Source organism: Pseudarthrobacter sp. TE3704 (assembly GCF_056279405.1).
Genome location: NZ_JBWCCJ010000004.1, coordinates 1 through 57,671 on the forward strand (window position 1 = coordinate 1; position 57,671 = coordinate 57,671).

The 57,671-nt window shown below is 63.0% G+C and carries 46 protein-coding genes (1 of these 46 running past the window's edge); 19 read left to right on the top strand and 27 right to left on the bottom strand.

The features are described 5' to 3' along the window. Window positions 1-122 precede the first annotated feature (122 nt). Window positions 123-992 (bottom strand): glucose-1-phosphate thymidylyltransferase RfbA, encoded by an 870-nt coding sequence (gene rfbA, locus ACZ9BC_RS11125; RefSeq protein ID WP_476246001.1) that lies wholly within the window; start codon window positions 990-992, stop codon window positions 123-125. Between the two features lie 56 nt (window positions 993-1,048). On the opposite strand from rfbA, the gene rfbB reads away from it, so the two are divergent. From rfbB to ACZ9BC_RS11145, 4 genes are read left to right on the top strand one after another with little or no spacing between them, the layout of a single operon-like run. Next, window positions 1,049-2,047 carry a dTDP-glucose 4,6-dehydratase gene (rfbB, locus tag ACZ9BC_RS11130; RefSeq protein ID WP_476246002.1) on the top strand — a complete coding sequence of 333 codons (999 nt, stop codon included), beginning with the start codon at window positions 1,049-1,051 and terminating at the stop codon, window positions 2,045-2,047. 3 nt (window positions 2,048-2,050) lie between these two features. Further along, window positions 2,051-3,475 carry a sugar nucleotide-binding protein gene (locus ACZ9BC_RS11135; protein ID WP_476246003.1) on the top strand — a complete coding sequence of 475 codons (1,425 nt, stop codon included), beginning with the start codon at window positions 2,051-2,053 and terminating at the stop codon, window positions 3,473-3,475. After that, on the top strand, window positions 3,472-4,203 hold the full coding sequence (locus tag ACZ9BC_RS11140) for a glycosyltransferase family 2 protein (protein WP_476246004.1): 732 nt from the start codon (window positions 3,472-3,474) through the stop codon (window positions 4,201-4,203). The genes ACZ9BC_RS11135 and ACZ9BC_RS11140 overlap by 4 nt, the downstream gene beginning before the upstream one ends. A 9-nt stretch (window positions 4,204-4,212) precedes the next feature. Continuing rightward, complete coding sequence (locus ACZ9BC_RS11145; protein ID WP_476246005.1) at window positions 4,213-4,602, top strand: DUF2304 domain-containing protein; 390 nt, start codon at window positions 4,213-4,215, stop codon at window positions 4,600-4,602. Window positions 4,603-4,676: 74 nt separating this feature from the next. On the opposite strand, the gene ACZ9BC_RS11150 is transcribed toward ACZ9BC_RS11145, so the two are convergent. Next, window positions 4,677-5,558: a glycosyltransferase family 2 protein gene (locus ACZ9BC_RS11150; RefSeq protein WP_476246006.1), complete on the bottom strand. Its 882-nt coding sequence runs from the start codon at window positions 5,556-5,558 to the stop codon at window positions 4,677-4,679. 226 nt (window positions 5,559-5,784) lie between these two features. Between ACZ9BC_RS11150 and ACZ9BC_RS11155 the strand changes: the two genes are divergently transcribed. Both ACZ9BC_RS11155 and ACZ9BC_RS11160 read left to right on the top strand, forming a co-directional pair. After that, on the top strand, window positions 5,785-6,531 hold the full coding sequence (locus ACZ9BC_RS11155) for a glycosyltransferase (protein WP_476246007.1): 747 nt from the start codon (window positions 5,785-5,787) through the stop codon (window positions 6,529-6,531). A gap of 3 nt (window positions 6,532-6,534) precedes the next feature. After that, a complete protein-coding gene (locus tag ACZ9BC_RS11160; RefSeq protein ID WP_476246008.1) occupies window positions 6,535-7,521 on the top strand; it encodes a glycosyltransferase in 987 nt (328 codons plus the stop codon). Here ACZ9BC_RS11160 and ACZ9BC_RS11165 read toward each other — a convergent pair. Next, on the bottom strand, window positions 7,514-8,779 hold the full coding sequence (locus ACZ9BC_RS11165) for a polysaccharide biosynthesis protein (RefSeq protein ID WP_476246009.1): 1,266 nt from the start codon (window positions 8,777-8,779) through the stop codon (window positions 7,514-7,516). The two genes, ACZ9BC_RS11160 and ACZ9BC_RS11165, sit on opposite strands and share 8 nt — an antisense overlap. Before the next feature lie 96 nt (window positions 8,780-8,875). After that, on the bottom strand, window positions 8,876-10,855 hold the full coding sequence (locus ACZ9BC_RS11170) for a DUF6541 family protein (protein ID WP_476246010.1): 1,980 nt from the start codon (window positions 10,853-10,855) through the stop codon (window positions 8,876-8,878). 197 nt (window positions 10,856-11,052) lie between these two features. Between ACZ9BC_RS11170 and ACZ9BC_RS11175 the strand changes: the two genes are divergently transcribed. Both ACZ9BC_RS11175 and ACZ9BC_RS11180 read left to right on the top strand, forming a co-directional pair. Beyond that, a complete protein-coding gene (locus ACZ9BC_RS11175) occupies window positions 11,053-12,162 on the top strand; it encodes a substrate-binding domain-containing protein (protein ID WP_476246011.1) in 1,110 nt (369 codons plus the stop codon). A gap of 65 nt (window positions 12,163-12,227) precedes the next feature. Continuing rightward, a complete protein-coding gene (locus ACZ9BC_RS11180) occupies window positions 12,228-13,865 on the top strand; it encodes a DUF2142 domain-containing protein (protein ID WP_476246012.1) in 1,638 nt (545 codons plus the stop codon). Window positions 13,866-13,920: 55 nt separating this feature from the next. Here ACZ9BC_RS11180 and ACZ9BC_RS11185 read toward each other — a convergent pair whose 3' ends face one another. The 4 genes from ACZ9BC_RS11185 to glf form a co-directional block, all read right to left on the bottom strand. Beyond that, window positions 13,921-14,598 carry an ABC transporter ATP-binding protein gene (locus tag ACZ9BC_RS11185; protein ID WP_476246479.1) on the bottom strand — a complete coding sequence of 226 codons (678 nt, stop codon included), beginning with the start codon at window positions 14,596-14,598 and terminating at the stop codon, window positions 13,921-13,923. A gap of 76 nt (window positions 14,599-14,674) precedes the next feature. Next, on the bottom strand, window positions 14,675-15,544 hold the full coding sequence (locus ACZ9BC_RS11190; RefSeq protein ID WP_476246013.1) for an ABC transporter permease: 870 nt from the start codon (window positions 15,542-15,544) through the stop codon (window positions 14,675-14,677). After that, window positions 15,545-17,524, bottom strand: a complete 1,980-nt coding sequence (locus ACZ9BC_RS11195) for a glycosyltransferase (protein WP_476246014.1) — start codon at window positions 17,522-17,524, stop codon at window positions 15,545-15,547. It abuts the gene before it with no gap. Then, window positions 17,521-18,708, bottom strand: coding sequence for a UDP-galactopyranose mutase (gene glf / locus ACZ9BC_RS11200; protein WP_275727755.1), 1,188 nt, complete (start codon window positions 18,706-18,708; stop codon window positions 17,521-17,523). The genes ACZ9BC_RS11195 and glf overlap by 4 nt, the downstream gene beginning before the upstream one ends. A 265-nt stretch (window positions 18,709-18,973) precedes the next feature. Between glf and ACZ9BC_RS11205 the strand changes: the two genes are divergently transcribed. Then, window positions 18,974-22,990 carry an FtsK/SpoIIIE domain-containing protein gene (locus ACZ9BC_RS11205; protein ID WP_476246015.1) on the top strand — a complete coding sequence of 1,339 codons (4,017 nt, stop codon included), beginning with the start codon at window positions 18,974-18,976 and terminating at the stop codon, window positions 22,988-22,990. On the opposite strand, the gene ACZ9BC_RS11210 is transcribed toward ACZ9BC_RS11205, so the two are convergent. After that, a complete protein-coding gene (locus tag ACZ9BC_RS11210; protein ID WP_476246016.1) occupies window positions 22,987-23,364 on the bottom strand; it encodes a hypothetical protein in 378 nt (125 codons plus the stop codon). The two genes, ACZ9BC_RS11205 and ACZ9BC_RS11210, sit on opposite strands and share 4 nt — an antisense overlap. 342 nt (window positions 23,365-23,706) lie before the next feature. Here ACZ9BC_RS11210 and ACZ9BC_RS11215 point away from each other — a divergent pair, with 342 nt between their 5' ends. Next, window positions 23,707-23,955 (top strand): WhiB family transcriptional regulator, encoded by a 249-nt coding sequence (locus tag ACZ9BC_RS11215; RefSeq protein ID WP_015937605.1) that lies wholly within the window; start codon window positions 23,707-23,709, stop codon window positions 23,953-23,955. 111 nt (window positions 23,956-24,066) lie between these two features. On the opposite strand, the gene ACZ9BC_RS11220 is transcribed toward ACZ9BC_RS11215, so the two are convergent. The 4 genes from ACZ9BC_RS11220 to ACZ9BC_RS11235 are packed head-to-tail and all read right to left on the bottom strand — an operon-like array spanning window position 24,067 to window position 32,421. Further along, window positions 24,067-25,533: a sensor histidine kinase gene (locus ACZ9BC_RS11220; protein WP_079597248.1), complete on the bottom strand. Its 1,467-nt coding sequence runs from the start codon at window positions 25,531-25,533 to the stop codon at window positions 24,067-24,069. A 28-nt stretch (window positions 25,534-25,561) separates the two neighbouring features. Beyond that, complete coding sequence (locus ACZ9BC_RS11225; RefSeq protein WP_476246017.1) at window positions 25,562-30,415, bottom strand: NAD-glutamate dehydrogenase; 4,854 nt, start codon at window positions 30,413-30,415, stop codon at window positions 25,562-25,564. 57 nt (window positions 30,416-30,472) lie between these two features. Then, window positions 30,473-31,780 carry a CpaE/TadZ family protein gene (locus ACZ9BC_RS11230; RefSeq protein WP_476246018.1) on the bottom strand — a complete coding sequence of 436 codons (1,308 nt, stop codon included), beginning with the start codon at window positions 31,778-31,780 and terminating at the stop codon, window positions 30,473-30,475. Beyond that, window positions 31,777-32,421, bottom strand: coding sequence for a hypothetical protein (locus tag ACZ9BC_RS11235; RefSeq protein WP_476246019.1), 645 nt, complete (start codon window positions 32,419-32,421; stop codon window positions 31,777-31,779). Before ACZ9BC_RS11235 ends, ACZ9BC_RS11230 begins: the two co-directional genes overlap by 4 nt. A gap of 148 nt (window positions 32,422-32,569) precedes the next feature. Here ACZ9BC_RS11235 and ACZ9BC_RS11240 point away from each other — a divergent pair, with 148 nt between their 5' ends. Continuing rightward, entirely contained in the window at window positions 32,570-32,785 is a 216-nt protein-coding gene (locus ACZ9BC_RS11240) for a helix-turn-helix domain-containing protein (protein ID WP_009356834.1), read from the top strand. 52 nt (window positions 32,786-32,837) lie between these two features. Here the strand turns inward: ACZ9BC_RS11240 and ACZ9BC_RS11245 are convergent, their stop codons facing one another. Continuing rightward, window positions 32,838-33,455, bottom strand: a complete 618-nt coding sequence (locus ACZ9BC_RS11245; RefSeq protein ID WP_476246020.1) for a hypothetical protein — start codon at window positions 33,453-33,455, stop codon at window positions 32,838-32,840. A gap of 90 nt (window positions 33,456-33,545) precedes the next feature. Here ACZ9BC_RS11245 and ACZ9BC_RS11250 point away from each other — a divergent pair, with 90 nt between their 5' ends. Continuing rightward, window positions 33,546-34,532 carry a LysM peptidoglycan-binding domain-containing protein gene (locus ACZ9BC_RS11250; protein WP_476246021.1) on the top strand — a complete coding sequence of 329 codons (987 nt, stop codon included), beginning with the start codon at window positions 33,546-33,548 and terminating at the stop codon, window positions 34,530-34,532. Between the two features lie 62 nt (window positions 34,533-34,594). Next, window positions 34,595-35,107, top strand: a complete 513-nt coding sequence (locus tag ACZ9BC_RS11255) for an Rv3235 family protein (protein ID WP_476246022.1) — start codon at window positions 34,595-34,597, stop codon at window positions 35,105-35,107. 87 nt (window positions 35,108-35,194) lie between these two features. On the opposite strand, the gene secA is transcribed toward ACZ9BC_RS11255, so the two are convergent. The 7 genes from secA to mtrA form a co-directional block, all read right to left on the bottom strand. Then, a complete protein-coding gene (gene secA / locus ACZ9BC_RS11260; RefSeq protein WP_476246023.1) occupies window positions 35,195-37,933 on the bottom strand; it encodes a preprotein translocase subunit SecA in 2,739 nt (912 codons plus the stop codon). A 99-nt stretch (window positions 37,934-38,032) separates the two neighbouring features. After that, a complete protein-coding gene (locus tag ACZ9BC_RS11265; protein ID WP_476246024.1) occupies window positions 38,033-39,256 on the bottom strand; it encodes a winged helix-turn-helix domain-containing protein in 1,224 nt (407 codons plus the stop codon). Window positions 39,257-39,286: 30 nt separating this feature from the next. After that, the gene (gene hpf / locus ACZ9BC_RS11270; RefSeq protein WP_079597255.1) at window positions 39,287-40,012 is read right to left on the bottom strand and encodes a ribosome hibernation-promoting factor, HPF/YfiA family; all 726 of its coding nucleotides are present in this window, start codon (window positions 40,010-40,012) and stop codon (window positions 39,287-39,289) included. A 178-nt stretch (window positions 40,013-40,190) separates the two neighbouring features. Further along, a complete protein-coding gene (locus ACZ9BC_RS11275) occupies window positions 40,191-41,075 on the bottom strand; it encodes a ComF family protein (protein WP_476246025.1) in 885 nt (294 codons plus the stop codon). A gap of 75 nt (window positions 41,076-41,150) precedes the next feature. Further along, window positions 41,151-42,869 (bottom strand): LpqB family beta-propeller domain-containing protein, encoded by a 1,719-nt coding sequence (locus ACZ9BC_RS11280; protein ID WP_476246026.1) that lies wholly within the window; start codon window positions 42,867-42,869, stop codon window positions 41,151-41,153. Further along, window positions 42,866-44,812 (bottom strand): MtrAB system histidine kinase MtrB, encoded by a 1,947-nt coding sequence (gene mtrB, locus ACZ9BC_RS11285; RefSeq protein WP_476246027.1) that lies wholly within the window; start codon window positions 44,810-44,812, stop codon window positions 42,866-42,868. Before mtrB ends, ACZ9BC_RS11280 begins: the two co-directional genes overlap by 4 nt. Further along, window positions 44,784-45,458: an MtrAB system response regulator MtrA gene (gene mtrA / locus ACZ9BC_RS11290; protein WP_258802674.1), complete on the bottom strand. Its 675-nt coding sequence runs from the start codon at window positions 45,456-45,458 to the stop codon at window positions 44,784-44,786. Before mtrA ends, mtrB begins: the two co-directional genes overlap by 29 nt. Window positions 45,459-45,636: 178 nt before the next feature. Between mtrA and ACZ9BC_RS11295 the strand changes: the two genes are divergently transcribed. The 6 genes from ACZ9BC_RS11295 to ACZ9BC_RS11320 are packed head-to-tail and all read left to right on the top strand — an operon-like array spanning window position 45,637 to window position 51,988. Next, window positions 45,637-47,112 carry a DUF7847 domain-containing protein gene (locus ACZ9BC_RS11295; RefSeq protein WP_476246028.1) on the top strand — a complete coding sequence of 492 codons (1,476 nt, stop codon included), beginning with the start codon at window positions 45,637-45,639 and terminating at the stop codon, window positions 47,110-47,112. Next, window positions 47,102-47,749, top strand: a complete 648-nt coding sequence (locus ACZ9BC_RS11300; RefSeq protein WP_476246029.1) for a DUF4129 domain-containing protein — start codon at window positions 47,102-47,104, stop codon at window positions 47,747-47,749. The genes ACZ9BC_RS11295 and ACZ9BC_RS11300 overlap by 11 nt, the downstream gene beginning before the upstream one ends. Beyond that, window positions 47,746-48,957, top strand: a complete 1,212-nt coding sequence (locus ACZ9BC_RS11305; RefSeq protein ID WP_476246030.1) for a DUF4350 domain-containing protein — start codon at window positions 47,746-47,748, stop codon at window positions 48,955-48,957. Before ACZ9BC_RS11300 ends, ACZ9BC_RS11305 begins: the two co-directional genes overlap by 4 nt. Continuing rightward, window positions 48,954-49,949: an AAA family ATPase gene (locus tag ACZ9BC_RS11310; RefSeq protein ID WP_476246031.1), complete on the top strand. Its 996-nt coding sequence runs from the start codon at window positions 48,954-48,956 to the stop codon at window positions 49,947-49,949. The genes ACZ9BC_RS11305 and ACZ9BC_RS11310 overlap by 4 nt, the downstream gene beginning before the upstream one ends. Further along, window positions 49,949-51,241, top strand: a complete 1,293-nt coding sequence (locus ACZ9BC_RS11315) for a DUF58 domain-containing protein (protein WP_476246032.1) — start codon at window positions 49,949-49,951, stop codon at window positions 51,239-51,241. The genes ACZ9BC_RS11310 and ACZ9BC_RS11315 overlap by 1 nt, the downstream gene beginning before the upstream one ends. 33 nt (window positions 51,242-51,274) lie before the next feature. After that, a complete protein-coding gene (locus tag ACZ9BC_RS11320; RefSeq protein ID WP_476246033.1) occupies window positions 51,275-51,988 on the top strand; it encodes a DUF4166 domain-containing protein in 714 nt (237 codons plus the stop codon). A gap of 38 nt (window positions 51,989-52,026) precedes the next feature. Here ACZ9BC_RS11320 and ACZ9BC_RS11325 read toward each other — a convergent pair whose 3' ends face one another. The 6 genes from ACZ9BC_RS11325 to ACZ9BC_RS11350 form a co-directional block, all read right to left on the bottom strand. After that, on the bottom strand, window positions 52,027-53,016 hold the full coding sequence (locus ACZ9BC_RS11325) for a uroporphyrinogen decarboxylase/cobalamine-independent methonine synthase family protein (protein ID WP_476246480.1): 990 nt from the start codon (window positions 53,014-53,016) through the stop codon (window positions 52,027-52,029). 80 nt (window positions 53,017-53,096) lie between these two features. Beyond that, window positions 53,097-53,504, bottom strand: coding sequence for a chorismate mutase (locus tag ACZ9BC_RS11330; protein WP_079597262.1), 408 nt, complete (start codon window positions 53,502-53,504; stop codon window positions 53,097-53,099). Between the two features lie 97 nt (window positions 53,505-53,601). Beyond that, window positions 53,602-55,329, bottom strand: coding sequence for an ABC transporter ATP-binding protein (locus tag ACZ9BC_RS11335; RefSeq protein ID WP_476246034.1), 1,728 nt, complete (start codon window positions 55,327-55,329; stop codon window positions 53,602-53,604). Then, window positions 55,326-56,339 carry an ABC transporter permease gene (locus ACZ9BC_RS11340; protein WP_476246035.1) on the bottom strand — a complete coding sequence of 338 codons (1,014 nt, stop codon included), beginning with the start codon at window positions 56,337-56,339 and terminating at the stop codon, window positions 55,326-55,328. The genes ACZ9BC_RS11335 and ACZ9BC_RS11340 overlap by 4 nt, the downstream gene beginning before the upstream one ends. A 1-nt stretch (window position 56,340) precedes the next feature. After that, window positions 56,341-57,432, bottom strand: a complete 1,092-nt coding sequence (locus ACZ9BC_RS11345; RefSeq protein WP_476246036.1) for an ABC transporter permease — start codon at window positions 57,430-57,432, stop codon at window positions 56,341-56,343. Between the two features lie 121 nt (window positions 57,433-57,553). Beyond that, a protein-coding gene (locus ACZ9BC_RS11350) for an ABC transporter substrate-binding protein (protein ID WP_476246037.1) crosses the window boundary here: on the bottom strand, window positions 57,554-57,671 show its final stretch. It continues 1,514 nt past the right edge of the window; only the last 118 of its 1,632 coding nucleotides appear in the window; its start codon lies beyond the right edge, outside the window; its stop codon occupies window positions 57,554-57,556.

Here is a 57,671-nt window from a genome sequence, read left to right on the forward strand (position 1 = left end):
CGCTGCTCCTCTGATAACGAACTGTCCTCACGCATAAAACTGCTCCCCGAAAACCGGAACTGAATTTCTCAGTCCAACTTTCGGGGAGCAGTTCACGGCGGGTCCCGCCTTTTTGGCCTCTTCTAGTGGCCGTGTTCCAGCAAATCGATCAAGTAGGAGCCATAACCGCTCTTCACGAGGGGCTCAGCCCGCTGCCGGAGTTCATCGTCAGTGAGGAAGCCGAGCCTCCATGCGATCTCCTCGGGAGCACCGATTTTCAGTCCCTGCCGGTTTTCCGTCGTTCGGACGAAGTTCGATGCATCGTTCAGGTCATTGAAGGTTCCGGTGTCGAGCCAGGCAGTGCCGCGCGGGAGGATCTCCACCTGCAGCTTTCCCCTCTCGAGATAAGTGCGGTTGACGTCCGTGATCTCCAGTTCCCCCCTCGCGGAAGGCTTGAGGTTTTCCGCAATCTCTACGACGTCATTGTCATAGAAGTAAAGACCGGGGACAGCGTAATGGCTCTTCGGCTTTGCCGGCTTCTCTTCCAGGGAAATCGCTTTGCCCGCGGAATCGAACTCCACCACGCCATAAGCCTTGGGATCGGCAACCCAATAACCAAAGACCGCTCCGCCGTCGATGTTTTCGAAACGGCGCAATTGGGTGCCCATCCCGGGGCCATAAAAGATGTTGTCCCCCAAAACAAGTGCCACGCTGTCATCACCGATGTGTTCCGCTCCGAGCACAAAAGCCTGGGCAAGGCCGTCCGGCGAGGGCTGCTGCTTATAGGTGATGGATACGCCGAAACGTGACCCGTCACCGAGCAGACGTTCGAATTGCTCGGCGTCGTGCGGCGTGGTGATGATCAGGATGTCGCGGATACCCGCGAGTATCAGGGTGGACAGCGGGTAGTAGATCATGGGCTTGTCGTAGACCGGGACCAACTGCTTGCTGACGCCCAGAGTGATGGGGTGAAGCCTGGAGCCGGTACCGCCGGCAAGTATTATTCCGCGCATGTCCCCCATCTTTCCGTTCGCTAAGTGCCGCGGCAAATCCGGTACCCTTGGGAATTATGCAGCGACTTCTTGTTACCGGCGGTGCCGGGTTCATTGGTTCCAACTTCGTCCACTACGTACTTGATAACACCGATGAGCACGTCACCGTTCTGGACAAGCTGACCTACGCAGGAAACCTTGAATCGCTGAAGGGGTTGCCGGACGGACGCTTCACGTTTGTCCAGGGTGACATCGCCGACGCCGCCCTGGTGGACGGACTCGTCGCCGACACCGACGTCGTGGTCCACTACGCTGCCGAATCGCACAATGACAACTCCCTGCACGATCCCCGCCCGTTCCTGGACACCAACATCATCGGCACGTACACGCTGATCGAGGCGGCACGGAAGCACAACAAGCGCTTCCACCACATCTCCACGGATGAGGTCTACGGCGATCTGGAACTCGACGACACCGAACGGTTCACCGAGCAGACCCCCTACAACCCTTCCAGCCCCTATTCCTCCACCAAAGCCGGCTCCGACCTGCTGGTCCGGGCATGGGTGCGCTCCTTCGGGCTGCAGGCGACAATCAGCAACTGCTCCAACAACTATGGCCCGTACCAGCACGTGGAGAAATTCATTCCGCGCCAGATCACCAACGTGATCGATGGCATCCGGCCCAAGCTTTACGGCAAGGGCGAGAACGTCCGGGACTGGATCCACGCCAACGACCACTCCTCCGCGGTCCTGGCTATCATCGCCAAGGGCAAGATCGGAGAGACGTACCTGATCGGCGCGGACGGGGAGAAGAACAACAAGGACGTCGTCGAACTGATCCTCAAGCACATGGGCCAGTCCCCGGACGCCTACGACCACGTGGTGGACCGGCCCGGCCACGACCTGCGCTACGCCATCGACTCCACGAAACTCCGCGATGAGCTGGGCTGGGAACCGCAGTTCTCCAACTTCGACGCCGGCATCGAGGACACCATCGCCTGGTACCGCGACAACGAAGAATGGTGGCGGCCCCAGAAAGCAGCCACCGAAGCCAAATACAAGGAACAGGGCCAGTAGTCCATGTCTCTGGAGTTTTCGAAGAAACTTTCTGCGCACGAAACCCCGATTCCTGGTGTCGTCCTTTATGACCTTCCGGTACATGGCGACAACCGGGGCTGGTTCAAGGAGAACTGGCAGCGGGAGAAAATGGTTGCCTTGGGGCTGCCGGATTTCCGCCCTGTCCAGAACAATATTTCGTTTAACGAAAAGGCAGGCACCACCCGCGGCATCCACGCGGAACCGTGGGACAAGTTCATCTCTGTCGCCACCGGGAAAATCTTTGGCGCCTGGGTAGATCTTCGTGAGGGTCCCTCTTTCGGTGCTGTCTTCACTGCGGAGCTTGACGCCAGCCAGGCCATTTTCATCCCCCGTGGCGTGGGCAACGCATTCCAGACCCTCGAGGACAACACGGCTTACACCTACCTCGTGAATGACCATTGGTCAGCTGACGCCCAAGGCCAGTACACCTTCCTCAACCTCGCCGATGAAACCGCGGCCATCCAGTGGCCCATTCCGTTGGGTCAGGCAGAGCTGTCGGACAAGGACAAGGCCCACCCTCGCCTGGCCGACGTGGTGCCCATGCCCGCCAAAAAAATCCTGGTGGTCGGTGCAAACGGACAACTGGGCAAAGCCCTGCGCAACCTTTATGAGGGCGACGGCTCGGTCGAGTTTGCCGGCCGCGCGGAGTTCGATTTGGACAAGTTGAATTCCTACACGGACCGCAACTGGAAAAACTACTCAACCATCATCAACGCGGCTGCCTACACGGCCGTCGATGCCGCCGAGACCCAGCAGGGCCGCGCCGCCGCCTGGGCCGTCAATGTCACAGCGGTATCCCGGTTGGCCCGGATCGCTGTCGAGCATGACCTGACACTGGTCCACGTCTCGTCCGACTACGTCTTCGACGGCGCCCGAAACCTCCATGATGAGGCGGAGCCCCTCACCCCGCTGGGGGTGTATGGCCAGAGCAAAGCCGCCGGTGATGCGATCGTGGACGTTGTTCCCCGCCACTACATCGTCCGCACCAGCTGGGTCATCGGTGAAGGCAACAACTTTGTGCGCACCATGGCGTCCCTGGCCGAGCGTGGCATCGAGCCCTCGGTAGTCAATGATCAAGTTGGCCGGTTGAGCTTCACCGAAGATATCGCTGCGGGCATCCGTCATCTGCTTGAGTCCGGTGCAGAGTACGGGACGTACAACCTCAGCAGTGACGGCGAGCCCCAGTCCTGGGCAGACCTCGCTGCGGACGTGTTTGAGTTGTGCGGCAAGGCACGGACTGCAGTCGCAGGGGTCAGCACCGCTGACTACTTCAAAGGAAAAGAAGCGGCACCGCGACCGCTGAACAGCGTCCTGGACCTGACAAAAATCAAGTCCACCGGATTTGAGCCGCCACTGTCGAACATCCGCTTGGAGTCCTACGTGAAGAATGGACTGATCGATCAGTGACAGCACCCGCCCGTCACCCTGACACTCTCGTGATCATGCCTGCCTGGAATGAGTCCGAATCCATTGGAAACACCATCCGCGAAGTGTTCGAATTCGGCCCGCCTTGCGATGTCCTGGTAGTAGACGACGGATCACGTGACAGCACTGCCCGGGTGGCCCGTGAGGCGGGAGCAACCGTACTGCAACTGCCGTTCAACATGGGTGTCGGAGGCGCTATGCGCACCGGCTTCAAGTATGCCAAGAGTCATGCCTACAAGCAGGTTATACAGGTCGACGCCGACGGGCAGCATGATCCGCGGGATATCAAGGCTGTGCTTGACGGCCTTCAGCACGCTGACATTGCTATCGGAGCCCGCTTCGCAGACAAGGGAAACTACACCGTACGCGGCCCCCGGAAGTGGGCCATGAAGGTATTGGCGTGGACGATATCCCGCATTGCAGGTACCCCTTTGACTGACGTTACGTCCGGGTTCCGGGCAGCCAACATCAAAGCGATCCGCCAATATGTTGACCACTACCCTGCCGAGTACCTTGGGGATACCATCGACTCGCTGGTCGTGGCCATCCGTTCAGGATGCACTGTCAGGCAAGTCCCGGTCTCGATGCGCGCCCGCCAGGGCGGAACCCCGAGCCACGACCCGATGAAGGCAGCCATCTACCTCGGACGCTCAGGAATGGCCTTGCTGTTCGCTCTGACGCGGAAGAAAACCGAGCCGTCCACCAACTAGGAATCCAACATGTCGCTCCTTATGGGCTCCATCGTCGTCGTGGCGATCCTTTTCTTTGTGTTTGAAATGCTCCGCCGACAGAAACTTCGCGAGAAGTATGCCGTCCTGTGGATTGTCATCGGCATCGGCACTCTTCTACTTTCCGCCTTCCCTTCTCTCCTGGAGAAAGCCAGCGGACTTATCGGCATTCAGGTGCCGGCAAACCTCCTTTTCATCATGACATTGATCCTTTTGGTGGGTGTCTGCCTTCATCTCTCCAGGGAACAGTCACAGGCTGAAGACGAGGTGCGAATCCTTTGCGAGGAACTGGCGCTGCTCAGGGCTGATCTGGCTGACATCCGGAGTCAGCTGGAAGTAAAGCCTGGCCCGGGAAGTGACCCGGGGCCTCACAACCCATGACCCGTTGCCGCTGCCGGCCGTGGCGGCGGACACAAAAAAGGACGCCCAGGGGCGTCCTTTTTTGTCCTGCTGCCTTAGCTGAAGATGTGCTTTGCCAGCCTTGGCAGTGAATCGAATTTGCCCTTCCCAACCGACTTCAAGATCAGGGAGGCGGCGTTAAGGCGGGATGTTGTATGAAAACTCGCCGCCCGCGCCGCGCCCTTCCAGCCCAAGCTGCTGAAGCGCTCGGCCTGCTGCTGGAAAAACTGCCGCTCCTCGTCAAAACGCCTGCCGTCCAAGGCGCGCACCGAGGAGTCCGATGCTGAGTGCCGGCGGTAGAGAAATGCCAGTACAGGATCAACAATCATCGATCCGTGCTCCGCCGCAATGTCCAGCAAAAGAGCCAGGTCCTGGACCACGTCCAGTCCCTCAGTGAAGCCGATACGCTTGACCGTCTCGGAGCGCCAGGCAAGTGAAGGGAAGTAAGCCCAGTCCGCGCGGACCAGGCTTGTGGCCATGACCTCTCCTTTGAGCTCAATGCGCTCACTCGTCTTGGGGGCGTAAACCTTCTTCACGGCATCCACAAGCGGAGTGCAGGCAATGCCCTGTTCGTCTATCACCTGTACACCTGGCTGAACCACATCGGCCCTGGGATATTCCTCAAAGGCACCTACGACGACGTCAAGGTAATTCGGAAGCATGATGTCATCGGCACCCATAATGACAACGTAGGGTGCTTCGACCAGGGTCAGCGCCTTGCGGTAGTTACCGTTGGCACCAAGATTTTCCTCATTTTTCAGGTACGTTACGCGAGGGTCTGTGATAGTTGAGAACCAGCGTTCCGGTTCCGGATCCGGATACCCGTCGTCGATGACAACAAGCCGCCAGTCCTGGTTCTCCTGATTCATCACGCTGCGGGCGGCGAGCTTCATTTGATGGACATCGCCGTAGTACGGCAACATTACGTCAACGGTCATGGACCTGAGGTTCCTTCCGTGGTTTTCGCCGGCGCTCTGAAGGCCCCTGCGACGCCCAGGCAGCCGTCATTTGGGCGAGGCCTGGCGCGATCATCGTCGGTTTGATTATAGGCCAGGAGGGCCGTCCCCCGGCTCCTTGGGCCCTTTGCTAGACTGTTCTTCGTTTGATCAAGCCCCGCTCGACACGACTGAGCGGGTACATTCTGAAAGCGATATTCCGCACTTTATGGAACCCCTACCGACAGTCCTTCCGCGCATCAGCGTCTGCATGGCCGCCTACAACGGCGCAAGGCATATCAGGGAGCAGATCGAATCCATTCTTGCGGAGCTGTCCTCAACCGATGAACTTGTCATCGTCGATGACTGTTCCACAGACGACACCAGGAATGTCATCAAAGGAATCGGCGATCAGCGGATCCGGTTGATCCCCGCCACAGCTAACGCCGGCTACGTGCGCACGTTTGAAAAGGCTCTATCCGAAGCGAGCGGCGAGTACGTCTTCCTCTCCGACCAGGATGATATCTGGATACCTGGCCGCACCGAACAAATGATTGCAGGTCTTCAGGACGCGGGCATGGTCGTCAGCAATTGCAAACATTTCGACGGTCCGCTCGGACGGTTCCACCAAATCAGGCTTCGGTCCCAAGACTCCACGCACACTTTGCGTAACCTGGTTGGCATCGTCGTGGGCTATCGGCTGCATTGGGGCTGTGCAATGGCATTCCGCCAGGAGATGCTGAAAAAAATCCTGCCCTTTCCCCCGCACATGAGGGAGTCACACGACCAGTGGATTGCGATGGTGGGCATCGTCAACCGTTCGATCCGTTACTTGGAAGAGGACACCATCCTTCACCGGCTTCATGGGCAAAACTTGACGCCGCAAGGAATCCGAAGTGCGGGGAAGATCTTCGCCGCACGATGGGACTTTGTTCGAAACCTCGTCATCGCCGTGCGCAGGACCGTCTTCAACTAGCCCATGTACAACTTTTGGGGCATTGGATCAATCACTGCACCCAACCCGAGCAAAGGGACGGCATCAAAATTGCTCCTGACTCCTAACGGGCGTGATGTGGCGGCAGTTGTCTCCGCATACTCCCCCACCAAAGAACTTGTCGAGAATGTGGCTTCGCTCAAGAGGTATGTCGAACACGTTATTGTGGTCGACGACGGCTCACCCACCGATGTGTCGGAAATTCTTTCGGATGTAGAGTCCGCAGGCGCAAAAGTCCTCCGGCTGCCGGAAAATTGCGGTATCGCTGCCGCGCTTAATGCCGGAATGAAGCGCGCACGCGAACTATGGGAACCCGAGTGGTTAATCACCATGGATCAGGATTCCCGCTTTACCGGAAACTACGTTGAGGACGCTCTCGAGGTTGCCAGGTCTTCGAGTAGCCCACAGACGGTTGGGCTCGTTGCCCCCCAGTTCCACAACAACATCAAAATGCCCCTGTTTGGTACGTCAGATGAGCAGGAGGTCTTCGACCCAATGCAATCAGGCACTCTCATCAAGACCTCCGTGCTTGACAGGGTGGGGTATCTCGACGAGGAATTTTTTATCGACTGCGTGGATTCAGAATTTAATGCCCGGGTCAGGGAAGCCGGTTTCCGGGCTCTTGCCAGTGCAGGCAGCAACCTTGCGCATTCATTGGGCGACGCCAGGCCGCTGAAGATCCTGGGCTGGCATGCACGAATCGGCCAGAAGAAACTGAGTGTGCATTACCACTCGCCCTTCCGGGTGTACTACATCACCCGGAACTCTTTCGTATTGATGCGGCGATATGCGCGTAGCCAGCCGAAATGGATCCTCCGCCGCCTGTATATGGAGCTCCAAAGCCACGCAGTGCGATTCGTTTATGGTCCCAACCGAAGGAAGCACCTTATCGGTTTCCTTTACGGTCTGCGGGACGGACTTATAAATCGCATGGGAAAAATCGATCCGCGGCTGGCCGAACGGCTTAGGTAGCCTTCAGTGGGGTGCGGGGTTCGTCCCGGTCGCCCATCCGGTACTTTTCAAGGTTGTTCAGCCTCCGAAGACCCGGCAAAACTAATGCGATAAAGAGCAGAGCCTCGCTGCCTGCCATGCCTAGGGCTATTCCCTCCGCCCAGTTGCCTGTCCCTGCTGCCACCATGGTTCCCACCCCGAGAACAGCAGAGACGGCTGTCCACACCAGAATCAGTTTTTCGCCACCGAACGGTATTAGTAGATTCCGTGTGAAGGGCGAGGCTGCGGAGATGAAGAAGAAGGCGAGTCCATAGAAAAGACAGGTCAATTGGGTGGCCCTTACAGGGGCGCCAAACAGGATCTCGGTTGCCCACGGTCCCAGCAGCGCCAGCAACCCGCCGCCAACAGTGCCCAGGGCAGCATGCGACCAGATCGCAAGCAGATGCCGCCGGCGTTCCGAAGAGTCTCCTAGTTCAAGGACCCAGCCCTGGAAGGTGTTTCCCAACGCCATTACAGAGAAAAGGCCAAAGCGGTAGATAGTATCAGCGGAACCGAATTGCCCTGCGGTGGCCGGATCCACGGAAGCCTGCGCGATGGGGAGCGGCGTCGCCGCGTAGGTATTGCCGGAAGCGCCGATGCCGGCAGAAGCCATCTGCGACTTCAGCGTGCTGGTCGTTGCCCGCCAGTGCATGAAAGTAGTCCGGCCCCGTGGAACGGCCCACCGCTGGAACACGAACATGCTTATTGCCACGGCCAAGACCAAAAGGACTCCGTAAAGCCATATGTAGCCGGTGGCGAGCACGACGGGTATGGCAACAAGCGTGGCAACGACCCGCGGGACCGTGTCGAACTTCGCCAGCAGGGATGGCTGACCCACGCCAATGCAGTACCAGGCTACGGACAGTCCCCCTAATGCAGTGGTCCATGACATAGCGACCGCTTCGAGTCTCAGCTCAGGGACAGCGAGGAATGCGGCGAGAAACGACACCACCGGTAACACCACGAGGGTCAGCAACAAGCGAGTCCTGATGCTCTCGCGATAAAGCTCCGCACGGAATGCCGGTGACGGGTTTTGCGCGATTTGAACAGGACCCTGGATGTTCCACCCCCAGCTGATCACTGTCGCTCCGAAAGTGCCGATGGTTTGGCCGGCCAGCAGGCTGGACCAGCCCACCTCACCGACCAGGCGCGAGAGAATGGGAAGCAACAAAAAGGGTGTCACCAGAGATAGCAGAGGCAGCCCTGTGAATCCCAGCAGCCGGATAATCACGGTTTTCATCGTTGATGGACCTCAATGTTCATGAATTTGCCCAAGGACTCCTGCAAACTCCGCTGTTCAGTGTCTTTTCCCCACCTGTCGAAGAGCATGGCAACATCAAATTCCGCAAGCCGTAATGCGGTAGAGTGTCGCCCCATCCTGCGAATCCACAACCTCCGCCACACCGCTTTCTTTCAAATTTTCGAGTCCATGGTAGTCAATGGTCCGTCCTTCACCGTTGTTGACTTGGCGGTCGCCAAAATCCAGAACATATTCCGCCTCAAGATCACGAATGGCTGCACACACGGCTGTATCAACGGCAGCCATGTTGAGGTGGGCAAAGACGTACAGCGCCTCGTCCGAGACCGCGCCAAGAATGTGCGGCTGGAGGGTTTGGCGCTGGGAAAGGGCGTATGCCAGCGAACTTCCGGTCCACGGATTACCGACCACCACAGCGTCCGGCGGCACTTCTTCCCGGACGCGCTCCAATATAGCCATTTCCTGTGAGTCCAAAAGGGGTGCATCCGGACCCATCGCATAGTTGCGCGCAGCTGACGCTTGAGCCGCATCCAAGTTCTCCTGCTGCGTCACGGCTATAAGTGTCGAGACCGCGACGACTGCAGCAACAGAAGTCACCCCGAGGGTCAGCGCGGGGCTACCGTAGTCCTTGATCGGGATTCTTTTCCGGCGTGTTTTCACGAGCAGGCGCTTCAGGCCATCCCAACAGAACGAGGCACCCAGAGCGGCTATGGGCAGAAGAACGATGGGGACTATCGCGGCAAGGCGTTGCGGGTCGTTGTACCAGACCCCGGTAAGAAACGTTCGGATCCGGCCCGGCCGGCCTGCTACTGCCATGAAAAACAGGATCGCGACAGCAGCATACGCGCCCAGAAGCCAATAGCGCTTGCTTTTGGCAGCCACCACGAGCCCCACCATTGCCAGTGCCATGACTGCCCATGATTCCGGCCGGCCGATGCCTGAACTGCTGACGAGGTCCCAAATCGCGTCCGTCCATGTGGCGACCGGCGGCCATGTTGCCGCCGCTTCCGGTGGCCTGACGACCTTCCACAGCGCAACGCAAACCGCTCCCGCTGCAACGAGCAGCATCACCCTCGCGGCACCCGAGCGCCAGATTCCACTTCGGGGCGTGCAATGGAAATTCCACTGCCACCAACAGATGACCGCGGCAGCGGCAAGCAACGGCAAAAGTGTCAAGACGCCGCTGGGGTGCGAAAGTGCGAGCCCCGGCAGCGTCGCCAGGAAAAGAATCCACGTTGCGCAGGGCTGTGCCGGACCATCTGCCGAAAACCGGAACGCCTGGATGCCGAGGGCCCACACGAAAGGAAGCAGAGCCAGGGCGAGAAAGTTGGGGTAAAGGACTCCAAAGTCCACCATGAGAAGCGGATAGGCGCCGAACGCTGCGGAAAGCACGCCGGCAGCAATGACCGCAGCGGGACGGCTCCCCACAGTCACCTGCGCCAAGTAGACGCAACCGGCCGGCCAGACAACAGCCCCTATACAGACGTTGATGACATTCGCGGCCACAGGGATGCTTGCCCCAGTGAGCTGGCTCAGGAGCGAGACAAGATCGTGCCAGGCAGCGGGGTAAAAGCCTCCCCCGGTCATGTCACCAACCGAAAAGGACGATCCCGATCGGTGATCCAGGATGAATTGAACCGCATTCATGTGAAACACGTTGTCGAATGTCTGGGACAACGCGTCCGGCTGGGCTATCGCGCCCATCATCCGGACTGCTACCAGTACCGCGGCGATAGTCAAACCCAGGCAGACTGCGCTGCCGTAACCCCATCCGGCCTTTTCCGACAGTGCGGGGATCTTCCACAACAGGGCCTTGCGGGCCGTCAGCACCGCAACGAGCGCCGCTGCCGTTGCAGCCGCAAGAGCGGGAGCGGACCAATCAAGTCCGACAATGGGAGCGACTATTGCGGCGGAAGCCACAAGCGAGAGGCTCAGTGACGGCGCTGACGCATACAAAGGGAAACCGCGGACTCCAGCCACCCACGCCACAACAGCGCCGGGGACGAACAGCAGCGTCAAAGCAGCAAAGAACGCTGGCGCCTCCGACCACCAGGACATACAAAACCTTACTGTTGACGGCGGCTGTTGTAGGCTGCCTCGTAACTTGCCGCGGCAAGGAGGCTCCCTGACCTCAGCGATTCTACTTGACGAGCAAGGCTGAGGCCCAAAAGAGCCTCATTGCAGTGACTGGACCCGCCCGCCGTGTGGCTCTGCCGGAATAACGCCGTGCCCGCCGGGCCGCGTAGGCTAGGCACGTGAAACGTCGAGACAAGAAGTTAACACAGCCAAGAATCGCATCCCCGCTGGGCCTCTGCGGCGCCGCCGTTTTGGCCACTGTCTTGACTACAACAGCGTGCTCGGCACCACCGCCCGCCGTCAGCGCTGATTCGCTAAGGGGCAGCTTGGTGGGCGTAGGGAACGGCTCAATGAGTGCGCTCGTCGCGGCATGGCAGGAAGGCTGGAGGGGGCCGAACCCAGCCGTATCCGTGGCTTTCTCCCCCGATGGGGGCACAACCGGGATGGATGCTTTGGCACGGGAACAGACGCACTTCGCTACGTCAACGATGCCAGGATCTGTAAAGCTGCCAGCTTCCAGCGGACAGCTTTGCGGTCCGTCCGGACCACTCATCCTTCCGGCGGCCGTGCTCCCGGTCGGCGTAGCTTATAACCTTCCCGGAATCCGTAATGTGAAACTCAACGCCGGCATCCTGTCCGGCATCCTTCTTAAGGAGATCACGCGTTGGAATGACCCGCGGATCGCCCAGGAGAATCCGGGGCTGGATATGCCCGACATCGAAATTACGCCCTTGCTGTCTGACGATGACCAGGACGTCACGGAGGCCGTGACCGAATACCTGTCAGACGAGGCAGGCAGCGAATGGGGATCCGGGATTTCTGCCGAGTGGCCTGAACCAGTGGATGTAAAGGCGGACAGGAAGCCGATCGCAGTCGCGTCAGACCTCGATGATACAGTCGGCGGGCTGGCAGTCTTTGAACGTGGCATCATCGGCTCGCGCTTTTCGACCGCCTCGTTGCAATTCGATGGAACGTACCAGTCGTTCTCGCCGGACTCAGTCCTCGCCGCAATCGAAGCAGGAAAAACAGCCAGTACTGCACCTGGCGCCCTCGAGCAGGAACTCGACGGCAAGGCTGGATACGCATTGGCCGTCAAGGAATACGTAGTGTTTTGCCGAAAGTACCCGCACGCGGAAATCGCGAAGCTTGTCAGCTCCTGGGGGGAAGCAATCTTCAGTGAGACTGGTCAGCGAAACGCCAACATCTTCGCCAGCGCTTTGCCACCAAACAGTAAAACGTCGGATCAAGCCAAAAAGCTGATAGCCGCAATCGTGGAGGGAACTGAGTGAGCGGATTGACGCACCCCTCGGACAGTGCACAACGAACAAGTGAAACCACCATCCACCTTCATCAAATGGAAGTAGCGGGTTCGAAGGCACAACCTGCATTGAAAAGCGGCCGAAAGCTGTTCTTCCAGCTTTTCGGACTCTTTGCGCTCCTTATTTCCCTGTGGGCTTTGGCCACACCGCTTATGGCATTCCCGGACGAGCCGGCCCACACAATTAAGGCCGCCGCGGTAGTAAGGGGTCAGATAACTGTCCAGGAGGGATCGTCCTTCGGACACGGGGTCCATGTGAAGGTGCCGGCGTACATCGCCAACCTCGACGCCCAGAGATGCTACAAATTCCGGCCGGACACGTCAGCGGGATGCGCCCCGCCCATCCCCGCAAGCGATACGTACGAGACCATCGGCGTCACGACAGCGGGAACGTACAATCCCATGTACTACTGGATTGTTGGGCTGCCAAGCCTGTGGCTCAGTGGAGCTCCCGCCCTGTACACGATGCGCATCGTCAGCTCAATCCTTACAGCGGTTTTCCTGGCAGCCGGGTTCACTGCCCTGTCAAGATTCCTCCGGCCACAGATACCGGTCGTCCTGGCCAGCGTCAGCATGACGCCCATGGTCCTGTTCCTGGGATCCGGAATCAATCCGAACTCCCTCGAAGTGGCAGCCACAATGGCAGCCTTCTGTGGCTTCATTGTCCTTTTGGACAATGCCCACAGACCACAGGCCATCAAGCCTGCGGTCATGACGGTCGTGGCAGCGTCAGCGATCCTCGCCAATACCCGTCAGGTGTCGCTGGTATGGCTGCTGTGCGCTCTCATTGTCGGACTGTCCTTCTACCAGCGCCGGTCGATCATCACGGCCTTCCAAAACAAGTACGTCCTCCTTGCGGTTGCGGCGACGGTACCGGGGATTCTGCTCGGCATCATATGGATTCTGCTGATGCTTAACGCCCCGGCTTCGGCTGGTGTAGCGCCTATTGGGATAATCAACCCCCTTCCCGGCGTACGTGCCGACCAGGGCTTCGTTACCATGCTGGACAGATTCTTTGGCTTCTTCCCCCAATACGTTGGTGTTATGGGCTGGCTGGACAGCCGCCTGCCTGATGCTGTCCAGATGTTCTGGAGCTTTCTTATTGTGGTCGCGCTCCTGTTGCCGCTGGCCGTCCGTCCTTGGCGGCGCACCGCAGGATATTGGATTGCCCTGGCACTCCTGCTGATCGTCCCCGCAGTCCTCCAGGCTCAAGTAGTGGCAACCATGGGATTCATTTGGCAGGGCCGCTACAACCTTCCCCTTTTCCTGGTGCTCCTGATCGCCGCTGGGATTGCTGTCAGGCACTTGCGGATCAGCCAAACGGAGCCGGCGAAGTCAGTCGGACGCGTGGTTCTGCTGGCGGGGGTCTTCGCCCACGGGCTGGCATTTGCTTATATTTTGCGGCGTTATGTAGTCGGTATTCGCGAGCTGGCCAACTGGCAGATCATGATTACCAATCCCGGGTGGCAGCCTCCCCTCGGGTGGCTGGCGCTGTGCGTGGCTTACCTCGCCTTGGTGGCATTTGCGGCGCACTGCCTCTACGGTTACGTCTTCCCGGGCTCCGCACTCTTGAAATGGCCGTCTCGCACGTCCTCCACGAAGCCCCGGCCGGTTGCCGCACCAGCTGAACCATTGCCAGCCAAGACCGCAGCGGAGTCCCGCTCCAGGTCGTAGGAGTTTCCCGCCGGCCCCAGCTGCACGTCTCGCAGGAGAAGCTGCAGTTGGGGCATTAGGCCGACGCGGTGCGCGCCCTGAGTTCCGAGACGACTTCGTGGACCTCGCCATCCATGATGACCTCGCCGTGTTCAAGGAGGATTCCCCGCTCACAGACGGTGGAAACCAGGTCAAGGTCGTGGCTGACGACAAAGAGGGTTTTGCCCTTCTCGGACAATTCCTTGATCTTGGCGATGCATTTCCGCTGGAATGGCTCATCGCCTACAGCCAGGATCTCGTCTATGAGGAACACTTCCGGGTCAGTGTGTACGGCGATGGAGAATGCGAGCCGGAGATACATACCGGACGAGTAGAACTTGACTTCAGTGTCGATGAATTCACCAATCTCCGAGAATTCAACGATGGAATCGAACATCTCGTCGATCTGGCTCTCGCTCATACCCAAGATCGCGCCGTTGAGGTACACGTTGTCCCGGCCGCTGAGGTCATGGTGGAAGCCTGCTCCCACTTCAATAAGTCCGGCGACTCGCCCGCGCGTGTGAACTGTCCCGCCGTCGGGCTGGAGAACTCCCGAGATGAGCTTGAGAAGCGTAGACTTTCCGCTGCCGTTGAGCCCTAGCAGCGCCACTGTTTCACCCTGCTGAACATCGAGGGACACGTCAGTCAGTGCCATGAATTTCTTGGACAGGTCACCCTTTCGTCCCTTGACCAGCCAGACGACAGCCTCTTTCATTGACCGGGTGTGCCGCAGGACAAACTGCTTACGCAGTTTCTTGCAGCTGATGGCGACATCGCCTCGTGCAGTCACGTTATAGCTCCTGTGCGAAATGGACGGCCGAGCGGCGGAAGGCCAGCTGGCCCACGAACAACACAGCGATGGAAATAAGGTAGGCGACCGGAAGCCATACGGTCATGAGGTCTGGCGGCATCGATGCAAGTCCCACCTGATCCTCCTTCAAGGTGGGGAACCAGAATGCCCAGTGGAAGATCTCGACCGCCACAGTCATGGGGTTGAGCTGGTAAGCCCAGTACCACGAGCCCATGACATCCTGCACCATCGTCCAGACGTAGAGGACCGGGGACGCCCACGTAACCACCATGAGGATCATATCGACGATATTTTCCGAGTCCCGGAAGTACACATTGGCGGCGCTGAACAGTAGGCCAAGCCCCGTAGCAAGGACGGAAACCAATATGAAGGCCAGGATGGCGGCGGCGAGCTGGAGGAGGGACGGGGTCCATCCCGCAATGAGGCAAGCACCCATGAGCACTACCAGCTGAGGCAGGAAATGCGCCGCCGAAACCCATACTGTCGCAACCGGGAAGAGTTCACGGGGCAAGTAAATCTTCCGGATTAGGTCGCGGTTGTCGACGATGGATCTTGTGGCGTTACCCAACGATTCCGTGAAGAAGTTCACCAGGACAATGCCCGCAAACAGATAGATAGCGTAGTTGGGAGTCCCCCGCTGAAGGTTTAGGAAGATCCCCAAGGCCACGAAATATATCAGGAACTGCATCAGTGGCTTGACGTAGGACCACAGCAGTCCCAAGACCGAGCCGCGGTACCGCACCTTGATCTCTTTACGCACCAACAGCTTGAGCAGGAAGCGGTGGTCGTAAACGTCAAGCAGGCCGCGCCCCTGGCCCGGGCGAATCATATCGTTGGTGGTGCCGGCCATTTACTTCGAGTCCTCTGCGGCGTCAAAGGTCTTTTTCCACGACTCCATCGAGCTGACTTCGGACACCGCGTTGCGGTACTGTTCGGCGAGCTTGTCCCACTCCCGGAACAGCCGCACGTGCAGGCGGGTTGCCTCGGTCAGCATTGACTTGAGCTTTTTCGGGTCGCGCTGATACCAGGACGCACCTGTTCCTTCAGCATTCGAAACTACTACGCTGTCGTAGTGGGCCACCCTGAACCAGCGGTTGTCCCGGTGGGCGAGATACCCTTGGGGGCGCTCAGCACTTTCCGGTCCAGGCGCCTTGATGAGCTGCCGCGCAACTGTCTTGATGCCCCAGGGTATGAGCTCCTTCTTGCTGGGCATTCCGACGACGGTTCCTCCCATGGGCCCCCGTCCCAGCTTGGGGGCGGGAAAGTCGTCAACGTCGTCTTTCAACTGGGCGTCCGGATACGACGCCTTAAGCGCGTTGATCTCGGGCAGCTTTGTGCCAAGCACTTCATGGAGGACGTGTGGCCCCTTAAAGAGGTCCTTCAAGGCCTCGATACGACCGTGTTCCGTGAAGTACTGCATCGAGACCAGGTGCTTAACGTCCGACTGGACGGATTCGCGCAGGACCCGCCCGCCCTTTGGGTAGGGGCTGTGGATCAGGGTAGTGATCAGCCTGTTGCGTTCGTGGAAGTATGCCTGCCACCCGACGAGGTCGTCCTTGTCGAGCCACGAGACATGCCAAACGGCGGCGCCGGGAAGAGACACCGTTGCGAACCCGGCCTCCCGCGCGCGCAACCCGTATTCGGCATCGTCCCATTTGATGAACAGCGGCAGTGACAGGCCGATCTCCCGGATTACTTCGGTGGGGATGAGGCACATCCACCACCCGTTGTAATCCACATCTACACGCCGGTGCAGCCAGGCCGTCTGGCGGAGGTTTGCGATACTGAAGTCGTGCCGCACATCCATGTCTGCGTGCGGCAGCGCCGGCACAATCCGGAAGGGGTCAACTACCTCGCCGAACGTATGGAGCACGCTGCGGTTGTACAGGTCAAACATGTGGCCGCCGACGATGGTCGGCTTTCGGCAGTGGTCGGCGAATGTCAGTAGCCGGACGATGCTTTCCGGTTCCACCACAATGTCGTCATCCAACAGCAGAACATAGTCACTGCCGTTCTCCACGGCTTCGTACATTCCCCTCGCGAAGCCACCTGATCCGCCAAGATTTGCCTGGTTGATGATCCTGAGCTTGTCGCCCAGTGCTTCCTTTACGGCGGCAAAGCCATCTTCTGCCTCGACCTTTTGTGTTCCCTGGTCGACTATCAGGATTTCCTTGACGTTCTTGAGGACGTCTGGATTCTCCGCGAGGATTCGGGCGTTGTTGAGGCAAAAATCAGGTTTGTTCATTGTGGTGATTTGAAGGGTCACCTGACCCTTGGCACCTTGGCCGCCCTCGGCCTGCCATTCACCGTTTTCCAACAGAAGTTCACCTGAACTTGCCGCCAAGTCGAACCAGTACCAGCCGCCGTCGCCGAATGGCTTAAGGGTGAGGTCAAAGACCGAGGTAGCAGCGCCGTCAACGTGTTGTCCGTCGACGCGCTGGACTGACCCGCGTGCATTGGACTTGTAAACGGTGACCGTTCCTGTTCCTCTGGTGCTGACGACCAGGCGGATATCCCTGACGGACGTCCACCGACGCCAATAGCTCGCCGGGAACGCGTTGAAGTATGTGCCGAAGGAAATTTGCTCGCCTGACCGGACCCGCATGGAGTGTCTGGAAAGGAGATCCTCAAAGTGGGCTTCACGGCCGCCTGAGCTGAACATCTGCAGCTTCTCTTCCGGCAGCTTCGGCGTGCGGGCCAACTCATCGTTTTCCCTCAACCGGATGCCGCTGGCGGTGCCCGCATCCGCGTACAAAGGAACAGTGTCCGGCTGGTCCGGCGAAGGGAGAATCACCCGCTGAAGGGTCGACCAGCCCTGCGCTGCGTTCATGCGTCCACGCCTCCGCTTTCCAGCTTTGCGCCGCTTTCATAATGCGGCCGGATCTTGTTGTCGAACATGCTCAGTGCTGCGCCGATGGCCATGTGCATATCCAGGTACTTGTACGTCCCCAGCCGGCCGCCGAACAGAACGTCCCTCTCAGCAGCCGCCAAGTCGCGGTACTTGAGCAGGCGCTCCCTGTCCGCGGAAGTGTTGACGGGGTAGTACGGCTCGTCGCCCTTCTCCGCAAAGCGTGAGAACTCGCGCATGATGACGGTCTTCTCCGTCTGGTAGTCGCGCTCCGGGTGGAAGTGGCGCGGTTCGATGACCCGGGTGTAGGGAACGTCGTCGTCGTTGTAGTTCACAACTGACGTGCCCTGGAAGTCCTCGATATCGAGCACTTCTTCCTCGAAGTCAATAGTGCGCCAGGAGAGGTCGCCCTCGGCGTAATCAAAGTAGCGGTCAACGGGTCCGGTGTAAACCACCGGAATGTTGCCCACAACCTTGTTCTTGCTGTACTCGTGCGACTCGTCAAAGAAGTCCGTGTTCAGCCGCACTTCGATGTTCGGGTGTTCTGCCATCTTTTCGATCCACGCCGTGTAGCCGTTGGTGGGCAGGCCCTCGTACTTGTCATTGAAGTACCGGTTGTCGTAGTTGTAGCGGACGGGCAGCCGCGAGATGATTCCGGCGGGCAGGTCCTTGGGGTCCGTCTGCCACTGTTTACCGGTGTAATGCTTGATGAAGGCTTCATAGAGCGGGCGGCCGATCAGCTGGATGCCCTTGTCGTTCAGGTTCTGCGGATCAGTGCCGGCAAGCTCGCCCGCTTGCTCCTGGATAAGCTCCCGTGCCTGGCCCGGCGTCAGGTTGGCGCGGAAGAACTGGTTAATAGTGGCCAGGTTGATGGGCAGGGAGTAGACCTCGCCCTTGTGTACCCCGTAGACCTTGTGGACGTAGTTCGTGAACGTCGTGAACCGGTTCACGTACTCCCACACGCGCTCGTTGGACGTATGGAACAGGTGTGCTCCGTAGCGGTGCACCTCGATACCGGTCTGCTCTTCTTTTTCGCTGTAGGCATTGCCGCCAATGTGGTGGCGGCGGTCGATGACAACGACCTTCAAGCCCAGCTCGGTAGCGGCCTGTTCGGCGATTGTCAGGCCAAAAAAGCCAGACCCTACGATGACAAGGTCAGCGGTCACAAATTCTCCTGGTTTGAATGCGGGCAGCGCAATGATGCGCAATGTCTGCTGCTCTAGCCTACCCGAGGCACTGCAGCGCCCGTCGAATCAGGGCTTCGGGCTACAACCCCTGGCGCAAGGCCTGAGCCTCCTGAAGTGACCGCCCCTCCGGCGGCAGGAGAAGACGGATCTTCTGCTGGAAGTTGTCCACATAGCAGGTGGTGCACAGGCCCGGACCGGCTACCGCTGTCTAACGTGGGTTCAAAGGCACAAAGGATCTGCACCCATGACATTGCACTGCACCCTGCTCGGCGGTCCCGGGTCGCGCCTGGCCGGGCAGCGTCTTGAATTGTCCATCGAAGCCCCCGACGGTACGGCGGGTGCCCACATCCGCGACCAGCTCGCAAGAACGTTTGGCACAGGGACTGTAACGGTCGACGGCGACGACCTGCGATCCGTACGCGTCGGCACCTTGCCCCTGATTAATGGTGCCGTTCTCATCGACGGCGGTGGAGCACCAGTCCGCAGGAAGGAACGGCGCCACCCCGCCGGCGAGCCGGCTCCGCTCGCCCTTGCCGTCCACAGTGGCGCCGGCGCGGGAACGGTCGTACCCCTGCGGCGCGGCACCTACACCATCGGCAGGAGCAACACCCGGATAGTCATCCCGGACGCGGAGTTGTCCCGGCAGCACGCCCGCCTTGTGGTTACAGAAACAGCCATCATCATCGAGGACCTGGACAGTGCGAATGGCACCTACGTGGATGGCGAAAGAACCCGGGCCGCCGCCCTCTCCACGGGTTCTACACTCCGCTGTGGAAACTCGACCATGTCCATCGTGTTTGCCGACACACCGGCCATGGCGTTGAGCGACGCCGGGGCCTCCGTGCAGGAGCCTATTCCCGTCAGGGGCCGGGCGGAGTCCGGCAGCCGGGCGGTCCTCGTTGCCACCGCCATCCTTCCATTGGTCATCGGTGCTGGACTTGCCGTCTTCACGGGTATGTGGATGTTCCTGGCTTTTGCCGCCGCCTCCACCCTGGCCCTTGTGGTTCCTGTTGTATCCGGCAGGCGCCAGCGGCGGGAGCTGGACGCTGCAATGAGAGCGGCTGTTGCCAAGGACAAGGAACGGCGCCGGGCGGCCGGGCCCTCGCTCGCCACGTTGGTGCTGGCCACAAATGGGACGCACAGCAGCCTTCCAACCACTCAGGCGGGGGAAGCCGCAACCTGGTTGCGCCTTGGCCAGGCGAAGCAATCAGCCAATGTAAAGGTGGAGCCGGTTGGCTCCATCCGGGGAATTCCCTCCGCTGAGACCGTACCGGTGGTCTTTGACCTTTCACGCCCCAAATCGGTGTTCCAGGGATCCAGGAGCCTGCTGGACGGAATGATCAGGGCTATCGTCATGCAGCTGGCCGGTTATCCGAGGTGCCGCACCACACGCGTCGCCATTCACGGGCAGGCAGAGCGACTCCTGTTGCCCGCACGTTTCCTGCCGGGTGTAACCCTCACAGCAACGGCAGCTGCTTGCCGGCGCGTGCTGGCCGAGGGTTTCAACGCCACGTCCCCCAGGGGAGTCCTCCTGATTACTGACGCAGCAGACGGAGGCGTTTCAAGCAGCGCCCTCGCGGATGAAGCGCTGGCGCACGGGTGGCACATCCTTGAATTCCTTCCCGAGGGGACGAGGAAACAAGGCATTGACGTGGAACTCCGCGAGCGCACATCGATCCTGCGGCAACCGGCCGGCGACGTCGTCTTTGTACCCGATCTCGCCCCCGAGGAGGTCTTCAGCAACTTCTGCCGCCGTCTGGCAACGTCCCCTCGGGTGCGGGACACCGGGGAACACGCGCTGCCATCCACCTGCACACTGGATGACGTGCTGCCTCTCACGGCCGCCCATACGGCTGCCCGTTGGGCATTGAGCAAGAAGAACGCCGCGCTGTCGGCTCCCCTTGGACTCGGTGCGGGCGGGGCCAAAGTTGTGGATCTTCACACCGACGGCCCCCATTTGCTGATAGCAGGCACCACTGGCTCCGGCAAATCGGAGTTGCTCCGCAGCCTTGCGCTGGCACTGGCTCTGTGCCATCCGCCCGACCGGGTGAATTTCCTCTTCGTTGACTTCAAAGGCGGCTCGGGGCTAGGTCCCCTGGCCGGGCTGGTTCACTGCGTGGGGCTGCTGACCGACTTGGACCGATACGAACTGGAGCGCACACTCATCTCGCTCCGTGCTGAAATCAGGCACCGCGAAAAAGCCCTGGCATCGGCAGGAGTGCCTGACATCGGCGCGTATCGGTCCACTCCTGCTTCGGCGGACGTTGCCATCCCCCACCTGATCATCGTGATCGACGAATTCCGGATGCTCGTTGATGACGCACCGGAAGTACTCCGTGAACTGATGCGCATAGCCTCCATCGGCCGCTCCCTTGGGATCCACCTCGTCATGGCCACACAGCGGCCGCAGGGCGCATTGACTGCGGACATCAGGGCCAATGTCACCTCCAGCATTGCCCTGCGGGTGCAGTCCGACATGGAGTCTGTTGACATCATCGGGTCCAGGGAGGCCTCAACAATCCGCGTTGACACTCCTGGACGGGCTTACCTCGCCAGGGGCACGGAACCAGTCCAGGAATTCCAGGCAGCAACCACGGGACCGCTGCATGCCCGCACCGGCCAGGATAACTCCGTCACCGTGCGGCTTGCCACGGATTACCTCCTGTCGCGTCCTCCTGCCTATGCGGTTGCAGAAGCACCGACGCCTGCGCAAGCCGCAGCTCCTCTGGTCGGATTGGTGCGTGAACTTTGGGCCGGCATGGGAGGAGCACCGCCCCGGGCACCCGTTGCCGCTCCCCTGCCGGAGGACATACAGGAACCCCCGTTCAGCAGCGCCGCTGCTGCCGCGTCCAGGACCCCCGACGGCAAATGGTCAATCATCCTTGGGCTTGTTGACCTCCCGGACAGCCAAAGGCTCCAGTCCCTTGACTGGGAACCCGCCAAGAGCAGTCACCTGGCCCTGATCGGCGCACCGGACTCCGGCGCCCACGAAGCCTTGGACGTTGCCGTTCGCGGTCTGCTTCGCCACCCACAGGAGGCGCACTTGTACTTCCTGGACGGTGCAGGAAGTTTCCATTACCTGTCCTCCCACGCCAGAATTGGTGCGCACATCGGGTTACAGGAGCTTCGGCGGGCGGTGCGGGTACTGGAACGCTTGACTGCTGAACTAGCCCGCCGGCTTAACCAGCCGGGCGGGCGCTCTGTGCCGCTGATTGTGGTGATCTCGGGGTGGGGCTCCTGGCTGTCGGCTTTTCGATCGGGTCCACTGGCATGGGGCGAAGACCTCGTCCAGGACCTTGTCCGGGACGGCGCCCGGGCCGGGATAACAGTCATCATTTCCGGAGACCGGGAGCTTGTCACCGCCAGGTTCAGCGGGGCGATCCCGAACCGGCTCTATTTCCCTACTGGCTCCAACCCTGACAGCCGGGCAGCCTGGCCGCGAATACCTTCCACAGCAGCTGTCAAAGGAAGAGCCGTGGCGTTCGGTCCCGTTGCCGAACACGGTGCTGCGGTATGCCAGCTGTACCGCACAGCACCCGACAGTTCCTGGCACAGCGACGCTGCCGGCAGCCCGCAGCACCAGCTGGTTACGCTTCCTCCCTTTCGGGTGGAAGCGCTGCCGTCAGTGGTAACGACTGGCAAAATCCTTTCCATGCTTGCGGACCCTGCTGTTTCCCATGCGCCCGGCTCCGTTTCGTCGGGACCCCGGCTTCCGGGCATCCTCATCGGAGTTGGCGGTGACGAGTTGTCCCCCGCTTCTTTCCGGATTCCACCAGGCGGCGTGGTGGCCGTCCTTGGCGGTCCCGGCAGTGGCAAGACCCACGTCCTGAAAGCGTTGCAGGCTCTGAACCCGGGCCACCACTGGGTTTACCCCGACGCCGGGGCCGACGAGCTCACCTTTTGGAAGGGCCTGCTGCAGGCGCAGGGCCCACAGCCGTCGAGGGACACAGTGTTGCTCGCCGACGACGCGGACCTTCTGTCCCCCGGCGCGATGCAATACCTCTCCGAACTGCAGGCCCTGGGTCAGCCGGTGGTCCTGACGGTGAACTACAGTCCTCTGATCCTTCAGCGCGTTCCCCTGATCATGCACTCCCGCGCTGCCGGAACAGGGCTGCTGTTGTCCCCGCGGTCCATATCCGACGGGGACGTCTTCGGCGTCCGCTTCGAGGTCGAACAGAATCCATCCCCGGGCAGGGGTGTGCTCATTTCCGGCGGACGCGCCCGCCCAATCCAGGTGGGATGGGCTGCTGCAGACGACTAAAGGGCGGGCGGTGCACTTCCCGTACGCGAGGCATAACTGATCACCTTGCTGTGGAACAGGAGCACGATGGCGGCTACCGCGGGCAGCAGCATCGCCAACCCGGCCACCACCAGGCCACCGCTAAGTGTAGGAAATCCGATGGTCAGAACGAACAACTGCGCCACAAGGGCGGCAGCTCGGGTCCAGCGGTATCCCCGGTATAAGAAAACAGCCACCGCATACAGCCAGGCAGCGAAGGCGAGCAGCAGCCCCAGCGTAAATACCGCTCCCCAGAACGACAGTACGGGGCTTCCGTTCAGCAGTTGGTAGCCGTACCAGCCGGCGGCCACAAGGAGCGCTGTAGCCTCCGCGGCGACGATCAGAGCGACGACCACTGCTGCAGGCGGCGGGCCAACGGGCGCTCCCCCTGCGTTGCGGCCTGGCCCCGGACGCGGCTCTTCGGACGGTGAAGGGGACGCTGGGGGGTTTACCGGGGGTCTTGACACACTGGCACCCTACCGGACATAGTCGGACAGTGGTGAGGGCCAGTGCCGCCAGTGTGATGTATCGCTCAGCGTTACGGGGATATCAAGCGTTATTACCCCTTGTTTACACAGCGTTAACATGACAGGCTTGATTCAGATGACCAACGGGGCCCTGCCGGGCCCTTTTCCTTTGTAGCTCCTAGTGAATAATTTCACAAAGAGCACTTCCCAGAAATGGAGCAACTGATCAGCATGGATTGGCGTAACCGCGCAGCGTGCCTCGAGAAGGACCCGGAACTGTTCTTCCCCGTCGGGAATACAGGGCCCGCCCTCCTCCAGATCGAGGAAGCCAAAAGTGTCTGCCGCCGGTGCCCGGTAGTGGACACCTGCCTGCAGTGGGCTCTCGAGTCAGGCCAGGATGCTGGCGTCTGGGGCGGCATGAGCGAAGATGAGCGCCGCGCCCTGAAGCGCCGGGCAGCCCGCGCCCGCCGCGCTTCCTGATCGCCCAAAACGCAAAAAGCCCCGGCCGCAACCTGAGAGGTTGCGGCCGGGGCTTTTCCCTTTAACCCTTGGGCTCAGCCAGAAGTGTGGCAATGGCCGGGGAGCCGCCAGCTACTTGCCCGCCAGGCTGAGCCGGATCTGTACCGCCGTGCCGCCGCCGTCACGGGGCTTCCACTGGATTGTCCCGCCAAGTTCACTCGTGACCAGGGTCCGCACGATCTGCAGGCCAAGCCCTTCAACGTGGGGGGTGTCGGGCAGCCCCACGCCGTCGTCGGCAATGGTCACTGTCAGTTCTTCACCCTCGTCTGCCTCCGACCGGTCAGCGATAAGCGACACGGTTCCGGCCCTGCCCTCAAGCCCGTGCTCCACCGCATTGGTGACCAGTTCATTGATGACGAGTGCCAGCGGCGTGGCCAGGTCACTGGGCAGCTCTCCAAAGGTCCCGGATCTTTCAGTCCTTACCTGCTGGGAGGGCGAGGCAACCTCGGCGGACAGCCGGAACTGGCGTCCGATCAGCTCGTCGAAATCAACGCTCTGCGTCAAGCCCTGCGACAGGGTCTCATGGACGAGGGCGATGGTGGCAACGCGTCGCATCGCCTGTTCCAGTCCCTGCTTGGCTTCTTCGCTCACCATGCGGCGGGACTGCATCCGGAGCAGCGCCGCAACGGTCTGGAGGTTGTTCTTCACCCGGTGGTGGATTTCCCGGATGGTGGCATCCTTGGTGACCAGCTCCATTTCACGCCGCCGCAGTTCAGAGACGTCGCGGCAAAGGACCAGCGCGCCAAAGCGCTGCTGCTCGTCACGAAGCGGGATAGCGCGCAGCGACAGGCTGACGCCCCTGGACTCAATTTCACTGCGCCACGGCATGCGGCCAGTAACCACTAAAGGCAGCGTCTCGTCCACCATGCGCCGGTCCTTCAGCAGGCTGGCAGTCACCTCAGCGAGCGACCGGCCCTCCAGCGACTCCCCATCCCCCAGGCGCCGGAATGCCGAGACACCGTTGGGGCTCGCGTACTGCACTATGCCTTCGGCATCGAGCCGTATCAGCCCGTCTCCCACACGCGGCGCACCCCGCCGCGACCCCGTGGGCGAGGCAAAGTCCGGCCACAGCCCAAGCGTCCCCATGCGCAGGAGGTCATAGGCACACTGGCGATAGGTCAGCTCAAGGCGGGACGGCATGCGGGAACTGGACAGGTCCATATGCGTGGTGACCACGGCAAGCGTCCGGCCATTACGGACCATGGGCACGGCCTCAACACGGAGGGCCATGTCGCTGCTCCAGTTGGTTTCGCTGGAACGCTCAATGGAGCGGCTGTTCCATGCCTTGTCCACAAGCGGCTGCAGGTCCGACCGGATTCCCTCGCCCACGAAGTCGCCGTGGAAGACCGTGTGAGTGGTGGACGGCCTGACATGTGCCAGCGCCACGTACCCATGGTCCGGGTGGGGGAACCACAGCGCCAGGTCAGCGAACGCCAGGTCCGCAACCATCTGCCAGTCCCCCACCAAAAGGTGCAGCCATTCGGCATCACCAGGCCCGAAATCAGCATGTTCCCTGATGGGGTCCGTAAAGATTGCCACTGCACCTCCAATTGCGACGCCGTACTTGCTAGCGCCGGACGATTGACCTCAAGAGCCTCAATGCTACCGACAGGGATGCCATATCGTCGGTTTCAAGCGAATTGACCTCATCGAACATGCTCTTCGCCCGGCCCAGCTGCTCCGCGTTCTGGGCCTCCCAATCCTTCAGCCGGGCTTCCGGCGAATCAGCCGCCGTGGTGGCGTCAAGCACCGCCGTCGTTATATCCGAAACCGTGGAGTACAGGTCATCGCGGAGGGCTGCCCTGGCCAAAGCCTGCCACCGGTCCTGCCGCGGCAGGCTGCTGATCCGCTCAAGGAGGGAATCAGCGTGGAAGCGGTTGAAGACCGTGTAGTAAACGGCCGCAATCTCCTCCACAGGGTCCTTCCGGACCCGGGCAATCTTGGCAATGTCCAGCAGGACGAAACTCTCGAAAAGTTCTGCCCAGCGCAGCGCGAGTCCTTCCGGAAGTTCCCACTCACGCGCCGTTTCCAGCCAGCCAGCCACGCGAGCCCGGTCGTCGCCGCGCAGGTAGTCCAGAAGCCGGGCCCGCATCGGGTCCATCAGGGGCTTGAACTCCGACACCACATCCGCAATGGGCCGCGAAACAGTGCCCTGCGTCAGGAGCCAGCGGACCGCGCGGTCAAGCAGCCGGCGGACATCGAGGTGCACAGTGCTCCAGTGCTCCGTCGGGAACGACGCCGGCAGGCTGTTAAGCTCCCCCACCATCGTGTCCAGCTCGTAAATCTCCCGCAGGGCCACGAATGCCTTGGCCACAGCCACCTCACTCGCCGACGTCTCTTCCATGACACGGAAAGCGAAGGTGATACCGCCGAGGTTGATCATGTCGTTGGCCACCACCGTGGCGATGATCTCGCGCCGCAGCGGATGGGTATCCAGTTCCGCGTCGAAGCGCTCGCGCAGCTGCTGCGGGAAGTAGTCCCGCAGGGTCTTCCTGAACCAAGGGTCATCGGCAAGATCGCTGTCGCGCAGCGCGGACGTCAGTTCGATCTTGGCGTAGGCGGCCAGCACCGACAGCTCGGGCGAAGTCAAACCCTGCCCCTGCTGCAGCCGCTCCCGCAGCACTTCGGTTGAGGGCAGCGCTTCGAGCTCCCGGTTCAGGTCGGCTGACTTCTCCAGCCAGTCCATCAGCCGCTCATAGCTGGGGCTCCACTCGGCTACCTTTGTCCGGTCATTGAGCAGCAGGATGTTCTGGTCGATGTTGTCTTCGAGCACCAGACGACCCACCTCATCCGTCATCGATGCGAGGAAGCCGGCCCGTTCTTCCGCCGAAAGCTTCCCGGCAGCCACCATCCGGTCGACGAAGATCTTGATGTTGACCTCATGGTCGGAGCAATCGACACCGGCAGAATTGTCAATGGCGTCGGTGTTCAGGATGACACCCTGAAGCGCCGCTTCAATACGGCCGCGTTGCGTCATGCCAAGGTTTCCGCCCTCACCCACCACCTTCACGCGCAGATCCCGCCCGTCAACACGGATGGCATCGTTGGCCTTATCCCCCACAGAGGCGTTCGATTCGGTGCTGGCCTTGACGTAGGTTCCGATGCCGCCGTTGTACAGAAGATCGGCAGGGGCGAGGAGGATCGCCCGCAGCAGCTCAGGCGGGCTGAGTTCCGTCGTCTCTGCAGGAAGCCCCAGGGCGGCGCGCACCTGCGGCGAGACAGGGATTGACTTGGCCTGCCGGGCAAAGACCCCGCCGCCCTCGCTGATCAGGGACTTGTCGTAGTCATCCCAGGAAGACCTGGGCAGCTCAAACAACCGCTGCCGCTCCACGAACGACGCCTCCTCATCGGGGTTGGGGTCGAGGAAGACGTGCCGGTGGTCGAAAGCCGCGACGAGGCGGATATGCCTGGAGAGGAGCATGCCGTTGCCGAATACATCGCCTGACATGTCTCCGACGCCCACCACCGTGAACGGCTGGGTCTGCGTATCCAGGTCGAGTTCGCTGAAGTGCCGCTTTACTGATTCCCACGCACCCCGGGCCGTGATCCCCATCGCCTTGTGGTCATAACCCACGGATCCGCCGGAAGCGAAGGCATCGCCCAGCCAGAAGCCGTATTCGGCGGACAGTCCGTTGGCGATGTCGGAGAAGGTCGCGGTTCCCTTATCCGCAGCCACTACCAGGTAGGAATCGTCGTCATCGTGCCTGACAAGGTTCGACGGCGGGACCAGCCGTTCGCTGTCACCTTCCGTCACGAGGTTGTCGGTCAGGTCAAGCAGGCCGCGGATAAACGTCTTGTAGCTTTCGACGCCCTCAGCCATCCAGGCGGAGCGGTCGGCAGCGGGGTCCGGAAGGCGCTTGGCGAAGAAACCACCCTTCGCTCCGGTTGGCACGATGACCGCGTTCTTGACGGTCTGCGCCTTGACGAGACCAAGGACTTCGGTGCGGAAGTCCTCCCGGCGGTCGGACCATCGCAGTCCGCCGCGGGCCACCTTGCCGAACCGAAGGTGGACACCCTCGACCCGGGGAGAGTATACCCAGATCTCGAACATCGGACGCGGGAAAGGCAGGCCTTCGATCCTGGCCGGATCGAGTTTGAAACTCAGGTGTGGCTTGTTCTGGTAGTAGTTGGTCCGGAGCGTCGCTTCGATCAGGTTAACGAAGGTGCGCAGGACCCTGTCGGCGTCGAGCGTTGCAACCTTCTCAATCGAAGCCGCCAAGTCCTGCCTCACGGACTCCTGGGCGTCCAGCCGCTCGTCGTCGCTCAGGGCAGGATCAAAACGCGCCGCGAAGAGGGCGCTCAGGCCCCTGGTGACGTCCGCATTCGCAAGCAGGGTGTCAGCCATGAAACCGAAAGAGTTGCTATTTCCCATCTGGCGCATGTACCGCGCGTAGGCCCGAAGCACGGTAATTTGCCGCCACTGCAGGCCTTCCCGGAGGACGAGCCGGTCGAACGCGTCCGATTCAGCTGCGCCCGTCACCGCCGCACCGAACGAATCGGCAAGCAGCTCGCCAGTGGACACCGGATCCACACCCGCCGGGTATTTCAGCCCGAGATCGTACAGGAAGAAGTCACGGCGGTCCGCTGTCTCAATTTCGAAGGGCCGCTCGTCCAGTACCTCCAGCCCCAGGTTATGGAAGAAGGGCAAAATCTGGCTGAGGCTTTTCGGCTCCAGCATGTACAGCTTCACCCGGGCGTCTTCCTCGAGCGTTGCGCCTGCACCTTCCGGGAGGTAAACGTGGACGCCGGGCCGCTCCTGGCGTGCGCCTACCGCCCGTTCCGCCGCCGCCCCGTACTTCTCGAATCGCGCAATGTCCTCCAGGGCATCTTCCACCTCGTAGTCCACCCGGTAGCCCGCGGGGAATGCTTCCGCCCAGATAGCGGCTAGTTCCTTGGCTTCCAGCGGGTCCCGGCCCTCGCGCAGGACCTCGGCGATGCCTTCGCTCCAGGAACGCGCGGCACGGACAAGCCGCTTCTCCAGTTCCTCGGTGTTGACATGGCTGAAGTCGGCATCCTTCGGCAGGCGGATGCGGAAGAACAGCCGGGCCAGTGCCGACTCCGTCATGCGTGCCTCATAGTCGATGGACACCGCCTGGAACGTCTCACGAAGTTCCTGTTCGATGCGAAGCCGCACGTTGGTGGTGTAGCGGTCCCTGGGAAGGTAGACGACGGCGGACATAAAACGGCCGTAGATGTCCGGCCGGAGGAACAGCCTGGTCCGGCGTCGCTCCTGCAGTTTCTGGATGCCAAGGGCAGTGGCGGCCAGATCGGGGACTTCGATCTGGAACAACTCATCACGGGGGTATGTTTCCAAAATTCCCAGCAGGTCCTTGCCGGAGTGGGAATCCGGCGGGAAACCAGCGCTTCGAAGTACGGCGTCCACTTTTTCCCGGACAATCGGGATGTTGCGGACCGATCCGGTATAGGCGCTCGTAGCAAAGAGTCCGATGAAGCGGCGCTCACCGTTGACGTTGCCGGCAGCGTCAAAGCTCTTGACCCCGATGTAGTCGAGGTAGGCCGAGCGGTGGACGGTGGAACGCGAGTTCGCCTTGGTGATGACCAGTGCACGCTTTTCCCGCGCCTTTTTCCGGCCGGTGTCGGTCAGGTGCTGGATGTGCGGCGAGTCGGCGACCGCCCGCAAGAGGCCCAGCCCGCTGTCTTCGCGGAGCTCCAGGACATCTTCGCCATCCACGTTCACCAGGTCGTACTCCCGGTATCCGAGGAAAGTGAAGTTCCCGTCATCCAGCCAGCGCAGGAGGTCCTTCGCCTGCCGCAGCTCCGCGATCTGTGCCGGGTTGGCTATCTGGTCAAGGCTCTCGGAGATCTGCCGGGCCTTCTGGCGCATTTTCGGCCAATCCTCGACGGCAGCGCGGACGTCGTTGAGGACGCGCTTGAGTCCCTCAAGCAGGGAATCCTTGGCGTCGTCAGAGATGCGGTTGATTTCGACGGCGATCCAGGACTCCATGTGCGAGGCATGCTCGCCCTGCGCAATGAGGTGGGACAGGCTGGGCATTGCCGCGGTGTCACCGCTGGAAATTCCAATGTGCGCGGGAACCCTGTTGACCTTGACCAGTTCGCCGCTTTCCCTGTCGCGAGTGGCGACGAAGAGCGGGTGAACCACAAGTTTGATGGCGGCGTGCTGACGGACGAGTTCTGCGTTGACTGAGTCAACCAGGAACGGCATGTCGTCCGTGACCACGAAGACCACGCTGCTGTCTTCCTCGTCCACGACGGTGATTTTCGCCTGGCCGGGCTGCCGAACTGTTGCGACCTCACGGTGGTTGCCGGCCCGTGCAACCAGCACTTCCCGGGGGTAGCTCCTGGCATCCTCCTCGGCCAAATGCTGGTAGTAGTCCCCAATAAAGCCTTCCAGGCCTTCAATCGAAAGGGGCTGATCCTCCACGCTGGATCCAGACGACATCGACACACGCCTCCATCACAAGATATTTGCTGCTCCATTGCAGCTCTTATGGCGAGCCTAACCCTTTGACCTGCGCCCTGCTGTGGAAGAAAAGACAGAGGATTTTGCTTTTTGCTGGTCAGGTGCACAAACGAGGCCGCGAACCGCACGGCGAAGCGCGGACTCAGGAGCGGTTTCCAGCAGCAGCGACCCCGCCAGCAGGGCTGCATCCGCAGCTGCCGGATCGTAAGGCAGAAAGGCTTCGATCCCCGAGGCAGGACCGTATCTTTCCCAGGCATCCTGCAACTGCCGCTCCGGACTTCGGCCCACCGACGAAGCACGCACCTTGTTCATGACCACCGACGGGGACGCCTGGGGCACAGCGGCTTCCAGCTCAGCGAGGCCGCGTACCAGGCGGGGAACTCCCACGGGGTCGGCGGCCCCGACCGCGTAGATGGTGTCGGCAAGCTCAAGCGGACGCAGCGCGGCGGCATTCCGGCGTGGCGCCATAGTGTCGAAGCTCAATTCTTCATCTGCTTCCAGGCAAAACCCGGTATCAACAACAATGACGTCGGCGATTTGCCGTGCCCGCTCCAGGACCAGGGCAAGGGCGGGCGCTCGGAGCTCAGTCCACCGGTCCGCGCGGGTAATGCCGGTGAGGACTGTGAACGTCCCCGACTTTGTGGCCACCGGGGTTGCGACTTTTTGAAGGGCGGAAGCATCCAGGGCGCCCTGGTCCGCCAGCCGGCATGCCTGCGCAAGGCCGGCTGATTCATCCAGCAGACCGAGAACGGCGGCTATGCTGGCGCCATAACTGTCCGCATCAACGAGGAGAACCTGTTTTCCGTCGGCCGCCATCTCGCCGGCGATGTTGGCCGCGACGGTCGTACGTCCCGGCGATCCAACCGGCCCCCAGACCGCAATGATTTTTCCCGCACCTGGCCCGTCCGGGACCACCGCCGGCTCTGCCTGGACCGTGCCCAGGGCAGCACCGGTGTCAGCAAGCGAACTCCAGGTGGCCGAACGACGACCTGTCCCCGTCAACTGCTCCACCGCATCTGCGATCCGGTCGGACAGTTCGGCGGACTCCACCCCGGTCAGCGCAGAGGCCACCCCAATTTTTCGCAGGCGTGCTGCTTCGTCGGCGTTGTCCGTCAACGCGATAATGGCCACTCCCACCGCTCCCAGCCTGTCGACCAGGGAGGCTGTCAGCCCCTCGGAGCCATCAGCCACGACGGCGGCCCGGGCAAGTCCGCTTTGGCACGCCGCTAAGAGCTCCGGCAGTTCCGCGCACCTCCTGACGACAGTGACAGGTCCATGCAGCCGTTCAAGTCCGCCCACCAAGTCCTCCCGGCTCTGGCCAACGGTGACTACCGGAATGTTCATCGGGAGCCGCCGCCCGGATTCCAGACAACCGAAATCTTTGCTTCGTTGGCCTGGGCGCCGAGCAAGGCAGGCATTTGGCTATCCTCCACGAGGACCATCAGGACGGTGGTCTTAGTGGATCCCAAAGCCGTGGAGCCTGCTGTCACTTCCGCGATTTCAGCGCCGGAAAGGAGAAGCTTGGGTTCACTGTAACCATTTTTGGCGTCGGGCTGAGCAACCCAGACGTCCACCCTGGCGCCCTCGACTGCCTGCGACGGAAGCGTCTCGTCAATGGTCAGCGCCACCGGTTTGCGGTCCAGCTGGTCCACCTCCCCAAGGCTCGCCCGGGGTACCAGCTGGTCCTTGGCGATCCGCTGTACGGCAACCACGCCCTCGGGCAGGCCGGACTCCACGGGAATGTAGTGTTGCTCCGTTTCGCCGAGGCGCACCTTGGCCCGGACCACGTTCTCGGCGGTCAAGGCCTCGCCCACGCCGATGCCGTCCCGCGCCGCGTAAACCTCCGTGGTCCGGTCGGCACTGTTGACCAGGAAGACGACGCCGGCAACGGAGACCAGGACCAGGAGAATGCCCATCAGCAGGCGCGGGTCCCGCCAGGATGGACGCTTAAGGCGTGCCGCCGTGGCAGACGAATCAGGAACCATGCCGCTTCTCCCCCTAGTTGCGCCGGCGCACTGTGGCCGGACAATTTATTGTTGCGGCAAGGGCGCTGGAACGAAAGCCCATAAAGCAAACAAGGCCAATCTGTGGATAACAGCAGCAAAACGGCTCATCTGATGGCAAAATGAATGCATGCCCAGGTTTCTCACGCTCGCGGATGTCGCAGAGCAGCTCCAGATCAATTCGCCTGCCGCTTATGCACTGGTGCGAAGCGGGGAGCTCAAGGCTATCCAGGTTGGTGGCCGGGGGCAGTGGCGGGTCGAAGAGAAAATGCTGGAGCAGTACATTGAGGAACGCTATGCCGAGGCCAGCCGGATGATCCAGGAGTCCAAATCACGGTCCGTCTGACCATTCCTCTGGCGCCTTAATTTCCGGGCAGCGCGGCTGAAAGTCCTCGCCGCTAAATGTCGTGGGTCCGCCGCGACCTTACAGCCGCCAATGCCGGAAAAGGGATGGTAGAAACCTGGATGACTTGGCCACTGCGGCGGGCCTCCCCGGCAGTAACAACCGCCAGGTCAATGAAGTCCTTCCCCACCCTGTCGATGACTCCCTCCAAACGGACACTGCCGGCACCGTTTCCCAGTGTGACCGAAAGTTCCGTGCGGTCCCTGGCAAGGGCGCGCAAGGAATGCGCGAGTCCTATCGCACGGCGCACCGGCGAAACCTCGGGTTGGGACCACCTCCCCAGACCCACGTAGCGCAGCGCAGCGCCGTAGGGAATGAGAACCTGGTGGTGGTCTTCGTCCAGCACCATTGCGTCCGCGCCGGCATGGGACAGCGTGCCGTGGAATACCTCCCCGCAGGCAAGATGGACACCGAGGCGGCAGCCGAGAGCTCCGCGTAGCCTGTCGGCGAACTCTACATTCACCATGTCGATTCTGGTGCGCTCGTTGATCTCAGCATCAAGAGACAGCCTGTCCGCTTCCGCGAACTGACTTTCCATGTCGTTAAAGAGGGAATCCCAGCGCATCCGGTCAGCGTAGGACCCCACCGCGGCCTGGTCAACCCGCATTTTCATTCTCTCCACTGTCTAGACAAAAGCAGCAAGACGGGCGCAAACTGAGTCAGACGCGAGCAAACTACATCAAACTGCATCAAAGAGGCTCGAATGCGCAAACGTAATGACACGGGGATCGGTGCTGACGCCACCGCGGCGGTGGGCCTGCTGACGTTGGCCTTGGCATTGGTCTTTATCGGAGCAGGACTTCTTCGCCAGTGGCAGGACTCGGCCGCCCGCCATCAGCGCCCTGAGGTGGAGGACGTGTTGGGCGCCGCCGCGGCCGCTACCGGGGCAGTCCTCCTGCTCTGGTGGTTTGTATCCCTTGCATGTGCTGCTGCCGGCCTGCTGCTGGAGAAACTCGGCAAGGCCAGGGCAGCCGCGTTGACCCGCAAAATGTCGCCCGCTTTTATGCAGCGCTTGGTTGTTGCAGCGGTTTCCGTTCAGCTTTTGTCCGGTGGTGTTGCCGCACACGCCGCAGTTCCGGCACCGGGTCCACAGTGGGCTCCGACGCAAGGCCAGGAGTCCTCTGCGCCGGCGGCATCCGGACCGGACCGGGCCACGCCGGCAACGGGCGAACAGGAAGCAGCTCCGCCTCCGGACAACGCCATTGAGCCGTCCATGCCTGCAAGCCCAGGCAGTGGACCCGGTGCGGCCGTGCCCGTGGCCGGTGGCTCCGGGGCGCAACCAACGTCCGACCCTTCTCCGGCCCCTCTCCCTCCCGCCGCGGACCAGCTCCCGGTAAACAACCAGGCCCCGGTACCCGGGCAAACTGAGCCCGTCCTTCCGGCTCCATCAACAATTCAACCGCGCTGGCAACCATCGGCTCCGATCGTCGAGCCCGGAATGCTGACCGGACCAGCCGTGCGCAGCGACGCCGGCGCCCATCAGGGGACAGGCCGGTACAGCGGGCCGGTAGCCGTCCTTGCCGGAGACAGCCTGTGGGACATCGTGGCGGATCAGTTGGGGCCCGGTGCCTCGGACGTGGACATAGCTCTTGAGTGGCCGCGGTGGTACGAAGCCAACAAGACCCTCCTTGGCCAGAACCCGGATGTACTTCTTCCCGGGCAAATCCTGGTGCCTCCTACGCCCGCGTAGCCACCCTCAACACCACCGGCGGGCATCCGGCCTTCCGGGCACAACCATAAAAAGGGGAAACAATGTCTGCAGTGACGCCAATTCGGGCAGCGCAGGAGCGCTCCGACAGTGAAACGGGAAGAGACCGGGATGCGGCCGCGGCCACACTACGGAACGCGGCGCTGGACCAGGGGCGGGCAGGGCTTTATCGCCCCGGAAGGCAGCCCGCGCTGCGATCCGTCGACGAGACTGCCGAAGTTCGCGCGATCAGCCGCGGCACCATCCAGGCTGCGATGGAGGTGTTGGCCGGAATCCGGCCCATCCACCAGCTGGCACGGCGGCTCGATCCGCGATGCCTGGGGAATCTGCAGCACCGGGCGTCCCTGATCAGGCGGGAGCTCACCCGTACGGGGAATCCCGCCCTGGCCCGGCTGCACAGGAATTCCACGGTCCGCTCAGTCCGCGTCTGCGAGGTGGCGGATGGCATCTACGAAGCCAGCGCCGTTGTGGTGGACGACGTCCGTGCCCGTGCCGTCGCCATCCGGCTGGAGCGCAGCAAGCATGTCTGGAGGGTGACTGAACTTGTCATCGGCTGATCCATGCAAGGAGGCAGGGCCGGGAAAGTGCTTCCCGCCCTGCCTCTGCCTGCTTTCCGTGCGGCTGCCTGGTTTAACGCGCGGCCGTCAGCGCCGCTTCTTCTTGCCCGAACGTTTGGCCGCATCCTGGGCTGCCGCCTTGGCCGGGTTGCCCGAACGGCCCGGCTGCCTGGTCTCCACGCGGGTTTGGGTCTCGCCGCTTTCGCTGGGAGCAGTGTATTGCAGCTGGGCGGGCCTTTCCGGCGCTTCCAGGCCAGCCGCGCGGACCTGGGGCTCCACGTGCTCCGTGTGCCCGCCGGCTGCATCGGGTACCACCACGTCCTGGGCGGGGGTGACTTCCACTTCCAGGTTGAACAGGAAGCCCACGCTTTCCTCGCGGATGGCCTCCATCATGCTCTGGAACAGGACGAAGCCCTCACGCTGGTATTCCACGAGCGGATCGCGCTGGGCCATGGCCCGCAGCCCGATTCCTTCCTTAAGGTAGTCCATCTCATAGAGGTGTTCCTGCCATTTGCGTCCAATGACGGACAGGACCACGCGGCGCTCCAGCTCCCGCATGCTCTCCGAACCGATGGCTTCCTCCCGCGCCTGGTAGACCAGGCGGGCGTCGGACAGCAGCTCTTCCTTGAGGAACTCAACGGTCAGCCGTGATTTGCCGCCCGCCTCGTCAATGATGTCCTCGGCGGTGACGCTTACCGGGTACAGCGTCTTCAGGTTGGTCCACAGCTGGTTGAAGTCCCAATCGTCGCCGTTGCCTTCCGCGGTTGCGTCATCGATCAGCGCGGAAATGGTGTCCTCCACGAAGAACTGCACCTTTTCGTGCAGGTCGTCACCTTCCAGGATCCGACGCCGGTCACTGTAGATGGCCTCGCGCTGGCGGTTCAGGACGTCGTCGTACTTCAGCACGTTCTTGCGCTGCTCGGCGTTCCGGCCTTCCACCTGCCCCTGGGCGGAAGCGATAGCGCGGGAGACGAGCTTGGACTCCAGCGCAACGTCGTCCGGGACCGAGCTGTTCATCAGGCGTTCGGCGGCACCCGAGTTGAAAAGCCGCATGAGGTCATCAGTCAGCGACAGGTAGAAGCGGGACTCGCCGGGGTCGCCCTGGCGTCCGGAACGGCCGCGGAGCTGGTTGTCGATCCGGCGGGATTCGTGCCGTTCGGTTCCCAGGACGTAAAGGCCGCCCAGGTTCAGAACTTCCTCGTGTTCGTCCTTAACCGACTGCTTGGCTGCGTCGAGGGCTGCAGGCCAGGCGGACTCGTACTCCTCGGAGTTCTCCTCGGGATCCAGACCGCGCTTTGCCAGTTCGGCGACGGCGGTGAATTCCGCGTTGCCGCCGAGCATGATGTCGGTACCGCGGCCGGCCATGTTGGTCGCCACGGTGACGGCGCCCTTCCGGCCGGCCTGGGCAACGATGGCAGCTTCCCGTGCGTGGTTCTTTGCGTTGAGCACCTCGTGGCGGATGCCCTCCTTCGCCAGGAGCCGCGAAAGGTATTCGCTTTTCTCGACGCTGGTGGTGCCCACCAGGACCGGCTGGCCCTTTTCGTGCCGCTCCGCAATGTCGCGGACAACGGCGTCGAACTTGACCGTTTCGTTCTTGAACACGAGGTCCGGCTGGTCGATGCGCTGCATGTCGCGGTTCGTCGGAATGGCCACGACGCCCAGCTTGTAGGTGCTCATGAACTCGGCTGCCTCGGTTTCGGCAGTTCCCGTCATGCCCGAGAGCTTGTGGTACATGCGGAAGTAGTTCTGCAGCGTCACAGTGGCCAGCGTCTGGTTTTCGGCCTTAATCTCGACGCCTTCCTTGGCCTCGATCGCCTGGTGCATGCCCTCGTTGTAGCGGCGGCCAGCCAGGATGCGGCCGGTGTGCTCATCCACGATCAGGACTTCGCCGTCCAGGATGACGTAGTCCTTGTCCCGCTTGAACAGTTCCTTGGCCTTGATGGCGTTGTTGAGGAACCCGATGAGCGGGGTGTTCGCGGATTCGTACAGGTTCTGGATGCCGAGGTAGTCTTCGACCTTTTCGATCCCGCTTTCCAGCACGCCGACGGTACGCTTCTTTTCGTCCACCTCGTAGTCCTTCTCGGGCTGCAGCCGGAGGACCACCTTGGCGAATTCGCTGTACCAGCGGTTCGTGTCCCCTTGTGCGGGACCGGAAATGATGAGCGGTGTGCGGGCCTCGTCGATGAGGATGGAGTCGACCTCATCCACAATGGCAAAGTTGTGTCCGCGCTGGACGAGTTCGTTCCTGTCCCACGCCATGTTGTCGCGGAGGTAGTCAAAACCGAACTCGTTGTTGGTTCCGTACGTGATGTCCGCGGCGTACTGCTGGCGCCGCACGGCAGGATCCTGGTTGGACAGGATGCATCCGCTGGTCAGTCCCAGGAACCGGTAGACGCGGCCCATCAGGTCAGACTGGTATTCGGCGAGGTAGTCGTTCACGGTGACCACGTGGACGCCCTTGCCGGTGAGGGCGTTGAGGTAGGCAGGAGCGGTTGCCACCAGGGTCTTGCCTTCACCGGTCTTCATTTCTGCAATGTTGCCCAGGTGCAGTGCCGCGCCGCCCATCAGCTGGACGTCGAAGTGCCGCATTCCGAGGGTTCGTGAGGACGCTTCCCGCACCGCGGCGAAAGCCTCCGGGAGCAGGTCATCCAGCTGTTCGCCGTCCTGGTGGCGTTCGCGGAGACGGTCCGTTTCCTCACGGAGTTCAGCGTCGGTGAAGGTCTTGAACGAGTCTTCCAGCGCATTGATGGAGTCGGCATAATTACGCAGTTGCCGCAGCGTTTTTTTGTCACCCGTGCGGAGTAGTTTTTCGATAAGTGATGCCACGTGAAGATGCTCCCAGTCTCATGCCGCCGAATTCTGGCGTTTTTAGTCTACGGGAGAGACAACCGGCAGGTGCCTGTTTCCCTGAGAGCGGATACCACCCTATGTGTTGGCGACAGGCCGGGCAACGGCCGCCGCGAGGGCGGCCGCGAGGTCTCCGGCGGGGTAGACCTCCACCTCGTGCAGTCCCAGCCAGTCAGCCATCAGGAACAGTTCCGCGGCGAGTTCGACGGCGGTATCCGGCGGAGCGTCCGGCTCACCGAACGCAGACCTGGCGAGCAGTTTCCCGCGGGCGCGGTCAGCCTTCAGGTCCACCCTGGCGACGATCCGGTCGCGGAGGAGGAATGGAAGGACGTAGTAGCCGTAGCGCCTTTTGTGCTCCGGCGTGTAGATCTCAATACGGTAGTGGAAGCCGAAGAGTTCCTCGAGCCGCCGGCGTTCAAAAACCAGGGAATCGAATGGGCTGAGCAAGGCACGTCCCGTCGCCCGCCGGGGCAGGACAGCGTCAACGTGCCGGTAGACGTCCCTGCCCCAGCCGGCCACCGTCACCGGCTCCAGCCTGCCCTTTCGGACAAGGTGCTCCACGGACTGCGCCGTTGCCTTAATGGGTGTCCGGAAGTAGTCGGCGAAACACCGCGCGCTTCCTATGCCATGTGCCTGCGCTGCAGCCTCTGTCAGCCGGTGCAGCGCAGCAGCAGGATCGGGGTCATGGGCACCGGCCGCGACATGCGGCAGCACCTTGGCAGTCAGGGTGTACTTGCGCTCAAACTGCTCGGTTCTGGAAGAAGCCGCGACCAGGCCCTCCTCGAAGAGATGCTCCAGGACGCGTTTCACCGCGTTCCAGTTCCAACCCCAGTTCGCCCTTTGCCGGTCCTCAACGTGGCCGATTCTGGCAGTGATTTCCGAGGCCGTCATCGGGCGGCTGCGTGCGAGCGTATCCAGTATCTTCGCGGCGACGGCACTGCGCTGATGGGGGTCCATGCGCGCGGCGCCGACCCAGGCGCGCTTCTGCCAGAGGAGTAGGTCCTGGTAATGCTCGGGGCGGATATAACTTGCCTCGTGGGCCCAGTACTCCACCATGCGGCGGGGATGGACGCTGGACATCCGCCGCAGGATGGTGCGGTCGTAGTTGCCCAGGCGGGAGTAGAAGGGAAGGAAGTGGCTGCGCGAGAGGACGTTGACGGAGTCGATCTGGACCAGCTGGATCTGGGCAAAGGTACGGCCCACCGTCCGTGAAGTCACGGGACCGGCGGGCCGTCCTTTGTGGAGTCCCTGTGCTGCCAAAGCGATCCGCCGTGCCTGGTCCAGGCTCAGCGCTGCTGACACATCAGTCCTCTCGGTGGGTGGCTGGCACCCTTAGGCGTTGGCGGCGGCGTCATCCGAGCGGTAGGCCAGGATCTTTTCTTCCACCACAGTATCTCCGGGCTCGCACTCATGGTCCAGTGTGATAACGCCGTACGTCCAGCCGCGGCGCCGGTACACCACAGAAGGGGTGTTGGTGGCCTTGTCAACGAAAAGGTAGAAATCGTGGCCGACGAGTTCCATGTTGTCTACGGCGTCGTCGAGGGAAAGGGACGCAGCAGGAAAGACCTTGCGCCGGATCAGGACGGGGGAATTCCCGGCGGGAATGTCGTTGTCGACGTCGTAGGGGGACTTGTCGGCGGGGGCGGCCACAGCCTCGTTCCGGTGGCTCGCCTCAAGGTAGAGCGGCTCGTGGGCACTTGCCGGTTCGAGCGTGGCAGTCGCTTCACGGACCGCCTTGGGGGTGTGGCGCCCGTGGTGGACCTTTTTCCGGTCCTTCGCGCGGCGGAGACGCTCAAGCAGTTTGTTGTATGCAAGATCAAATGCAGCGAACTTGTCGGCGGCGCTGGCTTCGGCACGGATCACGGGTCCACGGCCCAGTACTGTCACCTCAACGGTCAGCTGATCGCCGGTCTGCCGGGCATTGGTCTCCTTGGAGACTTTGGCGTCGACCCGCTGGACTTTGTCTCCAAGCGATTCGATCTTTGAGATCTTCTCCCCGGCATATTCGCGGAACCGGTCTGAAACTGTCAGATTTCGTCCGCTGATCATAAACTCCATGGTGCCCTCCAAATGACTTCGGTGACACGACGGCGGCGCTTCCCTGGGCCGAGCTGTCTGACAGTCGAGCCCCTCTCCGAGCCGCCATCGAAAGGTACATTCTGTTCTTGGTACCCACCACCGACGTTAGTTCATAGCCATGCGTTATTCATCCTTTCCTGGTTTATTTTTTTCTAAGTCATGGTTGCTTCCGCTGGTCCTCAGGGGAAGCAGCGGCGCCGCCGCCTGCATCCGGCGGGCGTGTCGCGGCCAGGACCACGCCGCCCGACACAATGGCACCGGCCTGGTGCAGTGCCCGTGCAGCTTCCGCCAGTGTGGCACCCGTGGTGAGGACGTCATCAACGATGATGCAGCGGCGCCCTGCCACCCTTAGCTGACCCCGGCGCCGGACCTCCATGGAGCCACGGACCCGCTTCGCGCGGGCACCGCGGTCCAGGCCCTTCTGGCCTCCCGTCAGGCGCAGGCCTCCGTTGCCGGTCTTCGCCAGGACGTTGACCACTGCAATGCCCGGAAGTTGCCGCGAAGCCTCCGCCAGGAGCAGGTGGACGGGGCTGAATCCCCGGTTCACGTACGCCCCGGAACTGGTGGGAACTGGAACGAGCGCGATGGAAGGCCCCTCCCCCACTGCCGCCCGGACAGCGCCGGCCAAAGAGCGCCCCAGAGCGGTTTTGAGCTGATGCTGGCCGTGCCTTTTAAAGGAAAGGAGGGCCTGCGCCAATTCCTCCCGGTAGACGCCGGCTGCAACGACCGGAAGCAGGACCGTTCCGCGGATGTCCATCAACGCAGGCGCTCCGCTTTCCGCCCTGAAGGGTTCCTTGGTCAGGCGCCTGATGTGGCGCTCGCAGGCAGTGCACAACGCACGGTCTTCCGCGCCGCAGCACACGCAGTCCACGGGAACAGCCAACGCGAGGAGATCGGCAGCGGCACCGGCCACCTGGTCGGCTAACCGCAGCAGCGCGCTGTGATGGTCAGAACGGTGCCGGGCCGGCCGGGGCGCAGGTGTTAGGAGGTCCGGATCGGCCTTGGACCGGCCCCTGCCGGGCAAGCCGGCTGCGCTGCTCACCCCTTAACACTCGGCGCGGTCCGGCATGAAGCGGAAGTCGGCAGCAGGCGTATGTGGGTAAGTCGGGTGCCTTGTTCAGCCGGGGAACGAGGGATCGATCGGGCCCTTGATTTGCGGCGACCACCCGTTGCCCAGCCGTTGGAAGATGCCCTCCGCGGACTGCGCGTACACTTCCTCGGCGCCATTTCCGGCGCTGAGGGCCACCAACCCCGGCCAGGGTGCAAGTTGCTGCGGCTGCCCGGACGTGAGGGACAGCAGTTCCGGGGTGACGTTGGAGCCCGCGGATCCCTTCATCACGGCAACGGTGGTATCGCTGACCCATGCGCCCTGGTCCGGGTTGCTTTCGGTGGCCAGCGTAACGGGCGCTGTCAGCTCCCGGGGCGTTCCGTCACCACCCCGGATGATGCCTGTCACCTGCACTCGCGTCCTGCCGTTTTGCTCCGAGATGACCAGCGCACGCACGCCTTCCCGCGAAATCCGGAATTCCTTGACCGTCCGTCCTGCAAGCCACGCCGGCGTCAGGGTGACTGAAGGGACCGGTGATCCTTCGGTGACGCCGGTGGGCCGGTAGGCAACCACCTCGGTGCCGCCGTCCGCTCCGGGGCCTGAAGTCCACACCCAGTCGCTGAGCCCGAAGGACGGGCGGCTCAACGTGCTTCTCGTGGTGAGCGCACGCGGCGGCTGTGCCGGGCTGATGCTGTACAGCGTTGTCCGGTTGTCATTGAGGAACGCGGCCGTCTGCGACACCGGGGATTCTGCCGGGAAGCGCGGATTAAGCGCAGAGACGGGCTGCATGTCCGGCAGCGGGGAAACCCTGTTGTTCTCGTACCTCACCAGCTCATTTCCGCTGATGGCGATTTGCCGCGAGGGGACGCTCTTGTCCTGTACCGGCGGCAATACTGATCCGTCGTCCTCCACGCGCACCAGGTCCTGGTTGGCGCGCAGCTCGACGTTGACGACGTCGGGCTGGCTGCGGAACGTCAGCGTCAGCTGCATTTGCATGCGGAGGCGGTCCTCCGGTGACGTTTCCATCAGTTCCTTCGCCGTCAGGTCCACCTGCGCGGCGCCTGAAACTACGGGGACCGATTCGCGGGCCAGCTTGATTCCGGATGGGAAGGCACTGGCTACGGCACCGCGGAGGTACGGGGCCGGCCCGGCGAGCAGGGCGCTCGTCATGGCCTTCACCGTTTTGTTCCTGATAAACCAGCGGACGTCCGGGACGGCGAACGTGAAGGTGGGGTCGAAGAAGTAGATCGGATACGCCCCGTAGATCACCTTGAAGGTTTCCTCGGGGATGGCCGTGCCGTCCGGAATGGCCGAAATCCTCCACTCACCGTCAACCTGGGTGACGGTGACCGGAATCTTTTCGACGGTTCCTTCCGGCGACTGCGTGGCGATACCGTCGGCGTCAACGGTATAGGCGACGTCCAGCTCGTAGTTGAAGACGTTCTCAGTATCCGTTGCTACTACGCGTGCGTCACGGTAGACGAGGGCGCGCTGGTCCGGCTTCCAGGACACGGATGACGCCTGCGTCAGGTACTGGCGGGCCACGGCGTAATCGTCCTCGTAGCCACTTCCTGCCCGGTAAAAGTAGTCAATGATGGTTTCCGGCGATGCACCCGCTTGCGGGGCGGCCGGGAGGAACACCGGTGCGCTGAGGTTTCCGGCGCTGCCTTCGCTGCTCTTCCCCACAGGTCCTGATGTGGGTATTCGCGCACAGCCCGCCAGCAGGACCAGCAACAGGGCAAGCAGGAAGGCAGCGGATCGTGCCTGGCGGTGGCCGCGGCCCATCATCGGGTCTCCTTTGATGTCGGCACCTGAGCCAGCCGTGCGGAGCCGGTTTCGAGGACCAGCATGTTCCTGTTGTCAGTTTCCCTGGGGATGTTGCCGGGCTCCCCCGGAATCATGACGTCGTCCGGTTCGAGATGGACGGGTGATGAATCAATGTCCTCGCCCTGGCGCAGCGGGAGTGTGAGCAGGAAGTTGGCACCACTGCCCTTCCTGCCCCACGCCTGCAGCCAGCCGTTGTGCAGCTTGGTGTCCTCCATGGCGATGGACAGCCCCAATCCGCTGCCTCCCGTTGTACGGGCACGGGCCGGATCGGCACGCCAGAACCTGTCGAAAACGCGGGCGGCTTCCGCCGGCTCCATGCCGATGCCATGGTCGCGGACGGCAATTCCGACGGCGGTTTGGCTGGCTGCCACGGTGACCGTCACCGGCTTTCCCTCACCGTGTTCAACGGCATTCAGGATCAGGTTCCGCAGGATCCGGTCGATCCGCCGGGCATCCATTTCCACGATGATGGCGCCCGCCGGAGCGCTGAGGACAATCCCGGAACCGTATTCGGCCGCTACCGGCGCCGCACCTTCGATCACGTGGGCAACAACCTGCAGGATGTCCTCGGCTTCGGCATCCAGCACGGCCACGCCGGCGTCGAACCGTGAGATCTCGAGGAGATCAGACAACAGCGATTGAAAGCGTTCCACCTGGTTGTAGAGCAGTTCGGCGGAGCGCTTGTTAATAGGGTCGAAGTCGTCGCGGGCGTCGTACAGGACCTCCGCTGCCATCCGGACCGTGGTCAACGGCGTCCTCAGCTCATGCGAGACATCGGATACGAAGCGCTGCTGCATTTGCGAAAGGGTGGCCAGCTGCGTGATCTGCTCCTGGAGGCTGGCAGCCATGTGGTTGAAGGAGGCGCCGAGGCGTGCCACCTCGTCCTCACCACGGACCACCATCCGCTCCTGCAGCTGTCCGGCGGCAAGTTTTTCCGAAACCATCGCGGCATGGCTGACCGGGCTGACGACGTTGCGGGTGACATACCAGGCCACTGCACCAATCAGCAGCACCAGCACAGCGCCGCCGGCCCACAGCACGCTCTGGATCTCGTCCAGGGTCTGCTGTGCGGTGTTGAGGTCGTAAATAAGGTAAAGCTCATAGACTGTGCCGTTAAACGTCACCTTGTTGCCAACGGCGATGCCCGGCCGGTCCTCGGTGCCCACCGGAATGACCGTGGACGCCCAGTACTGGTCCTTTCCTGATTCCTGTACGGCTTTGCGCAATTCCGGTGGAATAACGCTGACCGTCAATTGGTCGGAGGCACGGGATTCAACCCAGCGGTTTCGCGGCTTGGTCTGCTCAGGCATGGCTTCGAACACGTAGCGGCGCTGGATTACCGAGCCGCGCCCTTCCACCGCGTTCAGGGTGTCGTAGACCAGGGTGATGACGCTGGACTGGTCGGTGACCTGGGCGCCGTCGAATGTGTCCTGGACCTGCTTGACGTTGTAGCGCGTCTCTGACTCGGCCTGTGTCAGGCGCTCCTGGAAGAGGTTGTTGGCGATCTGGTTGGAAAGGTAGGCGCCAACAACCGCGAAGGAGGTGACGGCAAGCAGCAGCGTGGTGAGAACCGTCCGGAATTGCAGCGACCGCCGCCACCGGCGGTGCAGGGCACGGCCGATATAGCGCAGGGCCGGCAGGAAGCGGCGGAAACCCATCCTGACGAGCCGTGCCACACGCAGGCTGACGATCAGTGCACGCCGCTGCCAGATCCGGGCGCGGAACGCCAGGCGCCGGAAGCCCGGGGTCAGTGCATCGGTGTGTTCGGGGGCCGCATCAGGGTCAGTTGTTCCGGGGCGTCCGGTATTGCCTCCGGCAGCAGGGGTCGCGGGAGCGGGAACGCCCGGACCGCGTCCCCCATCAGGTGCAGCGGGATCAGGCCCCTGCTTTGTAGCCGACACCACGCACCGTCAATACGACTTCAGGAGCCTCAGGGTCCTGCTCGATTTTGGACCGCAGGCGCTGGACATGGACATTGACCAGGCGGGTGTCCGCGGCGTGCCGGTAACCCCACACCTGTTCGAGCAACAGTTCGCGCGTGAAAACCTGCCACGGTTTGCGGGCGAGGGCCACCAGGAGATCAAACTCAAGCGGAGTCAGCGAGATGCGCTCGTTTCCCCGACTGACGGTGTGGCCGGCGACGTCGATGGTGATGTCGGCTATCCGGAGGGTTTCGGGGGCCTTCTGGTCCCCCGGGCGGAGGCGCGCACGGACGCGGGCCACGAGCTCGGCGGGCTTGAAGGGCTTTGGCACATAGTCGTCGGCACCGGATTCAAGTCCGCGGACAACGTCGGAGGTGTCCGACTTGGCAGTGAGCATGACGATAGGCACATCGGACTCGGACCGGATCTGCCGGCAGACCTCGATGCCGTCCACGCCGGGAAGCATGAGGTCCAGCAATACAAGGTCCGGCCTGGATGACCGGAAAACGTCAAGCGCCTGGGCGCCGTCAGCGCAGAAGACCGGCTCGAAGCCGTCATTGCGAAGAACAATTCCAATCATTTCGGCCAGCGCTTCGTCATCATCAACCACCAGAATGCGTGCCTTCATAGTTATATATTCCCTTATCAGGCAGGCTTTGTCCTGTTCAGCGCCTTACGGCATGGCGGAACGCTAGGAGGTCCGACGCCGGAACTATAGGCTGGGGATGATGCCGGACCTTCCCGGCGCCCTCCGGAAGTTGTCCTGCGGGCGCGGGCAGCATTCGGACCAGCACGGGGGAAGGAACATGGTGTCATCACAGGATTCAGGCCAGCAGGAGCCCGGAGGCCGGGACGGGCGCGCTGACGGGCGGGACCAGGACGGCCAGGGCCATGGCGACACCTCCACCCCTGCATCACTGGCTGGCCCGGATCCATGGGGTGAAACGCCGCAGTGGAATCCCCCAAACGGGCAGCAGGCACAACAGCCGTGGGGGCAAAATACCTGGCACCCGCCCGCCGGCCAGCAGCCCACCCAGCAGCAGCTCAGCCAACAGCAGCCAGGGCAGCCTTGGGGACCACCTTCCTGGCAGCAGCAGGCCCCCGGACAACAGCCTGTCTGGGGGGCAAGCGCCGGTGGCGCATTCCCCCAGGGCGCATACCCCCAAGGCACCTATCCGGGACCGCCGTATCCCGGAGCCCACTACGGTGGCCCCTACGGCCAGCCCCGTTACGTTGCCCCGCCCAAACCCGGCATTGTTCCGCTACGCCCCCTCATGTTCGGGGAGATCATGGACGGCTCCTTCCAGGCCATCCGACGGAACGCGAAGGCCATGCTTGGCGCAGCATTGCTGGCCCAGTCACTGGTGGCCATCCTCGCGGCGGTGATCACCGCGGTAACGGCAACCTCCATGGGTTCCATCGAAGCGTGGGCAGAGACTGCCAGCCCCGCGGACCTCGCCTCGCTTGGAGTGGGCTTCTTTGCCGCCATCCTGGTGGTCGGCATCCTGACACTGTTTATCTCGGCAATCCTCCAGGGAGCCATGGTGGTTCCGGTGGCCCGGTCCATCCTCAACCGCCGCACGGGCTTCCGGCAGATGTGGACCCTGGCGCGGTCGCGGGCGGGCGCCCTGGTCCGCCTTGCTCTGGTGCTCATGGCGGCCGGCCTGCTGGCGTTCGCGCTCCTCGCCGGGGTGGCCGTCGCGCTGGTATCCGGCATGGAGGGAACCGGGGCCCTCATACTGGTACCACTGGTCCTGGGCTTTATTGCGTTGTTCATCTGGATCACCATCAAAGTGATGGTGGCTCCCGCTGCGGTTGTCATTGAGGAACTCGGAGCCCTGGCCGGGTTACGCAGGTCCTGGGAGCTGACCCGCGCCAACTGGTGGCGGATCCTGGGGATCACACTCGTGGTCAGCATCATGGTGGGAGTGATCAGCCAGGTGGTGATGATCCCGGTGAGCCTTTTGACAAGCCTCCTCACCACTTTCGCATCTCCGCACGGCGGCAGCGGGCAGGAAGCTGCTGTGGCTGTGGCTGTTGGAGTTGTCACGGCCGTCCTTGGCGCCCTGATCGGCGCACTTGGTTATGCGTTCCAGACGTCCGTTATGGCCCTGCTCTATATGGACCTGCGGATGCGCAAGGATGGCCTGGACATCATGCTGTTGCGGCTGATGGAATCAGGCGCCGATCCCGGCGGCGTCCCGGGCCGCGGCGTCGCGGCGGGGGTCCCTGGACGGGAAGGTCACGGGCCTGCGGCGGGAGCCTGGCCGGATGTCCGCTGAGCCGCCTGTGCTCCCGGACGCGGAGGAAGCCCGGCGCTGGGCAGTGGAGGAACTGGGCAAGTCTGAGTACCGTGAGGCCACCCCGTCCTGGCTTCAAACGCTGTGGATGGACTTCCTGAACTGGGTCTCGTCCCTGGATGGGTCCGCCCAGTCGGCGGGGCCATTGCCAACACCGGTTATCGGCATCGTGGTCGCCCTGATCATTGCCGTCGCCGTCATCCTCGCCCGGCCACGCCTGAACGCCGCATCCAGGCAGCCCAAGGACGTTTTTGAGGCGGACAACGAGGTGACTGCGGCTGACTACCGGCGGCGCGCCGAAGCGTCGGCCGCGGCAGGGAACTGGGGGGACGCCGTCGTCGACCGTTTCCGGGCGCTGGTCCGCTCGGCCGAGGACCGCACCATCCTGGAGCCCCAGCCCGGCCGGACGGCGGACGAAGTGGCGCGCGAGTTGTCCGTGCCGTTCAGCGCGGAAGCGCCCCGTTTGGACCACGCGGCCGGCACTTTCGACGCCGTCCGCTACGGAAACATGGCGCCACGCAGCTCCGACTACGCGGACATGGCCGCCCTGGACGTCGCCCTCGAAGCGGGCAAACCTGCGCGTTCCCAAGCACCTGGCCGCGCGGAGGTCATGCCATGACGGACATTGATACCGCCGGCATAAGGCAGCCGGAGACGAGCGTTGCAAGCCCGGACACGCTCCCGGCGCCCGGTCGAGGCCCGCTTGGATGGCTGCGAAGGCACCGGTCCCTTGCCGTCCTCGCCACGGTCTGCGCCATCGCGCTGGGCATGGCCGTCTGGGGCCAGCTTGCCCCCAAAGGTGACGCCACTCCCCTGTCGGTCAGCAATGCGGGACCGGACGGGGCACGGGCAGTCAGCGAAATCCTCGGCCGGCACGGAGTTGAGGTGCACAAGGCCGGAAACTTCGAAGCAGCCATGTCCGCGCTGGAAGCAGGATCCTCCCCTACCCTCCTGCTGTACGACCGGAGCGGTATCCTCGACGAACCTCGGCTCCTTGATCTTGCGGCCGCAGCGGGGCGGCTGGTGGTGGTGACGCCCAGGCTGGAGACGCTGTCCGCCCTGGACAGCGACATCCGGCAGGCGGGTGTGGTGCCCGACGCCTCCCCCGCACTCGTCCCGGGTTGCTCCCTTCCGGACGCACAGGCTGCCGGGGACATCTCCGGCGAGTCGGGCTTCGTGTACGACGGCGGGATGTCCTGTTACCGTCCTTCCGGTTCGGCCGCCGGGCTGCTTGCCGTCAGCGGGGACGGGCGGTTGTCCGTCCTGGGCAGCACGGGTGTGCTGAGCAACGACGGGCTGGATGAGCTGGGACACGCTGCACTGGCCCTTCGGACCCTCGGCAGTTCATCGGACCTGGTCTGGTACCTGCCGTCGTTGGAGGACCTGGATACCTTTGGCTCACCGCAAACCCTCGATGACCTGGCGCCGGACTGGGTCCGGTATCTGGGTCCCTGGCTCATCGTTGTGGCGTTGACGGCGATCGCGTGGCGCGGCCGGCGCCTCGGTCCCCTGGTGTTTGAGCCGCTGCCCGTGGTGGTCAAGGCAGTGGAGACGGCGGAGGGGCGCGCGCGGATGTACCACGACTCGCACGCCGTCGAGCAGGCCCGCGACAACCTCCGGGCCGGAACATTGGTGAGGCTTGCCGGTACGTTGCGCCTGGGGCCGGGGGCAACTGCCGAGCACACCATTGATGCGGCGGCACGGTTGCTGGACAGGCCCGCAGCCGAAGTCCGGGACCTCGTCAACCACCATCCCCGCACCGAGGCCCGGCTCGTGGCCTGGGCGCAGGAACTGAACAACCTAGAGAAAGAGGTCAGCAGCCGATGAGTGAACACGGCAGTGGCCAGCGGGTCCTTGATCCGATGGAGCACGATTCCGCCCGGCAAGCCCTTTTGGACGTGCGCCATGAGGTGTCAAAGGCGGTAGTGGGGCAGGACGCCACCGTTACCGGAATGCTGATCGCCCTGCTGTCCCAGGGGCACGTGCTGCTGGAGGGTGTGCCGGGAGTCGCCAAGACCCTGCTGGTGCGTGCCCTTTCCGCCGCGCTGAGCCTGGATACGAAGCGCGTGCAGTTCACCCCCGACCTGATGCCGGGGGATGTCACAGGATCCCTGGTGTACGACTCGCACACGTCCGAATTCACCTTCCGTGAGGGCCCGGTCTTCACCAACCTCCTCCTGGCGGACGAAATCAACAGGACGCCACCCAAGACCCAGGCATCGCTGCTGGAGGCGATGGAGGAGCGGCAGGTTTCGGTGGATGGGGTGTCCCGGCCCCTGCCGTCGCCTTTCCTCGTGGCCGCCACCCAAAACCCCGTGGAGTATGAAGGGACGTATCCGCTTCCCGAAGCGCAGCTGGACCGGTTCCTGCTCAAGCTCACCATGCCGTTGCCTGATCGGCGGGATGAAATGGAGGTCATCCGCCGCCACGCTGCCGGCTTTGATCCGCGTGACCTGGCCGCCGCCGGCGTCCGGTCCGTCGCTGGTGCCGCGGACCTGGAGCGGGCACGGCAGGCGGTGAGCGGTGTGGCCGTGGAGCCGGAAATCATCGGCTACATCGTGGACCTGGTGCGTGCCACCCGTACGGCACCGTCGTTCCTGCTCGGTGTTTCGCCCCGCGGCGCTACGGCACTCTTGAATACATCCCGGTCCTGGGCATGGCTTTCCGGCAGGGGCTTCGTGACCCCTGACGACGTCAAAGCACTGGCACTGCCCTGCCTGCGGCACCGGGTTGCCCTGCAGCCTGAAGCCCAGATGGACGGGGTCCGCGTGGACGATGTGCTGGGCAGCATCCTGGCGTCCGTTCCCGTTCCACGCTGATGGCCATCTCCGGGCGTTACGTAGTACTGGTGCTGCTGGGGCTGGTGCCGGTCCTGCTGCTGCCCGGGTGGGGAACGGTGCTGGCAGTGCTCGCCGTGCTGGCGGCACTGGCAGCAGCCGACCTGGTCCTTGCCGGTTCGCTGCGGTCCGTCCACATCCAGCGTTCCGAGCCCGGAAATGTCGCCCTGAACGGGATCATGGATGCCCGGCTCGTTGTCCGGAATGACGGGAACAGGCGCCTGCACGGCACCCTCCGTGACGGCTGGCAGCCGTCGGCGGGGGCACGAAACCCTGTCCAGGATATTGACATCCCGGCCCGCGAAAGCAGGCGGGTCACTGTTCGGCTGCAGCCGGTCCGCCGCGGAGACCTCAAGTCCCCGCACGTCACGCTGCGCTCCTTTGGACCCCTGATGCTCGCCGCCCGCCAGCGAACCGTAGAATGTCCGGGCGCGGTACGTGTCCTGCCGCCTTTTCATTCCCGGCGGCACCTGCCGTCCAAGCTGCGGAAGCTGCGCGAACTCGACGGAAAAGCTGCCGTGCAGATCCGCGGGGCCGGCACCGAGTTCGATTCCCTGCGTGACTACGTCCGGGGCGACGACGTGCGTTCCATCGACTGGCGGGCCACCGCCCGCCGTTCCGCCGTCGTCGTCCGCACCTGGCGTCCGGAACGCGACCGCCGCGTGGTGATGGTCCTGGATACGTCCCGGACGTCGGCAGCGAGGATCGACGACGAGACCCGCCTCGATACCGGCATGGAAGCTGCTCTGCTGCTCGGCGTCCTGGCCGAGCGCGGCGGTGACCGGGTTGACTTTCTGGCCTTTGACCGCCGGACCCGTGCCCGCGCGGGATCCGCCGTACAGGGCAACCTGCTGGGACAGCTGGTGCAGGCCATGGCACCACTGGACGCGGAGCTTATCGAGATGGACTGGCCGGCCGTGCCGGCGCAGGTCCGCGCCGTCACCGCACACCGGTCGCTGGTGGTGCTGCTGACCTCGCTGGACGGCGGCGCCCCGGAGGAGGGTCTCCTTCCAGCCGCCGCGCGGCTTGCCAACGACCATGTTGTGGTGGTGGCGGCTGTCCGTGACCCCCAGCTGGGCATCATGCTCCGGGACCGCGCCGACGCCGCCGGTGTTTTTCGTGCCGCAGCTGCCGAACGCGCGCTCCTTCAGCGCGCCGCTGTCAGCGCGGAGCTCCGCCGCCTCAGGGTGGAAGTGGTGGACGCTGAACCGCACCAGCTGCCCCCGCGGCTGGCAGACATGTACATCAGGCTGAAAGCGGCGGGTAAATTGTGAAGCCCGCAGTGTTTTTTGAGCAGGAGGATCTTCATGAACGTACCGATCTACCAGCAGGTTCTCGGGGCGGAATTTACCAGGCTGCAGCCTGAACTGCAGGAGTACTTCTCCCTGGTGCCCGGCTCCGGCCGGTACGGCGTGGGCGAAGGCACGTTCGACGTCGTCGGCTGCCGGCAGGAATGGCTGCGGCCGCTGATGCGCCTCACCGGCGGAGAGGAAGCGTTCTTTCCGGAATACGGTGAGAACATCCCGTTCCGGATCGAAAACCACGCCCACGAGGATCCGTTCGGCCGCTCCAGCCTGACCGCCCGGCGCGAGATCCGGTTCCCCGGCCGGACCCGTATCTTCCAGGACACCACCAGCGCCACCAGCCGTAACGGGAGCCCGCAGCTGGTGGACTACGTGGGCCGCTACCGGCGGTTGGTCACGGACCTGAACCTCAGCGTCACGGCAGGGGGAAGGCTGCGGGGCGTGTCGGAAGCATCCCGGCTTTTCCTCGGCCCGCTCCGCGTGCCCCTTCCGGCGCCGGTGGACGCCAAAGCCTACGCCGAGCAATGGTGGGACCCCGCAGAAGGTCCCAACGGCCGGCACCGCATCCAGGTCAAGGTCATCCAGCCGCAGATCGGCCTCGTCCTGGTGTATGCCGGCAGCTTCGACTACCGGCTGCGTCCCTACACCGGGGGCAACCCGGCGCGGAGCTTCCTGCCGCGGTACGCCCAGCCGGACCGCTGGGAAAACCGGGTCTGAGGCGTGGCCGGCGAGCCTGCCGGCCAAGCCCCGGCAGGCTAGCCCAGGGCGACCTGGTTCAGGCCGTCCGCCACCTGGGTGAGCCTGCCCAGCACGGCGGTGGCCTGCGCAGGGCTGTGACCGGCAAGCCCCGCTGAGGGGGTGACCCGGAGGCTGGCCAGGGACGACGCCGGGAGGCCAAGCTGCCGCCATGGGCGGCATACCGACTCGACGCAGTCTGCCACTTTGGGAAGCTGACCTGCTGCAACGTCCAGGGCTCCGGCCCACACCCGTTTGCCGGCCTCTACCGCTCCCGCCAGCTGCTCCCACTGTCGGGACGTCAGTGCTTTGAGCGGCACCGCGATGCCGTCGGCTCCTGCATGCAGGATCTGGTCGAACGGGGCCTCGACTTCAGGCACCGACACCACCACTTCCGCGGCACCGGCTGCGCGGAGTGCGTCCATCACCAGGCGCCAGGATTCCCGCGCTTCGGAGGCGGCGACGGCACGCAGGGTGCGGTAGCCGCTGGCAGTGGGAATGGTTCCTGCCAGCACGGCGGCAACATCGGGTTCGTCGAGCTGAACCACAAGCCGCGCACCGGGAACGGCAGCCGATACCCGGGCGAGGTAGCTTCCGACGCCGGCAGCGAGTGAGGCGGTGAGGTCCCGGCGCGCGCCGTAATCAAGCAGCGCCCGCTCCCCGTTGTGCAGATGCAGGCCCGCCGCAAGGCTGAGCGGGCCCACCAGCTGGAGCTTGATCTCCTCCGCCGAGGCGTCCTCGGCCCCTGCAACGTCAGCCAGGACGTTGATGTCCGTGGAAAGCGCTGAGGATGCGCGGCGGAAGTCCTTGCCGGGGCGGTCCACGAGGCGCCACCCGTACGGCTGGACGTCGACGGCCAGTTCCTCCAGGAGGGAGGCGGTGCGCCCCAGCGCATCGGAGCCCACGCCGCGGGCCGGCAGTTCGGCGAGGAACGGCAGGTGCGGGCTCCCGAGTTCACCCCGGATAATCCGGGCGGCTTCGAGCGGGTCCTCCCCGGGCCATGGTCCCAGTCCCGTTGCCGTGACTTCCGCGGGCGGCGCTTTATCCGGGAGCGCGGCGCCGCGGACGGGTTCGTGCCGTTCGCCCACGGTCACGCGAGTGCTGATGCCTGCGGGTGCTGGCCGGACGCAGCCTGGTGGTCCTCAGCAATCGCTTCGTGATGGCGGATGACTTCACCGATGATGAAATTCAGGAATTTTTCCGCGAAGGCAGGATCGAGATGGGCATCTTCGGCGAGCCGGCGGAGCCTGGCAATCTGCGCCGTTTCGCGTCCTGGATCTCCCGCGGGGAGGCGGTGGGCGGCCTTGAGGAAGCCCACCTTCTGCGTGGCTTTGAAGCGCTCTGCCAGTAGGTACACGAGGGTCGCATCGATGTTGTCGATACTGGAGCGGATGGACAGCAGTTCAGCCATCACCGAATTGTCCACCTGGCCGGCCAACGAACTGGCGGAGGGGTCGTAATCGTCGGAGTCAGGAGAGGGAAGGTTGTGCTGCGTCATGATCCCAGTCTATGGGCAGCCGGCCCAATGATCCGGGTGTTAAGCGCCGGCGCCGGAAGTCGCCCGGCACCGGCACTTGCCCACCATGCTGTACCCCTCAGATGCCCAGCAGCGCCCGGTGCTGTTCCCGGCGTCGTGCCTGTTCCTCGGGATCAGGGACCGGCAGCGACGCAATCAGCCGCTTGGTGTAGTCATGCTGCGGGTTGCCCATGATCCGGCTCCCGATCCCCTGTTCCACCAGCCTGCCCCTGTAGAGCACGCCAACCCAGGAGGAGAGGATGTCCACCACTGCAAGGTCATGGCTGATGAAAAGGCAGGCGAACCCGAACTCCTGCTGGATGTCCTTGAACAGCTCCAAGACCTTTGCCTGCACCGAAACGTCCAGGGCCGACGTCGGTTCATCCGCTATCAGCAGCCGGGGGTTCAGGCTCAGGGCCCGTGCCAGCGAGGCCCGCTGGCGCTGCCCGCCGGACAGCTCGTGGGGGTACCTGCCCGCATACGACGCCGGCAGCTGGACTGATTCGAGCAGCTCGCCGACGCGTTTGCGCGCCTGGGCGGGGCTTGGCCGGGTATGGATCACCATGGGCTCGGCGATGCACTCCCCAATGGTCAGCTGCGGGTTGAAGGACGCGGCCGGGTCCTGGAACACGAAGCCGATGTCCTTCCGGAGCGGTTTGAAGGTGCGTTCGCGAAGGTTCAGCATTTCGTAGCCCAGGACTTTCAAGCTGCCGCCGGTGGTCCTGTTAAGCCCGGCGATGGCCCTGCCGATGGTGGTTTTTCCGGAACCCGACTCCCCCACCAGCCCGAAGACCTCGCCCCGGGACAGCGTGAAGCTGACCCTGTCCACGGCCTTGTAAGCCGGCGTACCCAACCTGCCCGGGTACTCGATGGTCAGGTTGTTGGCCTCCACCAGGACGTCCTCATCCTGGTGCGCCCGGCTGGTCAGTCCCTCCGAGGCGGAGTTGTGCCCCAGGTGCGGCACCGCGGCGAGCAGCTTCCGGGTATAGTCCTGCCTCGGTTCGGCAAACAGGGTGCGGGCCGGAGCCTCCTCGACGACGTCCCCCTGGTACATCACCACCACACGGTCGGCGAGGTCCGCCACCACTCCCATGTTGTGCGTGATGAGCACAATGGACGTGCCGTACTTGTCCCGCAGGTCCCGGAGCAGTTCCAGGATCTCTGCCTGGACTGTAACGTCCAGCGCGGTGGTGGGTTCGTCGGCAACAATCAGGCCGGGATTCAGTGCCAGGGCCGCGGCGATCACCACCCGCTGCTTCTGTCCTCCGGAGAACTGGTGTGGGTAGTAGTTGACGCGGTGTTCCGGATCGGGGATGCCCACCTTGCGCAGCGCTTCAACGGCCCGGGACTTGGCTTCCTTGGCGGAAACCCGCTTTCCTCCGCTGCCGGCGTGTGCTCGGATGCCTTCGGCGATCTGCCAGCCCACGGTGAATACGGGGTTCAGCGCCGTGGAGGGTTCCTGGAAAACCATGGCCACGTCACGGCCGCGGATCTGGCGGAGGCGGGCGGCACTGACACTGATCACGTCAGCCCCGTTGATCACCACTGCACCTGAACTGCTGGCCGTTTCCGGGAGCAGGCCCAGAATGGTCTTGGCGGTGACTGTTTTGCCGGACCCGGACTCCCCCACGATGGCGAGCACTTCGCCTTTCCGCACCTCCAGGCTGACGTCCTTGACGGCATGGACGGGACCGCCGTCGGTGGCGAAAGTGACCTGGAGGTGGTCGATGTCAAGAACCGGGCGGTCGCCGTCCCACTGCCGCCCGTCGGGATCCCGCCCGGACAGCGGGTCGATGTTGACGGTCATGATGCCCTCACTTCTGTTGCTATGGCAGCGGTGTTCACCGGCGCCGGGGAGCTGCCCCCTGTGCTCTTGCGCCCGCGCAGGCGCGGATCATTCAGGTCGTTGATGCTCTCGCCCACCAGGGTCAGGCCCACTACGGTCAGTACGATGGCCAGGCCGGGGAACATGCCGGTCCACCAGATCCCGGAGGTGGTGTCGGCGAGCGCCTTGTTGAGGTCGAAGCCCCATTCGGCGGCCGAGCTGGGTTCGATGCCGAAGCCAAGGAACCCCAGTCCGGCCAGGATGAGGATGGCTTCGGAGGCATTCAGCGTGAAGATCAGCGGAAGGGTGCGCGTGGCATTGCGGTAGATGTGGCGGCTCATGATGCGGATGTTGGAGGCGCCCACCACTTTTGCGGACTCCACGAACGGCTCGGCCTTCAACCTGACAGTCTCGGCCCGAATGACGCGGAAATACTGCGGAATGAATACCAGCGTGATTGCAGTGCCGGCGGCGAAGATGCCGCCGATGAGGCTGGACTGGCCCCCGCTGATAACGATGGCCATCACGATGGCCACCAGCAGCGACGGAAAGGCGTAGACGGCGTCGGCGATCACCACCAGGATCCGGTCCAGCCAGCCGCCGATGTACCCGCTCACCAGGCCCAGGACGACGCCGACGACGATGGACATGACCACGGCGACGACGATCACCAGGATGGCCGTCTGCGCACCCCAGATCACCCGCGACAGGACGTCGTAGCCCCCCACTGTTGTACCCAAAAGGTGCTTGCCACCCGGGGCTTGCTGAGTGGGGAAGTTGCCGTCGGCGTCGGACAGCTGGGAGAAGCCGTAGGGCGCCAGCAGTGGGGCAAAGAGCGCCGTCAGGACAAAAGCGCCGGTCAGGATCAGGCCTGCCACCAGCATGCCGCGCTGGAGGCCAACGCTTTTGTTGAAATGCGAGACGACCGGCAGGCGCCGGTACCAGGGCGCCCGCGGACTTTCCATCGGGACGGGAACGGCTGGAATGCTCATGTCAGTACCTCACGCGGGGATCGATCAGCGCGGCGATGATGTCCACGATGAAGTTGGTCAAGGCGACGATGATGGCGAGCAGCACCACGATGCCCTGGACCGCCACGAAGTCGCGTGCTGTGAGGTAGTTGGCCAGCTGGAATCCCAAGCCCTTCCACTCAAAGGTAATTTCGGTCAGCACCGCGCCGCCGAGCATCACAGCGATCTGCAGCCCCATCACGGTAATGATCGGGATCAGGGCGGGCTTGTAGGCATGCTTGGTGACCAGGCGGTATTCGCTCACTCCCCTTGACCGGCCGGCCTCAACGTAATCCCTGCCCAAGGTCCCGATGACGTTGGTCCGGACAAGGCGCAGGAAAATCCCGGCCGTCAGGAGCCCCAGCGCCACAGCGGGCAGGACAGCATGGGCCATGACGTCGCTGAGCGCTGCCATGTTTCCGCTTCGGAGCGCGTCCAGCCAGTAGATCCCCGTGGGGGCTTCCAGGGATGTCAGGGCGAGTTCGCTGGATGTTTTGGCCCTGCCGGCAACCGGCAGCCAGCCCAGCCACACCGAGAAGGTCAGCTTCAGCAGCATGCCCGCGAAGAACACCGGGGTGGCGTAGCAAAGAATGGCGAAGACCCGCAGGACGGCGTCAGGCGCCTTGTCCCGGCGGTGCGCCGCGACCATGCCGAGCGGGATGCCTACCAGGAGGGCGACGAGCAGTGCGTTTATGGTCAGCTCCAGTGTTGCTGAGCCATAGGTTGAGAGCATTTCGACGACGGCCCGGTTGTCCGTGAGGGTACGGCCGAAGTTGCCGGTGGCCAGCTGGCCGAGATATTCGAAGTACTGGACCAGGATGGGCCGGTCATAGCCGGCCGCTTGGATGCGTTCCTGGAGCTGGTCGGCGGGCAGCCGCCCGCCCATCGCCGCCGTGATGGGGTCTCCTGTGATCCTCATCAGGAAGAAGACCATGGTGACGAGGATGAAAATTGTGGGGAAGATCAGCAGGAACCGGATCAGGACGTACTGTCCCAGTCCCCCGCCGGAGGATTTCCTGGTGGCCGGGAGTATCCCGTCCGCGTCGCTGGGCGGCGCGTCAATCAAAGTGGTCATGGTACCTCAGGGTTGTCTGGGCGCCGGCTGCTGCCCGCACCATTAACCAGCACGTTGGGGCGGGACGCCGTGAACCGGCGTCCCGCCCCGTGTGCGGTCATCGTTGGATGGTCGGCAGGACCTACTTGGACATCACGCCAAGGCGGGTCTTGAACGACGGGTCGAGGGTTTTTTCAACGCCCTGGACATCCGTTCCTGCCACCATCACCTGGGCACCCTGCAGCAGCGGCAGCGTGGAG

Excerpts from the sequence above, each read along its gene's own strand:
- rfbA (WP_476246001.1), bottom strand. The coding sequence starts at position 992 with ATGCGCGGAATAATACTTGCCGGCGGTACCGGCTCCAGGCTTCACCCC.
- rfbB (WP_476246002.1), top strand. The coding sequence starts at position 1,049 with ATGCAGCGACTTCTTGTTACCGGCGGTGCCGGGTTCATTGGTTCCAAC.
- ACZ9BC_RS11135 (WP_476246003.1), top strand. The coding sequence starts at position 2,051 with ATGTCTCTGGAGTTTTCGAAGAAACTTTCTGCGCACGAAACCCCGATT.
- ACZ9BC_RS11145 (WP_476246005.1), top strand. The coding sequence starts at position 4,213 with ATGTCGCTCCTTATGGGCTCCATCGTCGTCGTGGCGATCCTTTTCTTT.
- ACZ9BC_RS11150 (WP_476246006.1), bottom strand. The coding sequence starts at position 5,558 with ATGACCGTTGACGTAATGTTGCCGTACTACGGCGATGTCCATCAAATG.
- ACZ9BC_RS11155 (WP_476246007.1), top strand. The coding sequence starts at position 5,785 with ATGGAACCCCTACCGACAGTCCTTCCGCGCATCAGCGTCTGCATGGCC.
- ACZ9BC_RS11160 (WP_476246008.1), top strand. The coding sequence starts at position 6,535 with ATGTACAACTTTTGGGGCATTGGATCAATCACTGCACCCAACCCGAGC.
- ACZ9BC_RS11165 (WP_476246009.1), bottom strand. The coding sequence starts at position 8,779 with ATGAAAACCGTGATTATCCGGCTGCTGGGATTCACAGGGCTGCCTCTG.
- ACZ9BC_RS11170 (WP_476246010.1), bottom strand. The coding sequence starts at position 10,855 with ATGTCCTGGTGGTCGGAGGCGCCAGCGTTCTTTGCTGCTTTGACGCTG.
- ACZ9BC_RS11180 (WP_476246012.1), top strand. The coding sequence starts at position 12,228 with ATGGAAGTAGCGGGTTCGAAGGCACAACCTGCATTGAAAAGCGGCCGA.
- ACZ9BC_RS11185 (WP_476246479.1), bottom strand. The coding sequence starts at position 14,598 with ATGAAAGAGGCTGTCGTCTGGCTGGTCAAGGGACGAAAGGGTGACCTG.
- ACZ9BC_RS11190 (WP_476246013.1), bottom strand. The coding sequence starts at position 15,544 with ATGGCCGGCACCACCAACGATATGATTCGCCCGGGCCAGGGGCGCGGC.
- ACZ9BC_RS11195 (WP_476246014.1), bottom strand. The coding sequence starts at position 17,524 with ATGAACGCAGCGCAGGGCTGGTCGACCCTTCAGCGGGTGATTCTCCCT.
- ACZ9BC_RS11205 (WP_476246015.1), top strand. The coding sequence starts at position 18,974 with ATGACATTGCACTGCACCCTGCTCGGCGGTCCCGGGTCGCGCCTGGCC.
- ACZ9BC_RS11215 (WP_015937605.1), top strand. The coding sequence starts at position 23,707 with ATGGATTGGCGTAACCGCGCAGCGTGCCTCGAGAAGGACCCGGAACTG.
- ACZ9BC_RS11225 (WP_476246017.1), bottom strand. The coding sequence starts at position 30,415 with ATGTCGTCTGGATCCAGCGTGGAGGATCAGCCCCTTTCGATTGAAGGC.
- ACZ9BC_RS11230 (WP_476246018.1), bottom strand. The coding sequence starts at position 31,780 with ATGAACATTCCGGTAGTCACCGTTGGCCAGAGCCGGGAGGACTTGGTG.
- ACZ9BC_RS11235 (WP_476246019.1), bottom strand. The coding sequence starts at position 32,421 with ATGGTTCCTGATTCGTCTGCCACGGCGGCACGCCTTAAGCGTCCATCC.
- ACZ9BC_RS11240 (WP_009356834.1), top strand. The coding sequence starts at position 32,570 with ATGCCCAGGTTTCTCACGCTCGCGGATGTCGCAGAGCAGCTCCAGATC.
- ACZ9BC_RS11245 (WP_476246020.1), bottom strand. The coding sequence starts at position 33,455 with ATGAAAATGCGGGTTGACCAGGCCGCGGTGGGGTCCTACGCTGACCGG.
- ACZ9BC_RS11250 (WP_476246021.1), top strand. The coding sequence starts at position 33,546 with ATGCGCAAACGTAATGACACGGGGATCGGTGCTGACGCCACCGCGGCG.
- ACZ9BC_RS11255 (WP_476246022.1), top strand. The coding sequence starts at position 34,595 with ATGTCTGCAGTGACGCCAATTCGGGCAGCGCAGGAGCGCTCCGACAGT.
- hpf (WP_079597255.1), bottom strand. The coding sequence starts at position 40,012 with ATGGAGTTTATGATCAGCGGACGAAATCTGACAGTTTCAGACCGGTTC.
- ACZ9BC_RS11280 (WP_476246026.1), bottom strand. The coding sequence starts at position 42,869 with ATGATGGGCCGCGGCCACCGCCAGGCACGATCCGCTGCCTTCCTGCTT.
- mtrA (WP_258802674.1), bottom strand. The coding sequence starts at position 45,458 with ATGAAGGCACGCATTCTGGTGGTTGATGATGACGAAGCGCTGGCCGAA.
- ACZ9BC_RS11295 (WP_476246028.1), top strand. The coding sequence starts at position 45,637 with ATGGTGTCATCACAGGATTCAGGCCAGCAGGAGCCCGGAGGCCGGGAC.
- ACZ9BC_RS11300 (WP_476246029.1), top strand. The coding sequence starts at position 47,102 with ATGTCCGCTGAGCCGCCTGTGCTCCCGGACGCGGAGGAAGCCCGGCGC.
- ACZ9BC_RS11305 (WP_476246030.1), top strand. The coding sequence starts at position 47,746 with ATGACGGACATTGATACCGCCGGCATAAGGCAGCCGGAGACGAGCGTT.
- ACZ9BC_RS11310 (WP_476246031.1), top strand. The coding sequence starts at position 48,954 with ATGAGTGAACACGGCAGTGGCCAGCGGGTCCTTGATCCGATGGAGCAC.
- ACZ9BC_RS11315 (WP_476246032.1), top strand. The coding sequence starts at position 49,949 with ATGGCCATCTCCGGGCGTTACGTAGTACTGGTGCTGCTGGGGCTGGTG.
- ACZ9BC_RS11320 (WP_476246033.1), top strand. The coding sequence starts at position 51,275 with ATGAACGTACCGATCTACCAGCAGGTTCTCGGGGCGGAATTTACCAGG.
- ACZ9BC_RS11330 (WP_079597262.1), bottom strand. The coding sequence starts at position 53,504 with ATGACGCAGCACAACCTTCCCTCTCCTGACTCCGACGATTACGACCCC.
- ACZ9BC_RS11335 (WP_476246034.1), bottom strand. The coding sequence starts at position 55,329 with ATGACCGTCAACATCGACCCGCTGTCCGGGCGGGATCCCGACGGGCGG.
- ACZ9BC_RS11340 (WP_476246035.1), bottom strand. The coding sequence starts at position 56,339 with ATGAGCATTCCAGCCGTTCCCGTCCCGATGGAAAGTCCGCGGGCGCCC.
- ACZ9BC_RS11345 (WP_476246036.1), bottom strand. The coding sequence starts at position 57,432 with ATGACCACTTTGATTGACGCGCCGCCCAGCGACGCGGACGGGATACTC.